The organism is Candidatus Limimorpha avicola, from assembly GCF_056978975.1.
Map to the genome: position 1 here is coordinate 115,343 of NZ_DBMCYK010000003.1, position 57,671 is coordinate 173,013.

The following is a 57,671-nucleotide window of genomic DNA, read 5'->3' on the forward strand; positions in this document are numbered from 1 at the left end:
ATTCGAGATTGTAGAGCATCATGCCTGGATGACAGCCTCGGATTTCGCCGACATCGTTGCCATCTCACAAATGACCCCAGGTCCTGTATCAATAAACCTCGCCACATATACCGGTTATACCATCGGAGGTATTGCCGGCTCTTTATTATCGACATTCTCTTTAGTATTACCTTCTTTGCTATTGCTGTTCATAGTCTTGAAATTTTTATTGAAAAACAAGGAAAACTTTATAATAAAGACCACGTTGTCAACCATGAAGCCCATAATTGCGGGACTTATTTTGTCGGCCGCCATTTTGATGATGAACAAAGAGAATTTCGGAGATGTAGGTTTTGGAAAAAACAACATCAGTATCATAATATGTGCCATCACTTTCGCCGGTGTGTATTTTCTGAAAATCAATCCGATGTGGCTAATCTTAGCTTCAGGCGTTGCCGGTTGGCTGATATACTGAATCAACATACAAGCCATTATTCATTTACATGCAATGAAATGTTTTAAGAAAAAGAATATTTGGTCTGTATTATTTTTTGTGCTTATACCTATTCATAATTAACCATCCGTCATTTTTATGCAAAATTACCACTAAAACAGGTAGAGACTGTTTTCACTATTTATTTTAGTGTATTCAATAAAAATAATTTATAACCATACATGTTTTTATGATTAACGACTTTGTTCGATTATCTCATTTTAATGTTATAATTTATTATTTTTTTGAAACCATTCAATGGCATCAGTCAAAGCATATCGAACAGGACGGTAAGAGACATCCAATTCCCGAATCGATTTTTTATTGTCATAATAATTACCTACACATAACAAGCGCATATTTACCAAAGTCATATCATTATGTATGCCCAAACTGAAGAGGAAAGAGCCCAAAAAACCGACTGTCAAAAGCACACATCGAGGAAGGCGAATCAACAGGGGGTGCCTATCGGTCTGTTCAGCAAGCATTTCATAAAATTCCTTATAAGAAAGGTTCTCATTAGCCAACAAATAACATTCTCCATTACTTCCTTTTTGCAAAGCCTTAACAATTCCGTGTGCCACATCGCTAACATGAACAAAATTTTTACCTCCCGGCGGATAAAACAACATACGTTTACCATAACCAAACAATATGATTCTTCCGGAAGAAGGTCGGGAATCATAAGCACCCAACATAAATGTAGGACAGACAATTATTATTTCTATACTATCAATATATTTTGTCAGTCTTTTCACTGCTTCGACTTTACTAACGGCATAAGGAGATTTTGTAAATGGAAACCGTATCCGATGTTTCTCATCACCAGGAGTATTTTTGTCATTATATGCAAAAATATTGGCTGTTGCAACATATATTATTTTCTTGATTTTCTGCTCTATTGCAACACAAACCAACTGTTCCGAGGCAATAACATTTATTTTTTCATAACTTTCATAAGAAGATTTCTGATCAGTTTTAGCTGCACAATGTATCACATAATCACAATCCTGCATTGCGGCACGTAATACCGATGCATCGGTAAAATCGCCTTCTACAAGTTCCAATTCCGGATGCAACTTACCAATAAATGACATTCTATTGCGCAACAATCCTCGAACCTTATATCCTGCATCAAGAAATTCTGCAACTACATTAACCCCAAGAAACCCATTTGCACCGGTAATCAACACACGTTCCATCACTATTCAAGTATAATTTTAATGGCATCAACACATAAATAACAGTAAATATATAGATTTATGATGAATAAAATGGCATTTACAATAAAAAACAGGAATACCATAAGGCACTCCCGTTTTTTCAGATTATCATATTACGAAACAAATTCAACAGACAAGATTCGTCATAGTACACTAAATGCTACGGTAAGACCGGCCATTACGATGGAAACCATACTCATAAGTTTGATAAGAATATTCAAAGAAGGACCGGATGTATCCTTAAACGGGTCGCCAACCGTATCGCCAACAACAGTAGCCTTATGGTTAGATGAGCCCTTTCCTCCAAAGTTACCCTCTTCTATATATTTCTTGGCATTATCCCAAGCGCCACCGGCGTTAGCCATAAAGACAGCGAGAACAAAACCACAAGAAAGACCACCAATAAGAAGACCCAATACAGCAGCCACACCAAATAAAACACCAACCACAACAGGTGTTATAATAGCAAGTATTGAAGGGAACAACATCTCATGTTGTGCTCCCTTTGTTGATATCTCAACACAACGGGCATAATCAGGTTCTGCCTTACCTTCGAAAATGCCTTTAATCTCACGGAACTGTCTTCTCACCTCTTCCACCATTTTCTGAGCAGCACGCCCAACAGCATTCATGGTAAGACCACAGAATAAGAATGCCATCATGGCACCAATAAATACACCTATCAAAACTTTAGGATTCATCAAGTTGACTTGATAATATTCCATAAAGTCTATTAAAGAAGCATTGACAGTCTCAACAGTTCGAGTCCCCAAATCCAATGTCACAGTGCCGATACGTTCAAGAGCTATTTTTATCTCTTCCACATAGGAGGCAAGAAGAGCGAGAGCAGTAAGAGCTGCAGAACCAATAGCGAAGCCTTTACCTGTAGCAGCCGTTGTATTTCCAAGAGCATCAAGAGCATCGGTACGTTTACGCACTTCAGGACCAAGTCCGCTCATCTCGGCATTACCGCCCGCATTGTCTGCAATGGGACCGTATGCATCAGTGGCAAGTGTGATGCCAAGAGTAGAAAGCATACCGACAGCGGCAATACCTATACCATAAAGACCTAAAGAAAGGTTAGCAGCCGTAAAGAAATTCTTTACGTCGAAGCCTATGGCACAAAGATAAGAAAGAATTATTGCTGCACTTATGGTAATCACCGGCACTGCCGTGGACACCATACCAAGACCAAGACCCGAGATGATAACCGTAGCAGAACCTGTCTGAGAACTTTCAGCCACTTTCTGAGTCGGTCTATATGACTGTGAAGTATAGTATTCAGTAAACTTACCTATTATCACACCGGCGAGAAGACCTACTATGACCGAGAAAGAAAGGCCCAACCAGTTATTTATACCAAGTCCCCACAAAATAGCAAATGTAGCGATAGCTATAAGCACAGAGCTGAAATTAGTACCCTTGCTCAATGCTCCTAAAAGTTGTTTCATGCCGGCATCTTCATTGGTTCTCACGAGAAAGATACCTATTAATGATAACACTACACCAACAGCAGCAATCAACATAGGTGCAAAAACAGCTTTAAGTTGCATACCTTCTATTGCCGAAGTAGCGAAAGCGGCAGCACCGAGAGCCATGGTAGCAAGGATAGATCCGGCGTATGATTCATAAAGGTCGGCACCCATACCGGCTACATCACCCACATTATCCCCCACATTATCGGCTATAGTAGCAGGATTACGAGGGTCATCTTCAGGGATACCGGCTTCCACCTTACCAACAAGATCGGCACCGACATCAGCAGCTTTGGTATAAATACCGCCACCTACACGGGCAAACAATGCCTGTGTGGATGCTCCCATACCGAAAGTCAACATTGTTGTAGTAATGATGACAAGATTGTAATCGGTAAGATTTCTCAAAACAATAAACCATATACTGATATCTAGCAATGCCAATCCAACCACTATAAGTCCCATGACAGCACCTGAGCGGAAAGCCACCTTAAGACCGCTGTTCAATGATTTTCTTGCTGCATTAGCAGTACGAGCTGAGGCATACGTAGCAGTTTTCATACCAAAGAAGCCGGCGAGACCTGAAAAGAAACCACCGGTAATAAATGCAAACCACACCCATTCGTTCTGCAACCCGAATATAGCCATCACACCAAACAAGACGGCAAGAACAACAAAAACAATAATAACAACTTTATACTGTTGCTTTAAATAAGCCATTGCTCCCTTTCTTACGTGAAGAGCAATTTTTTTCATCAAATCGGTACCTTCATCTTCCTTCATCATTTCCTTATAAAACAACCAGGCAAAGAGTAAAGCCAACACCGAAGCCCCAAGTACGAGATAAATAATCCAATCCATACAGTAAAATTTAGTTAATAATACAATGTTTTTTAATATCTTACAATTTATTTCGACTGCAAAGTTGCATAAAAAAATATATTGACAAAGAAAAAACAAATAAAGTTTGCACATTTTAATATTTATTCTTGTTTATTTCGTTGTTTCTATATAATTTTGTAACATGATAAAGAAGTTGCTCGAAATAATAGGCATTACATACAGTCATTCTCAAAGCGGAGCTTACGCCTTGATATTGGGAGAAAAAGGCAGCAAAACAAGACTTCCGATAATTATTGGCAGTGCTGAGGCTCAGTCTATTGCTATTGCTATGGACCACATAGAAAACAGAAGGCCTCTGACACATGACCTTTTCAAGACTTTTGCTGACAATTATGGTATTTCACTTACTGAAGTGATAATAAATCATTTTAAAGAAGGCATTTTTTATTCCACCTTGGTGACCAAAAGCAACGACAAGGAATGTCTTTTAGATGCAAGAACGTCGGATGCCATAGCGTTGGCGATACGTTTCAAATGCCCGATATACACTGTACCACAAGTGTTAGAAGATGCAGGCATAGACATTGATGACCTTGATTTAGAAGAAGACAATGAAGATGAAATAGCATCAACGGATAATGAATACTATGCTTTTAGCACCGAAGAACTGCGCAAATTATTGGATGAAGCCATCGAGAATGAAGACTATGAATCAGCATCTTTGATTAGAGACGAGATAAAACACAGAGAATAATTTTTTTAGAGAACAATTTAACTGATATGAAAGGTATTAGGGTACGACTTACTGTCATGAATTTCCTGCAGTTCGCCATTTGGGGTGCATACCTCACATGTATGGGTTCTTATCTTGCAGAACACGGTTTAGGAACTAAAATAGGTTTGTTTTATTCGATACAGGGTATTGTGTCAATTTTCATGCCTGCTCTATTAGGCATCATTGCAGACCGATGGATTCAAGCTCAAAAGAGTTTGGGATTTTGTCATCTCATTTCCGGATTTGCCATGATAGCCGCCGGATATTACGGACTTAATGCCGGTAGCGATGTAGAGTTCTCGACTTTATTCCCTTTATATACTATAGGTGTAGCTTTTTACATGCCTACTCTTGCCTTGTCAAACTCCGTTGCATACTACGCTTTGGACAAGGCCGGTTTCGACACTGTTAAGGTCTTTCCTCCTATCAGGACATTCGGAACTATAGGTTTTATTGTATCCATGTGGGTTGTTGACCTTGCCGGATACCAAACCACAGCAGCTCAGTTCATTGTGAGTGGCGCCATTGGTATAATACTCGGACTGTACGCATTCACAATGCCTCATTGCGAGATAAAACAAGACATAGAGAAAAAATCATTGACAGAATCTCTTGGACTGAGAGCTTTTTCTTTATTCAAAGACCGTAAAATGGCGATATTTTTCATCTTCTCCATTTTATTGGGAGTGTCATTACAGATAACAAACGGATTCGCCAATCCTTTCATTACAAGTTTCGGGGCCATAGAAAAATATGCCGATACCTTTGGCGTACGTCATGCCAACATTTTAATATCGCTCTCTCAGATATCTGAAACGTTATGTATCTTGCTTATACCATTCTTCTTACGCAGGTTCGGCATCAAAAAGGTGATGTTGATAGCAATGGTAGCTTGGGCATTACGCTTCGGGTTCTTCGGACTCGGCAATCCGGGCAACGGAGTATGGCTGTTTATTTTGTCTTGTATAGTTTATGGTGTGGCATTCGATTTCTTCAACATCAGCGGTTCATTATTCGTTGACAAGGAAACAGATCCGTGCATAAGGTCTTCGGCGCAGGGACTGTTTATGTTGATGACAAACGGCATTGGAGCCACAATAGGGACATTGGCAGCACAAGTTGTTGTAAATAATTTTGTTGAATCACAGAGCGACGTTATGGCAAGAGCCGCCGGCTGGCAAACATCATGGTTTATCTTTTCTGCATACGCTTTGGTCGTAGCTATTGTATTTGCCATCGTCTTCAAATATAAACATGTAAAAGACTAACCATGAGACAATATCACGAATTATTGCGCACCATACTTGAACACGGCTGCCAAAAGGGAGACCGTACAGGAACCGGAACAATAAGCATCTTCGGCTATCAGATGCGCTTTAACCTGCAGGAAGGTTTCCCATTACTGACAACAAAAAAAGTGCATCTCAAATCCATTATTTATGAACTGTTATGGATGCTTAACGGTGATACCAATATAAAATATCTTCATGATCATAAAGTCAGCATCTGGGATGAATGGGCTAACGATGATGGTGAACTTGGTCCTATTTATGGCGCCCAATGGAGAAACTGGAATAATGAAGGTATAGACCAGATCAAAGGTGTGGTCGAAAGTATCAAGAATAACCCAAACAGCAGGAGACATATAGTAACAGCATGGAATCCCGGTGTCCTGCCTGATGAAAACTCCAAAGATTTTGCCGTCAATGTGGCACAAGGGAAAGCTTCATTACCTCCATGTCATGCGTTTTTCCAGTTCTATGTGGCAGATAACAAACTTTCATGCCAGTTATATCAACGAAGTGCGGACGTATTTTTAGGAGTGCCATTCAATATTGCTTCATACTCGCTGTTGACAATGATGATGGCACAAGTATGTGACTTGCAATTAGGAGAATTTATACACACTTTCGGTGATGTTCATATATACAACAACCATGTGGAGCAGGTAAGACTTCAACTTGGCAGAGTGCCTCGCCCATTACCTACAATGAGATTAAATCCGGAAGTAAAAGACATATTCAGCTTTGAATATGAAGACTTTACATTAGAAAATTATAATCCATACGAAGCTATAAAAGCTGATGTATCAAAATAAATTATCATGAAACCAAAAATTTCAGTAATAGCAGCAATAGCAGAAAACAGAGCCATTGGCAAAAATGGACAGCTTATTTGGCATATCTCAAAAGACTTGAAACATTTCAAGGAGCTGACAGAAGGCAAATGCGTGGTGATGGGACACAATACTTACGTGTCGTTACCAAAACAAAAGGCATTGCCAAACAGGCGCAACATCATTATATCAGACAGACTGGAAGAAGCTCCGGAAGGATTCGAATACGTAACATCTATCTCCAAAGCCCTCGAACTGTTGAAAAACGAAGACGAGATTTTCATCATGGGCGGCGGAATGATATATGAACAGTTTATTCCAAAAGCAGACAAACTGTATCTGACACGTATTAAAAAATCTTTTGAAGCGGACACATATTTCCCCATGGTTAACTTTGACGAATGGGAATTGACTGACATCCTTGTCATAGACGACGACCCTCAAGTGGATTTCTCATATCAATTTGAAACGTGGGAAAGAAAAAATTGATGAATTTCAATTTATTGAAGTGTCAAAACAGAAGATAAATAAGACCAATGTGGCGCGGATACTCGACAAGGCGAGCATCACATACGATTTAATACCTTATGAGGTTGACGAAAACGACCTAAGCGCCGTTCATGTCGCAACTCAACTTAATGAGAATATTGAATTGGTATTCAGACAATAGTACTTCATGGAGATAAGAATGGTTATCTTGTTTGCGTGATACCCGGAAATCTTGAGATAGATTTAAAGAAAGTTGCCCGTGTCAGCGGAAACAAAAAATGTGAGTTGATCCCTATGAAAGAGTTGTTACCTCTGACCGGGTACATACGCGGCGGATGTTCTCCGGTAGGAATGAAAAAGCAATTCCCCACTTTCATTCATGAGAGTGCCTTGTCGCATGATTTTATTTATGTCAGTGCCGGACAACGCGGACTACAATTGAAAGTGTCGCCAACCGACTTAGCTTCCATAGTAAGAAGTACATTTGCCGACTTGACATAGCAAATCAATATAATATTACCAACATATTGTAGAGGCGCCATGATATGACGTCTCTACTTCTTTGAAATCTGATGAATTATTATAAATTATTGATTATCAACACAAAATCACAACATAAACCATCTATATGATTTACTGACATATAAATTTGATTTTCAAGACATTATAAATGAAGTTAAAATTTTTGTCAGACAGTAATGACATTAATTAAACTTGAATTGTTGTCTTTTTGTAATTAGATTCTGCATCATCGCCTATTGCTATCGGACAAAACTGGCAGCATTACTTTCAAACATTAATACAACTTATTCTTTCGAGAAGAATTATATCAAAGAAGATCATGAGCGGATTTTTCTCTATGAGTAACATTCTCCAATAAAGTAAGACCATTTTTATCACCAATGACATAAACCACAGGAGGACTCCCGCAATGAACCAACTCATCCATAAAAAGAGGTTCACCAAACACAAACAGACTGCATTTAAAAATATCTCCGGCATTAAGATTACAGTTTAATGCTTTTTCAACTACAAAGCGCTGATTTCCCAAATATCGAAACAAGCAGTATCGATTAGGTCGCCAACCGACTTCTATAACATCTCCCTCATACAAAAGTTGACTCTGTATATAACGAGTGCATATATTTTCAGATTGTATTCCAATACAATTCAATTCATTTAAAAAATCATCCCAACCTCTGAAACCAATGAAACGTGAAAGCAAATCAAGTGTACTGTTACGTGTATTAAATGCTCCGTCAACATAAAACCAAAGCCTTTTCAATGTTGTTGAACTAATATTTTCATGCAGTCTTTCCCATATCATATCCACTAAAAAATCAAAATCTGCCGGTGTCTTCATTTTACGACCGACAAAAGATTCTATACGGCAACGTAATTCTGTTATTTCGGGACGATTCTTATTCATTATTTTAAAACATCACAATTTAAACCAATATTGATTTCAAAAAGCTTTTTTACATAACATTTTAATATTCAATAAAAATTAAACTCCAGAACAACAAGTAATTACTTAATTACCACATCATTATCAAGCCATACAATATCCTTTATTGAGAGTAATCTCAATATTATACTTCATCAAATAATGAACTAACCACACTATGGCTCAATCCATGAGGGCAGTCAAAGCATTGCCGAGATTTAATTCTAAACAACTCGCCATAACAGACGGTTATTTCTTCTCTCGTTTAAGCATTTCTTTAGCGTTTTCAATCTGTCTTTTTAAAGACTCTATTTTATTGTCATGATAGGCGGTCTTGTCCACCTTATTTTTGCGATATAAAGCTTTACTTGAAGGAGTGGAAGCCTTTTTTATCATATCTGAATAATGAGCATTATCTTTTTTCTTAGCTTCTTTCTCCTTGTCTAAAGCAGCGCGCAAATCAATGATTTTCTTTTTATAATATTCTTTACTCATACGTTAACTTGTATTAGCTGAATTCAATTATGAGTGCGACAGAATCCATACTGAATAATTAAATCTATCATTTACGATAAAACATATTTCCACAATCACATTATAGAATACATTCAAACACGTCATTTCAAGTATTCATCTTGTCCTTAATACCATTGACGACATCAGTCATCGAGCCGGCAGCATCCATTATTTCGCCGGTCACCAGAGATACAGTATCTTTCACGAACAACAATTTCTTTCCGATAACGGTAGTCTCAATACAGCCGAAAATACCGTACAGCATAAGAATTACGCCTGAGATAACAAAAATCACATTTGTTGATTTTGCCGGATAGAAGAACATTCCAACGCCAAGAAGGACCATTATTACCGGAAATATATACATGCTTTTGGACAATTCAATCTCTTTTCTTTTCTTAAATAAAGAAATTATGGAATACACTCCAAGAGCACAGATAACTGCTCCGAGAATAAACTGAATAAACCCGAAGAAAAACTTTGGAAAAATAATCATAAGTATTCCGAACAACAATAATGCACCACCAGAAATACTATATACCTTTTTCTTAACTGAAGTTGCATTTCCAAACAAAAACTTTATATAGAAAAAAATTCCAATAAGAATCAAAACAACAGCTAAGATCTTTATAATTATTTCTTTTACGATGCCAGGCCAGAATGTAATAAACACTCCAGCACCAAATAACAACACGCTTAACACATAGCCTAAAACTCGACTTGTTTTGGCAGAAGCATGTTTATTAGATTTCACTTTTTTCCTGGTATTTGATTTTTTCATATCATTACTCTTTAATTAATTTGTAGAAGGTTGAATTGTAAGATACACCTGACTGAATCCCAATGATAAAAAAAGGTTCTGCAACTTTGCGACACCTGTTGTTTCAGCTTTTTTCACCAAGTCGTAATCAAGAGCATTTTTCTCAAGGTTATGTTTTGCTTCCGTTTGCAATTCGGTGACCTGTTCATGTTTCCATGAGCCTTTCTCCACATAGACTTCATAACCGGAAGGATTTATAATTATATCAAATATTTCTGCCTGAGGTAATTCCATATTCAAAGTATCGCCATTAACATGGATTTTATTTACATCAATTTTGGATAAATCATAACCGGCACTAACCTTTCCGTAAGCAATAAGCACTATTTCGTCCATCACTTCTTCATTTGAGACTTTATTTGAAAGGCGACCAATACGCGAGTCATTAAAATCGCTTCTTTTACTTTTGGTAATTACCATTTTTTCATAGTAACATACGCATGTAAATTCACCTATCTTCTTTATCTCCTCAATCACATTGGCAGTTTTGTCTATTTTCACTTCCTTACGGAACAAAGAGAAATTAGGAAACAGACCAAAATGCCGAGCCAGATAGAAGCCGCCGGCCAATATTATCACCAAAATCACAGTTCTCAATATAGTTTTCATAATACTTCCTCCTTATCTTCAAATTTAACCGTTACTTTTTCAAACCCCAACTGATAAAGCATTGCTGAGAAAAAACCCGAAGCATTACTTTCTGCATCTGCCAATATTCCCATATTACCAACATCGGCTATAATATCTGCTTCACCCTGTTTCAACAATTCATTACGTTCTTCAGCAGAGAACGAACTGCGGAAAAATGATACTGAGGAATACTCCAACACCACTGCTTCAGCAGGCATATTGATAGACAGCAGTTTTGCATGTGGCAATGTAACCTCAACAGCCTTATCAGCCTTGTCGATAATCACATCCTCATCCGAAAGTTTTCCGAGGTCAATTCCAGCCTTGAGATAAGCAGTGCATGTAAAAAGAATTTTTCTATCCCCAACAGTGTACCATTGAACATCACTTGCTTTAATAACCTTTTTCACAGTGTATTCCACTGAACCAAAATCCGCCATTTCTGACATTTGCTGCATTCTCGTCTTCAAAGATTCCTCCAAAGGGTTGTTACACCCGGTAAGAAGCACTGACAGCAGCATAAACACAACAATTGTTTTTAATTTTGATGTCATAATTAGTTTTTTAAATTGATGAGTTCTATCAAATTCAGACTCAAAATCAAACAGTAGAACTCATTGCCTGTCTGAATTGAGTTTCAACAATTTTTACAATCACGAGACGGTTTCTATGTCATAATTAAATTTGCTTTTAACAACATCCAGAAGTTTGGCAAAGACAGCAGGTTTACCCTGTGATGTAGTAGGCCAATTTGAAGATATGAGAATCTTCGCATCTTTCAACTGAATAGCATCGCTTTCATCTTTCTTTCCATAAAATGGGACCTTTCCATCTCTATCCAACAGAGCCTTGTAATCATCATATTTCATAAAATGAGCATCCATATTTTTCATAGCGTTAAAATCGGATCTCAACTGTTCTACTGTCAAATCAGGATGTAATGAAAGATGATATAACACCAAGTCACGTACCAGTTGCACTTTCTTTGTATAGACCTTACCATTGAATCTGTAATCAGAGGTATCTCTGTTAAACTTCTTTTTGACAGGACCATCAAAAGCTTTAAGATTTGTAACAGCAGACAACTCTATGGTAGTTGAAATAACATTTCCAATTTCCTTGTCGTCACCTATCAATTCTGCAATCTTATTCAACAATGAAGATACGGAGAACACCCGGTTGCTTAAATACGTTTCTTTTTGACACATTCTGAAAGTGATTTTCTCCCACTCTTCATCAAATTCATCAATAGCATCCAATGACTCTTTTTCCTCTTCAGTAAGATTTCTCAATTTAAGTTTAGAAGCAATTTTCTCGTTCCATTTTTTAAAATCCGGTTCTTCTGACAATTGATTATAGATATACGGATAAGCAATCTGCATGCAGACCAAAGAGAAATTAAGCAATTTGGAATTAATTGAAGTAGAGGACGTATGTCCTTGTACATCATTTATTATCGATATCAACGACAAAGTATTCATAAGACGTTTAAGCGACCTTGGATTAGATCCCACAGAAAGTCTGGCTATCTCGGAAAGATTTTCGGCGAGTTCAATATCCTTAAGTTCCTCAGGAGTAAAAAACTCTATGGTATTCAAAGCATCTACGAGGAAGGTATCCACATTATACGAAGCTATTGGCATGGAGAATGGCAGTTGTATGATTTTATCGAAAAAAGATCTAAATTCACGTTCATTTCTATCGGTCAATTCTCCGAATTTAGGTTTAAGTCCTTTTATGATGACATCATAGTCAATAGCAAGAATAAACACACAATTTTCTATGTCGAAAATATTCTTAAGAAGTTCCAATATTTCAACAGCCACGGGAGGGTCGATACGGTCCAAGTCGTCAATATAGAAAGTAAATCCGACCTTTGAATTGTTTAAAGACAATGCTTCTTCTATCAATTTCTTAATTTCTTTTTTCAATGCCAAAATAGAAGATTCGCCTGAGGTATCAAAGCCAAACACTTCATCGACAACGCCGCCATCTATACCCACAGTACCAGCTGCAATTTTAGTCCCTACAGATGCCATTTTCTTAAACAGTCCACCTATTTTCTTTTTACTTTCCTCCCATTTATGTCCGGGATTAAGTTCTCCTATTTGACCTATAATACCTTCAAGAATAGCAATGATAGCCTGATTAGGAGTATTCATAAGAGAATACTGCCATGTGTTTATCCAAACAGGATAGAATAAAGCATCATCTTTATCGCACAAATTGTATCGAAGCATATTCATCAATGATGTCTTACCACTACCCCATTCTCCCTGAAGTGCTATTGTAATAGGTGTATCTGTCAATTTAATAAACTTTATCAATGCATCCTGATACACCTGAATACCGAAAAGGTCATTCTGTGAATATTGTCTTGGAACATCTATTACACTTGATTTCATAAAATTAGTATTTTTGTTTCATCTTCGGATTTTAGTCATACAATATCAAGGATAAATTTGATATTATATTTATTTCAGAATTAAAAACTTAAAAACTGATAATGACAGGATAGAATCATGTCATATCAGTTTCAGAGTCTCTATAATTTATTTACCGGCTGCAGAAATAGTAATATCATTGTCAGCCAAAGCCGAGTTATCTGCATTTGCCACCTGAACACCTATTCCATACAATTCTGCAATTTTATTCTCGAAATTACCAACTTTAATATTGCCTTTCACAACAAGTTCACCACCTTTTGTACCTTCAGCCCTTATAGAGGCGAGTGTTGCATTTTCATCAGCAAAAGCGCCTTTGCAAGTAATACTCTTATATACTCGCAAAGTGGCACCAAAAGAATTTTTGAAATTTTCTTTCAATGTTTTGACCTTCATACGGCCATCCAATTTAAACTCTGCCATAACTATTAAAATTTAATCTTGCCTACTCTAATCAGGATTTTCGGCATTCTCCTTGTTTATTTTTCACCGCGAGCAGCCTGCCCAATGGTAAGGTTATTGTCCACGCATACCTTTCCTGCAGGATCTTTAATCTGTACCGTCAAACCGAAAACAGTATCAAACAGTTTTTCAGCATCGCCGACTTTCATTGAAGCTTTAATATTCAATTCCGTCTTGGTAGAAGATTTTACTTCCTTAGACGTTAACTGACTCAACTGTTTTATTGTCATTTCCGGATCTGCCAATTTATTTCCTTTATAAACTGCCAGAGTACAACCAAAAGTTTTCTTGAAATCATCACAAATAGTCTTTAACTTTTTGTTTGGAGCCACAGTAAATTCTGCATTCTTAAAGTGGTCTTTCAAATTATTCAATATTCCCATAATAATTTAATTTAAATGATTATTAAATAGTTTTATATTTCTTCTATGTCATTTAAGTTCCAGTTGTTCTGTAGAAACTTATCTGTTCAATTTATGATTATACAAGAAAAGCCTGCTATCCAAAACAGGACAACAAGCTGAAACAATCAGGCATTTCAATCTTACGACAACGCTCTGAAACTTTATAAAATATTGATTATAAACCGAAAAATAATCTATAGAGGCAGAAGGTTATGGGGGAGGGTAATGGTTAAATAGGCAATAAACCTAATATTGCCTGATAATAATAACTTTCCCCATATTACTTTCATAATGACATATTTGAATTGCAAATATATAATAATTTTTAATAATCATCAATTTTTTAAGATTATTTTTTATAATTTTTCTTTTAATAAGACAATAAAAACTCCAAATTAAGATCTGTCAATATATTATACATTTAAATCGTATTAATAAATCCTATCAATATTTCAACCATATTTATTATGAACTGTTTCCATTTGACAACAATATAAAACTCATTTATAACAAACAAAAAATATAAACGCCGTTTTTTTAATTTATTGAACTAAAGTTTTTATTCTCCATATTCCAATAATCATCAAAAAGTGATACAATTATCATCTAAATTACAAATGAAGGATTAAATTCATGAACATTACAGAAACATCCTCTACACCATACATTGAAACATCTTGATCATCAAATAACAACCAACAATTGCAAAAACTCTTTTTCATTTAATTGACATTTCAATCTATCAATTGTATCGTACAGTAATATTCATATTATATTTCGTAGAATCTGACAAATATGTCAAACCATCATAAGTTTGACTTTTCATCGACTATAGACATTAATTTTTGAATTTGATACTGTATTATACTGAAATTAAGAACAACAAACTAAAACTGCGGTTTATTTCCATCTATCACAGAAACTCAAAAGACTTCACATATTAATAAAAAAAGTGTATGTCAAATGGAAGACACACACTTTTCAAAGACAAATAAATATAATCTATTAATAAATTAACGAATAACAGAGATTCTTCTTGAAATCTCACCATTTATCGTAGTAATACGAACGATATAAACACCAGATTCCAGGTCACTCATATTGATAACAGTTTCATCAGCAGCTACATTATTTTCATAAATCATCTGACCCACGACATTGAACAAAGAAACGCTTGTAATACCCTCTGCCTTAACTGTCAAGTTATCTTTCACCGGGTTTGGATAAATGCTTGCGTTTAAAGTTTCATTTTCGCTAACACCTGTCAGTGAATAGAATATTTTGACAAAATACTCATAATCGCTATACAATGAATTAGCAGGAGCTGAAGTACAATCTATATTTTGATAGTAGGCATAAACCATATAGCCATACCAATGACCATCTTCAAGATTTGATGTTTCATTATAAACAGTTTGATTAGCATTTACTAATTTAACACGACTCCATTCTCCGCCATCAATATTTCTATAAATCATATAACCGCTCAGACCTTCCATATTTTCAGGAGCCACCCATGTAAGTTTTGGTTTTCCGTTGGTATTTAATTCATACCATAAATCCGATGGAGCATCGCAACCTTCTCCTACATTGGCACAAGCTTCATTTGTAGGTGCCGATTCTCCTGAGGTAGTAAGGACTCTAACCTCATAGCAATGACCGCCAATAGTCTCCGGAGTATCGGCAAAAGTTGTTTCTTGAGTCAAAGCGATAAGCAAACCGTTACGATAGATATTATAACCATATCCAATATTACTTACTCCATCCCACGACAAGTCAACCTGTTCTCCATTATAATCTGCCAACAAGTTAGCAGGAGCTTCAGCAGGAGCTGTACCACCGCAAGTATTCTCCACAGTAACAAAGACTCCGGCTGACAATTCATCAGAACTGCCCGAGAAATTATATACTGTATTATTATCTGAGTCTTTAATTATTATTGACATATTGTTAATTGTTTGGGTTGGTTCTCTCCAAACAAATGATGAAGTTCCAAGAGGCATATCTATTGTAGCCTGTGTCGGTGAAGAGGATGTTGTGGTAGCAGTAGCAATAAGCTTATCCTGAGCGTTATAAACAGCAACCTTACCATCACTCCAACCTTGGAATGCAGATGACGTCATAGTAATAGTCCATTCACATGTAGGACCAAAAATTGCATTGGCCAATGCCACATTACCCGGAGCATCTTCAATAACAGCATATACTGAATATTTAAAGATACTATAACAAGGAACGTTTTCATCGACAAAAGACATCTGTTCCCCAGGTTGTACGTTATCCTGAGTATAAATAATGTCATTATCTCTCTTTACGACAATAGAATTTATAGTACTAATACTTTGATTGTTTATTTTCATTGTAGGATTAGTCCATGACACTGTTGCTGTGAGAGCCTCATCATCAGGGACGGATACACTGATATTAGTAGGAGCCTGAGCTGTATTGGCATACATTTCGGAAGGCATAAGGTTAAACAAAGCTCTTTGGCTACTACTATAATCCATAGCATCACACGCAAAGAAACCGTCATCAGCTCCACCCCAACCCCAGTTGAAGTGCATAAAATCGTTATCATCATAGCCGTCACAAACGAAAGCATGACCATAATTCCCATCAACGCCGGCATAATAAATAGGACGACCTGCATCGAAAGAAGCCTTCAACATCTCATTCCATGCATCAAGAGTATATGAATACCTTGATAAAAGAACAGACGGACCATAACCAAAATATGAACTCATAGCCTGTGATACATCTTCAGAATAAGCGCCACTACCATCCGGAGCGAATTGCATATCAACTGAGACTGCACAATGATACAAGAGAGTACCGACAGCCTCAATTTGTTCCTGTGTTGAATTATTACCGAGAGACACCGGCATATTATCCCAATCGTATGTCGTCTCACCGAAATTGGCAGATTGTTGACCATAACCTGCGCAGTTATACGAATGCGAACCTGTACCCTGTATTGGATGCTCCCAATATTTCATAACCTGTCCCATGGCTGTAGCGACACAACCTGCATAGCAACGACCGCCGGGACCGCCGGTTGCAGCCGGAGAATAATAATTATACGGACTGTCCTGATTCCATTTTGTCTGAACAAGAGGTCCTACGGTATATCCCTTATTTTCAGGAACAAGTTTACCTGTTTCTTTCAGATTGTCCCATTCTTTTGAAATCCAAGTTTCCGGAGTTTGAACATTTTCCAAAGCGTAGCTGATACTTTCCTGATATACGCCAAGGAAATAACCTAATCCGGGAGCCACATTGTCGATATCAAAAGCATTTTCTAGTGAATAACCAAGTATAGGACGTACAAGATCACTTGCCGACACTAAAACAAAGCCATTATCTGACACATTGAATACATACAATGCAGGTTCACCATTGTCAGCATTAACTGTATAAACCAGATTCATGTCCGAACTCTGTCTGTCTAAATCAAAATTAGCCTGAACAAATTTTTGTCCCAGCGATTTTGCCACCTCCACACTGATGGGCGCTGCGAACAGATTACTCATCATGAGGATCAAAACAACCATTGATAATAATTTTCTCATAAGTTTTAAATTTATTTAAGTTTCTAATCAAATCAATCAAGTTTGCAAATATACTACTTTTTCGTTAAAACTTTCAAACTAATATCTTTTTTTTAACAAGAAAATAATACTAATCTCGTCAAGAATATATTTTTAATTATAAATCAGTAATTTAAATACAAACGGTGTGCCAATCTTTTCAATTTGACACACCGTTATACAAAAAACATAATTATTTACTCACCAACTGCTACACGTTTCACTATTTCCTTACCATGAAGCATCACTTTCACAGTATAAAGTCCATTATTAAAACCTCTCATATCCAATAAATAATGTTCAGTGTCAACATCGGAGTCAAAAACCATCTGTCCGAGTACATTATAGACTGTTATACGACTCATACCTTCTGCAACGACATTAAGAAAACCTTTTGCCGGATTAGGATAAACAGCAACCATCACACCGTCAACCTCTTCAGCCGAAGTAACATCCACCATGACATAATCACTTGTCAAATCTGGATTCATAGCAAAATTAGATTCACAATAACTATTATAGGCAGTCACTTTATAATAATATGTACCTGCTTCTACTACATCGAAATACTCATGTTCTGTATTATCGACTGTAGCAACGACCTCATAATCTATACCATCATTACTTCTATAAACCTTGAATGATTGAGGTTCTCCTCCTTCTTCCCATGAAACGAGTGCTCCAAATACGCCGTCAACATAATGATACTCGGCTGTGATATTCTCCGGAGCCTTACAGCCTTCACAATCGTTTTCACCATTATAAATAACGTTATCAAGACTTGAAGATGATCCAGAGAAAGAATATTCTGTATTATTTGAAGAATTTTTTAAGACTATAGACATATTAGAGACTGTTGCAAGTGGGTCAATCCATTTAAGTGAGAAAGCACCTTCAGGCATAGAAAACGTAACACTGATAGGTGTTGAGCCGGTCATTGTCACCTCATTAAAAACAGTTCCATTGGCGTCGAGAATTTGAACAATACCACCATTCCAGCCTTGGAAATTATTTGTAGTTCCAATAATTTTCCAGGTACAAGTAGGACCATAAATGCAACTAGCATTAGAGAAACGACCTTTAATACCATCATTAACAGCATAAATTTGATAGTTATAACTACCATATTCGTCAACTTCATCAATAAAGTTCATTTCTGCACCGGGTGTCGGATTATCTTCTGTAAAAATAACTTCACCATTTCTCATTAGCACGATTTGAGATAAAGACTCAAGTTGGATACCGGTAGGATTAGTCGTAGGATTAATCCAACTGACAACAGCGTTTTTAACATAAGCATTTTCCGGTGTTACTGCAAAATCAGAAACAGCTGCCGGCATCATATCGAACACATAATCAGGAACCATATCAAAATAAGCAGCTTGATAATCATTAAATGTCTGACCATAAACATTCAATGCATCTATAGCAAAATAACCATTATTATATCCGCTCCACCCCCAGTTGAAATGGAAATAACGGTTCTCATTATAGCCATCGCAAATAAAGGCATGCCCTCCAGTATTCCCGCTTCCGGAATAATAAGCAGGCATCCCCTGGTCAAAATTATTTATCAGCATGTTTTCCCATTCATACTTGGTATAATCTTCTCTATCTTCATATCTACTGCTTTCTGAATAATTAAAATACGTTGTAATGGCATCATAAACATCATTGGAATAGGCTCCGCTGGCATCAGGACCATATATCATATCTACACTGACACCACAATGATACATAAGTGTAGCTATAGCATTTATCTGGGTTTGTGATGAACCGGCACTGATGCTGTTGGGCATATTATCCCAGTCATAAACCGTCTCGCCAAAATTTGCCGTTTGTTGGGGATAGCCTTCAGGTGTATATGAATACGAGCCTTCTCCTCTTTCAGGATAGTTCCAAAACTTCATCACCATACTCATTGCAGTGGCCACACAGCCGGCATACACATGACCTCCGGGACCCATATAATCTACAGGACATAAACTATTATATGGATAATCCTGATTCCACATAAGCGATACAAGAGGTTCCACAGTTCTTAATAACGGCATCTCAGTAATAACACCTTTACCCAAGACAAGATTCCATTCATCAATAATATCCTGTGTGGCTATTCTATCATTTTCAATAATATCAGTAATAGTCGAGGCATAATGTTTCATATAATATTCCAATCCGTCAGAAATATTATTCACATTAAAAACCCCTTCTTCAGAATAAGCAAGTACCGGTTTCACCCTATCGTCAGCAGAAATCATGACAAATCCATCATCATAATTAAACACATAAAAACATGTATTTCCATTATTGTCATAATAAGTATAAACCAAGTCGAGAGTTTTTAAAGACCTTGCCGACTCTATATTGGTTTTCAAATACCTAACACCAACCACCTCAGCCATTTTAACATCAACAGGATTGGCAGCAAGATTACACACTGTCATAAGCAGTACAACAAAACTAAATAAAAATTTCTTCATATTCACTATTTATTAAACTAATAATTTATTTATCGGTTCAAAACAACTCTTTTTGTAAAACAACTATTTCCATTCATAATACGAATAAAATAAACACCATTTTCAAAGGCACTCATATCAAGGATCACTTCATCGCTTTTACAAGCAATTCTCCCAACCATTTGACCTACAAGATTATAAACCTCAACTGATGTTATATTGTCATTTTTTATCATAAGCTCTCCATCAGTAGGATTAGGATACATTGAGATATTATCTAAAGGTTTTTCTACTGAAGAAGTCACTGTCACGACAACGAAGTTTTCGCCGTCAGGTGTCATTGCAGGCTCAGATTCACAATATTCATCCTCCATCTGATACGTGGCACATATTCTATAAAAATAGGTATCGGGATCTGTTTCGTCAAAATACTCATAATCAGATGTCGTTGTTGATGACACTGTAGCAAGAAGATAATAGCTTTCATTATCATTACTGCGATATATATTGAAACCCGTAAGATAGTCTGCGGACAACGACCATGACAAAAAGGCACCAAAACCATCATCATTCCATCGATATTCACCTTCAAAATCAATCGGTGACATACAATTCAGTGCATTATCACAAATATTGTCGAAAGAGAACAAGAATCCTTGAACCAAAGAGTCCGGAGAAGCGAACAACTCATTATTAACAGCATCATAAATTGTAAAAGATATTTCATTGTCGTCCATAGCCGAGAACCAGCCACTATTCCAATAAAATGACAACTCACCTTTAAGCAGAGGCACTACACGAGTCTCATCGCCACCGTTTTCCAACTCCACGACAGCTATTCTTCTGCCGGATTCCACCACAGAAACAGACGCACCTCTCCATCCATTGCCGCCGGCATCATTTAGTTGGAATATCACATCGCACTTCTCGCCTACCATGACAGATTTATATTCAGTATCAGAAAAACCAGCATCATTTTTCACCAAGACGGAATATTCATAAACACCCGGTTCAAGACCTTCATCAACAAAAGACATAATATCTCCGGGAGTCACATCAGCAAATGATGCAATTTGCTGAAAATCACGGCGCACGATAATGCTATCTATGGAATTAAGAGCATTACCGTCAAGAGTGAGGGTAGGATTAGTCCACTGTATGGTAACATTTCTATTGTCGGAAGATTCCTCCAAAATAACATTTTCTGCCTTTTCCGGACGATTAAAATATTCGTCATCACGAGGATAGCAATCAAAGATAGCGGAGTTCCATGTATTGAAAGCATAACGAGTAGTGTTAAGAGCACCTATGGCGAAATAGCCGTTATCACGTTTACCCCATCCCCAATTAAAATGGAAAAAGTCATTTTCGTCATAACCGTCACATACAAATGCGTGTCCACCCTGACCTGCATCATCAGAGCCGGAATAATAAAGAGGTCGCCCTTCATCGAGCTCGTCTTTCAACATATTTTTCCATGTATTATTATCATAAAAATCCCTATACTTCAATTGCACAGCATTTGAATAATTGAAATAATTTTCAAGAGCATAAGGGACATCTTCGGAATATGCGCCACTTGCAGTAGGTCCATACATCATTTCGACAGCCACGCCGCAATGATGCTGCAGTTGAGCTATATAAAATATCTCTTCATCAGTACTTGTAGAATCGAGGGCATTGGGCATCATTTCGAAATGATAATCAGTCTCGCCGAAGTTAGCATATTCTGTAGGATAATAAGGGCCCCAACCACCCGGAGTATAGCTATGCGAGCCATTTCCCGTCTCGGGGTAGTTCCAATATTTCATCACCTGCGACATTGCAGTAGCTACGCAACCGGCATATACATGACCATTAGGACCCTCAGGATCTTCAGGACATTGGTCATTATAATATTCATTTTGATTCCAGGTCACTTCAACCAATGGAGTCACACTTCTATTATTACGCTGTTTCATTATGCGACCTGTTGATTTCACCAAATCCCATTCCGCCTCAATATCAGATGAACGTTCAACATGATTATCTCTAATATATTGAATTTCATCTCTATAGCTACGCATTACAGACATAAAGCTTTCAGCTGCTGTTGTAGCATCAAAAACGCCTTCGGTAGAATAGCCGAGGACTGGTTTAACATTATCATCAGCAGATACAAGGACAAAACCGGAATCATTGACATTGAACACATAGACAGAAGGCATTCCATCAGCATCATTAAGAGTATAGACCAAACTTACATCAGCTACATTTCTCATCTTGGCGCTCTCCGTCATAAACAATCTAGCTACATTTTCAGCTGTGATAACATCGACATTTTCAGCCAAGATATTTGTCACACAAACATTCAATGCACAAAATAAAAATAAAACATTTTTTTTCATTTTAAATATACATTACGTTTTTTGTTTTTTCTTTTTAGCAGCAGGAAACAGAACATTGTTAAGTATCAAACGATAGCCTGGAGAGTTGGGATACATATCCAATTCTGTAGGAGGGTCTCCGACGAGATGGCGATAATCCTCAGGGTCATGTCCACCATAAAAAGTCCAAAAACCATTGCCGAAGTTCCCATGAATATACCTATCTTCACCTATTGCAGCATTATCACCTAGCACGATTACAGTAGGTTTAACGAATCTCTTGTCGAAAGCCGTTGTCTGTCCCATAAAACCTTTTATAAGCCGTTCATGACATTGTGTCAACATAGTAGGAACTGGGTCCCATTTTGCAGAAAAATCGAACAACAGGAAAAAATCATTATTTTCTTTTATTGACTTAGGACGTCGCTCCGTAACATCAATATCAGAAATCTCATATTCCTGAGGATTTTGAGAGACTGTAAAATCAGTAAAGGCAAAACAGTTGTCATAATTAAGGCGCGAAGGGTCGCCTGACTTTATCGGGTCACCATCGAACATCACGTCACAAATATCGAGGCCATCAGCTGCGAGAGCCACATCGTAACTATCCGGAGCAGAACACATGGCAAAAAGGTAACCTCCGCCTGCGACAAAGTCACGTATTTTTTTCGCCACCGCAAGTTTCAACTGAGACACTTTGTTAAAGCCATGACGTTCAGCTATTTTCTTCTGTTCTTCAACATCATTCCGGTACCAAGGATAATTTCGGTAGCGAGCCCAAAACTTGCCAAACTGACCTGTAAAATCCTCATGATGCATGTGAAGCCAGTCGTATGTAGGCAACACACCATCCAAGACCTCGTCATCATATATCAAGTCATAAGGTATCTCTGCATACGTCAGTACCAAAGTCACCGCATCATCCCACGGCAAAATGTTTTTAGGAGCATACACAGCAAGACGAGGCACCTTTTGCAGTTTCATCTCATCCATATTAGCCTGAGGATCGGCAATTTCTGCAAGAATAGCCTCTGCCTGAACGTCTGCAATAACCTGATATGACACATTGCGCAACTTACACTCACGTTCAAACATCTCATGATAAGGAATCAGATAGCTGCCGCCCTTATAATTCAACAACCAACTTATCTCAACTTCCCTTTCAAGAACCCAATATGCGACGCCGTATGCTTTAAGATGATTCGATTGCGTTTCATCCATTGGAATAAGAATGTGGGCAGCATAAAGATTTCCTACCAACATTACATTGATTATCAATAATATCAATAACTTTCTAATCATCTTTCTTTTATTTCGCAAATATAAGCTTTATTTTAGAAATATCACAACTTTTAATACATATTTTATAAAAATTCATGAAAACATCTTATTAAATCGCCCTATTGCCACATCTTGAATCACAATATAACATTCAATTTATTAATAAAAATATCATAATTATAACGTAGCTAAATCAACAAATAATTGAAATATATTTTATGTCACATTATCATTTTAAACAAATATTATTTATATTTGCAATTATTAATATTAAATTTATAAATATTAAAAACATCTATCGGTTAGTCCATATATAATAAAGAGAGAACAATACATTATATAAAGCATTTTTATATTTTCAAATTTAATATCAAAAAAGAAGATTTAGATAATCTAAAGAAAAAAAATATTCTTTCACCTTGATAAAAAAAACAATATTAGGTATGTCATGTAATTACATTTTATTATTTTTGCAGAAAATCTTTACACACAATTAGTAATTGTTATGGAAAATACTGAGAATTTAAAAAAGACTGCATTAAACAAGATGCATTACGAGATGGGTGCCAAGATGGTTCCTTTTGCCGGTTTCGACATGCCTGTACAATTTGAAGGTGTTAACATTGAACATGAGACAGTACGCAAAGGCGTGGGTGTTTTCGATGTATCGCACATGGGAGAGTTTCGTGCCAAAGGTCCGTTGGCAAAAGCTTTTGTACAACGTTGCACAAGCAATGATGTCGCAGCACTTAAAGATGGCAAGGTACAATACACATGTTTACCCAACGGGAGAGGCGGCATTGTGGATGACATGCTTGTCTATCGTATTGCTGAAGATGAATATTTCATGGTTCCCAACGCGGCAAACATTGAAAAAGACTGGAATTGGATGAGTAAAGTGGCTGAAGATATGGGGCTTAAAGTCGGTATTGACTTTGTCAACGAAAGCGATCAATGGTCACAATTAGCAGTACAAGGTCCATTAGCATTAAAAGCCATGCAAAAACTGACAAACACCCCTGTTGAAGATATGGAATATTACACTTTCAAAATCATAGAATTTGCCGGCGTAAAAAACATCATATTTTCCACTACAGGTTACACAGGTTCGGGCGGCTGCGAAATTTACATGCCGAACAATGAAGCTGTTTCTATTTACAAAGCCGTATTGGAAGCAGGCAAAGAATTTGGTATCAAACCGATAGGACTCGGAGCCCGTGACACTTTACGTCTTGAGATGGGATTCTGTCTTTATGGCAATGATATATGCGACACCACATCACCTATTGAAGCAGGTCTCGGTTGGATCACCAAATTTGTCGATGGCAACGATTTCATAGACCGTGAATATAACGAGAAACAAAAGGCAGAGGGCGTAAAACGCCAGCTCCGCGCCTTTGAAATCACCGGTAAAGGCATTGCACGTCATGGTTACGAGATTTGTGATGCTGATGGCAATCACATCGGAGAAGTAACTTCTGGCACAATGGGACCATCTGTCAAGAAAGCTATTGGCATGGGTTATGTAGATAAGGCTTTCTGCAAGATGGGTAACGAGATTTTTATCAAAGTAAGAGAAAAACTCATCCCTGCCGTTATAGTTAAACTCCCATTTTACAAAGGAGAATAACAAGACAATATAAATTGTCAAAATAAAAGCGGCTCTTTTATCAATTTGAATTTAAGAGCCGCATTATTTTATCTGTTATATAAAGTATCAATTTTGGCAAGAACCTATTGTCCAAACTATTCCGAATCTCAGGTTGTTGGCAGAATATGAAGTCATCAATTTGCCTACAGGTGCGCCTATTTGGGTCACAAGCAAGAAATTATCAGTAACTGCGTAGATATTAAACGGTCCCAAATGAACACCTGCACCTAAACCGACACAATTGCCGCAATATTTTGAATAAGTATAATTTGCAGTGATGCTTAATATATTTTTAAAGAACACACCGCTATAAGCTATAGTAAATGCCGGAGTCATCTCTCCGTTTACAAAACAAAACTGAGCAAGTGCCGTCAGGCGTGCCATAGGATTAAGTTCTCCGTATGCCTGTAACATAACCCGAGTCCTAAGAGAAGTATTATAACTGCCTCCATCAATCAAAGTATCATTACCAATAACATTATCCACAATTTCATTCACCACCTCCGTATAGTCGAACTCCATATCAAGAAGATCATCAATATCATCGACAATAGCATTATTAAGAATAAAATTATATTTCTGATGACGATGGACTTTGGAATCATTCCATTTTATAAAACCCAAATCATACACCGATGCTCCAAAGCCGAAATATTTATTAAGTTCATAAGTAGCGCCCAAATCAACACCAAAACCCCAATTGCCGATAAAACGCAGGTCTTCAAACATATTTCCCAAGTCATTTACAATATACACCTGAGGGTTAGTCATAGAAGACATTCTGATATCAAACACAGAAGAAGCTGTCATGACGTAAGTATCCGGGTCAGTATAAACAGTAAGATTCATATCTTTCATATCGACATTGACAATACCATTCAGGACTTTCAATCTGGCGCCTACTGTAAGATTATCTTTCACATCATACTGAGCACCCAACCCCAACTCTGTATATACGCCCATATCAACACCAAAATTAATATTAGCAGGATTATCAGCACCCATATAATTACCATTGCCAAGTATGAAAAATCCGAGAAAGTCTTTAGAATAGTCTATATCGCCATAATAGCGCAGTCTATAATCCAATGAGAAATAAAACTTCCCTTTTCTAAAACCTGCATTAGCCAAATCCATGGAAAAGCCTGTTTTTATAAAGTTGCCGTTTTCCTTAAGTGTACCTACGAAATCAGAAGCCGCAATAGCCACAGGTTTACCATTGTCAAAACGGTAAATATTTTTATACAACAAACTCGAATTGGTCACATTGAAATTAAGATTGGAAAATGCGACTCCCACAATGCCGAGATACGGCACTCTTGCTCCGGGATTGTAATAATTAATATAAGGTATATTGTTCAAAAAAGTAAACGTGACACCATCATATTGAGCTTTTGCAGAATAAGACGACAACATCAAAACAGCAAGCAATAATTTATATATCCTTTTCATTTTGTTCATAATTTAATTGATTAAAATATATCCGTTGATATGGTACTTGTTTTAAAACCAACACCTATTCTTAATCCGAATCCATCCAAAGTATTCATTATCACTTCATGACCTTCAGTAGAAAGAATGAATTTCAGTTTCAGTTTATCGGCATTTATCACCCTATCAAGACGGTCGTCTGAGACAGACACCAAGAACTCTGCATCTGAGACAGTGTCGTCATAACATCCTGGAATAATATTGTCTGACAATATCAAAGAATCAATGACAATACCATTTTGCATAAAATACGCCTGTGGAATTATCTGCATCGGCAACCTATTTTCAAAATTAAACTTAAACTTCATTTCATCGAACAAGAAATCGTCGTCATCCATATTTAAACCCAGATTAAAATCGACTGTATCCGTATAGATAAACTCCCTTACCTTATATTTTATAGGCATCTCCACTTCTGCAGCAAGACTTACAAAAGACTCATCAGTCATACGGGCAACATCATTATCAGAACCGTCGATAAGCACACTTCCTGTAAAACCCAGAAATGAATAGTCTCCAATAAGGTTAAGCATATCGACAATCTGTTCATCAAGGACGATGGAATCATAATCCGAATTATTTTCGGTTGTATTAAGTTCAAAATTCAGAGATTCCCAATCTCTAATAATAGTAGTTTTCCATCCATCATCATCGCCAAGATACAATGAATCCACATTACACCCTGTTGCAAGACCCAAAGTATTTATATAACGAAGTACAACTTCAGGAGTATATAATTCAAAATCACCGGAAACATTTTCCAATCCAAAATCTATACCGACAGTATCAGAAAACGGAGCAATCATTTCTGAAAACACACCTTCAACAAAAGCAAATTTGGCATTTTCGAAAATAATGCCAATATCAAAAGTCTGCATACCGGCAACCGGTGTTTCATCAGTAGTCGCTGCCAACGAAGCAGAGAAAATCACATTACCGTTTTCATCAGGATTCAAGATACAGTCCGAAATATCAACTGTTCCTGAAAATGAAGCATCATCACCAACAAAAACATGATTAAAAGCAGAACCATCTTCCATAATAATATTTGATGACGACAATATGACAGTATCAAGGATATTCAAACTCGATGAAAGTGTAAAATTCATAAATCCATCTCTCAAACCTGCTTCATTGATTTCAAATCCTTCAAAATGAAATGGTACTGATACAAAACCATGTTCATCATAATTAACATGTACTCCCGGAACAGTCGGCAATTCAGGCAGTTCAAATTCCACTGAAGCAGAAAATTCAGTATCCGGTATCTCCCATAAAATATCCTTGGCATCAAGCACTTTGTCAACAGTATCGGAATAACAGGCATACAAATCTCCATTAGGCTTTATTTTAAGCCAAGTATTCCACGTGCTGTCAATAAGATTTAAAGCATCATTTACAGTAATGTCATCATGAAACAATGCCAAACTCCATACACTATCAACTTCGATAACTTTGACTTCATCTCTCTTGCAAGAGAAAAAACTCAAGAACAACAACATCATTACCATTGTCCTTACAATAATGTACCTTTTTCTCATATTAACTTATAAATTTATGCAAAAGTAAAAAAAATCATATAAATTGATAAATATTATTTTCTTTTTTTTCAAAATTTGTAAAATTTAATGATTCTATATTTGATTATCATCAACAAACAAAATTTTACAACAAAAGAAAGTATTTGCAGAATCAAATTCAGTGTATAATATCAGCTATTTCGACATTAATTTGTCAAACGAAAGTTATTTCAATAATAAAATTCAGTATCTTTGCAGAAATAAAAAACACAGAGTATGAGTTTTACGGCAACAAATATCACTGATTCCATCGCATCAGGGTTGTCTATTGACACTGTCGTGCATGCAGCCGATTCCATCGCATCAGGGTTGTCTATTGACACTGTCGTGCATGCAGCCGATTCCATCACTGTTATTATTGACAGCACAGTTATTGAGACCGTTATCAACAACACACAAAATCATTCCAACGATTTTAACATAGGTATTGTAATAGCATTTATCGGTTTTTTAATTTTCGCAGCACATCTTTTCACAGAGATTTTCAGTCGCAAAAGAATTCCCGACGTACTTTTGTTAATGATTATCGGACTGTTTTTAGGACCAATATTTCACATCATCGATGCAGAAAAAATGGGGTCCATCGGCAGTATTTTCAGTCAGATAACACTTATAGTATTGTTATTTGAAAGTGGTACTAAGTTAAGTTTCAACACATTGATAAACTCATTAAAAGGCACTACCATGTTGACACTTATCAATTTCTTTGTAACATTTTTTGTAATAGGAATATCAGGTTGGTGTATTTTGAAACTCAATCCAGCCGTAAGTTTCATGTTGGGGGCCATTTTAGGAGGCACCTCATCGGCTGTCATAATACCTATAGTAGGAAAAATAAACATAAGTGAAAAAAGCAAGACAATATTGATATTGGAATCTGCTTTTTCCGACGTATTGTGTATAGTTTTCGCCCTTGCCATCCTGGAATCTTTAAATGTAGGAAAGTTACAAGTTGGAAGTATCTTCGGGCAGGTTTTTTCGTCTTTTGTACTTGCCACCCTCATAGGTCTTGCCGCTGCATTATTCTGGACAATGATACTTGACAAGATAAGACATATAGACAATTCCATTTTCACCACTCCGGCATTTGTATTTATCATATACGGAATCAACGAGATTTTAGGATACAGCGGTGCCATTGCAGCATTAGCATTTGGCATAGGAATAGCCAATGCGTATGACGTCTTCAATCTTTTCAATAAAAATGAAAACAGAAAGCCCAAATGGCTGAAAAAGATGCCTACCGTACTCAATGAAACAGAAAAAACCTTATTTTCGGAACTTGTGTTCCTCATGAAGACATTTTTCTTTATTTACATAGGTGTAAGCATTCAACTTAATAACATAGCTTCCATTCTCACCGGTCTTGCCATTGCAATACTGATTTTCATACTCAGAATACCTATAGTTAGAATATCAATACCATCAAAATCAACCGACATAAACGATACAGACCTGGTTTACATGTCGGTACTTGTCCCTAAGGGACTTGCCGCTGCAGTACTCGCCATAGTAGTAAGTCAAACCATGTTGCCGGGTACGGAAAACGTATCGAACATAGTATTTTCTGTAATATTATTCAGCATAACATTCTCATCCATACTTATCCCATTAGTAGAAAGGTCAGCTTTTGTAAAAGATACATATATCAAAATGTTAAATTGTCTTGATTTTGAAAAAATCAGAAAAAACAATAACACAAAGGACAACGAACAAAACGAATCGTCAAGAAAAAAACATACAAAGAAAAAAATGTTACAAATGACAAAGGACCCGGATGAAAATAAACAGATAACATCAGAAAACGACAATGATTTGAAAGATAAACGATAAAATATATTTTAATGTTTAAAGTGAACGGACAAACAGAAGTAAACTTTCAAAGTATATCGAAACAGCTTTGGTTTATATTTAACTAAATATCAACATTTTAGCAAAACATAAAATAATTTTACAAAATTTTTATCGAAATGTTCAAAAAATTATCACAGATTACAAAAAAAGTATTATTTTTGCAGACCGTAAGATAGAAGAAAAGATATAAGATATGTATTTAACTGCAGAAAAAAAATCAGAATTTTTCAGTGAGTTTGGAAAGAACGCACAGGATACAGGTTCAGCTGAAGGACAGATTGCATTGTTCACATTTAGGATCAAGCATTTAACAGAGCACATGAAACAAAACAATAAAGATTTGGCAACCATGCGTTCATTAGTTCGTCTTGTTGGTAAGAGAAGAAAACTCCTTGATTATCTAAAAAGAAAAGATATTGAAAGATATCGTACCATTATTAAGGAATTAGGAATTAGAAAATAAATGTTTCTTAAGAACACGTATAAAAAAAGGCAATTTCGTATTGCCTTTTTTTTGCATTTTCATTTCCTCATAAAATAATTAATTAAATTGAAACAGATGGGTCCTGAAGGAATAAAACAAATCATTCAAACCGGCAAAGATACAATAACAATAGAAACCGGTAGATTAGCAAAACAAGCAGACGGTTCTGTAGTATTGACATGTGGAAAGACGATGTTACTTGCTACAGTAGTAGCGGCAAAAGAAGTAAAAGATGACACAGATTTTTTGCCTCTTTCTGTTGATTATAAAGAAAAATATGCAGCCACCGGTAAATTCCCGGGTGGATTTTTCAAACGTGAAGGCAAGCCGTCAGATTATGAGATTTTAATTTCTCGTCTCGTTGACAGAGCATTGCGTCCTTTATTTCCCGATGATTTTCATGCGGAAGTACAAGTTCAAATAACTCTGATATCAGGAGAGAATGACATACTGCCCGACGCCTATGCAGCTCTTGCAGCGTCAGCAGCAATAACAGTATCTGACATACCGTTTCATGGTCCTATCTCAGAAGTGAGAGTTGCCCGCATAGATGGAGAATATGTCATCAATCCAAGCCAAAGCGAACTTGAGAAAGCCGATCTCGACCTCATGGTAGCAGCTTCCATGAAAGACATTGTAATGGTAGAAGGCGAATCAAAAGAGGTATCCGAAGAAGTGATGCTTAATGCACTTAAAGCAGCTCATGAAGCCATCAAAGGACAATGCCAAGCCCAATTGGAACTTGCCGCAAAAGTGGAGAAAGCCCAAGTAAAACGCGAATACTGCCATGAAAACAACGATGAAGAGTTGCGAGCCGATATGATGAACTGCTGTTATCAGCCATGCTACGACTTTGCTCTCACCGGCAATCCCAACAAACACGAACGTTCCGACAATTTCGATGCCATACTCGAAAACTATCTCTCAAAATATACAGAGGAAGAGCTGGAAACCATAACACCATTGGCAAAACGTTATTTCCACGACATTGAGCGTAAGGCAGTACGTGACGCCATCCTTATCGAACGTAAACGTCTTGATGGTCGTAAATTGAATGAAATACGTCCTATATGGACAGAAGTGGATGTGTTACCGTCAACACACGGCTCAGCCATTTTCACCCGTGGTGAGACACAAGCATTGGTAACAGTGACTTTGGGAACGAAATTGGATGAACAAACCATAGACGGCGCAGTTGTAGAAGGGACATCGAACTTTATGTTGCACTATAACTTCCCAAGTTTTGCCACAGGAGAGATAAAAGCCAACAGAGGAGTCAGCCGTCGTGAAATTGGACACGGCAATTTGGCTGAACGTGCATTGAAATCGATGATACCCAACGGAGATGATAATCCGTACACTATACGTGTAGTATCCGATATACTCGAATCTAACGGTTCATCTTCGATGGCATCAGTCTGTGGAGGTACACTTGCCTTGATGGATTCCGGTGTCAAGATGAAGAAACCTGTTGCCGGTATTGCAATGGGACTGATCACCGACAATGAGACAGGCAAATATGCCGTATTGTCAGACATTCTCGGCGATGAAGACCATCTTGGCGATATGGATTTCAAAGTCACCGGAACAAGAGACGGCATCACGGCATGTCAAATGGATATCAAAGTTGACGGTTTGTCATACGATGTTCTTACTGAAGCTCTTGAACAAGCAAGATTAGGACGCCTGCATATACTCGATGAAATGGCAAAGACAATAACAGAGCCACGCGCCGATTACAAGGACACAGTGCCTCGTATAGAGAAACTCGTGATACCCAAAGACTTCATCGGTGCTGTAATAGGTCCCGGAGGTAAAGTAGTACAGGAAATACAAAAGAGCACAGGCACAGTGATAGTCATAACCGAAGAAAAAGATTGCGGCATAGTGGAAATAGCTTCGACCGACAAAGAAGGATTGGAGAATGCGAAAAGCAAGATACGCGGCATAGTAGCAATACCGGAAGTCGGTGAAGTATATAAAGGCGTCGTTAAGTCTGTAATGGCATTCGGTGCATTTGTCGAGATTCTTCCAGGCAAAGACGGTCTTCTTCATATCTCTGAGATAGATTGGAAACATCTTGACAGCATGGATGGCGTTCTGAAAGAAGGTGACACCATTGACGTGAAACTCATAGATATAGATCCAAAGACCAACAAGCTGAGACTTTCACATAAAGTATTATTGCCAAAACCGGAGGGATATGTAGAGAAACCGGAACGTCCTGCAAGTCATGGCAATAACGGTGCCAAAAACACACGTAAACGCGATAACGGCAACCCTAAAAGAAAATAATATTTCCAACCTGTGACTGTAAATACAGTCACAGGTATATATACTAAAACACAAACTAAACATTATGAGGCAGTTGAAAATTACCAAACAGGTTACTAACAGAGAGACCGCTTCTCTTGACAAATATCTACAAGAGATTGGTAAAGTTGAATTGATAACAGCTGACGAAGAAGTTGAATTGGCACAGAGAATACGTCAAGGAGACAGAGTGGCATTGGAGAAGCTCACCAAAGCCAATCTTCGTTTTGTAGTATCAGTATCAAAACAATATCAAAATCAAGGGTTAAGCCTCCCCGACCTCATCAACGAAGGTAATCTCGGACTTATCAAAGCAGCACAACGTTTTGATGAGACAAGAGGTTTCAAGTTTATCTCTTATGCTGTATGGTGGATCAGACAGTCCATACTTCAAGCCTTGGCAGAACAGTCACGTATAGTGCGTCTTCCTTTAAACAAAATCGGCTCCATAAACAAAATAAACAAGACATTCGCCAAATTGGAACAAGAATTTGAGCGTGAACCTAATGCAGAAGAAATAGCTGAAGCACTTGACATTACCGAAGCTGAAGTAAAAGAGTCCATGAAAAACGCCGGACGTCATGTGTCAATGGATGCTCCTTTGACACAAGACGAAGACAACAACATGTACGATGTCTTGAAAAGCGATGAAGTGGTAACACCTGAGACTGAGCTTTTATATGAATCATTGAAGAAAGAAATCGACCGCGCCATCTCAACGTTAACGCCAAGAGAGGCTGATGTGGTACGCCTTTATTTCGGACTTAACGGCAGCCATCCCATGACTTTGGAAGAGATAGGCGAGAAATTCGATCTGACTCGTGAACGTGTTCGCCAAATCAAAGAAAAAGCAATACGACGTCTCAAAAATACCAGCAGAAGTAAAATCCTCAAGAGTTACCTCGGATAAGTATTATCTTTACTAATTACTTAAGGGACTTTCATATTACTGTGAGAGTCCCTTATTTATTATTGTCATTCCTTTATTAAAGAATCATTTTTTATATCTGCATAATACTTCATACAAATAATTAGTTATATTTGCATCATCAGTTACAAAAAAAAGACAACAAAAAAATTATCATCTAACATGAAGAAACTCATCGCACCTTCATTATTGTCAGCAGACTTTCTCCATCTTTCAAAAGATGTGGAAATGATCAACAAGAGCAACGCCGACTGGTTTCATCTCGACATCATGGACGGAGTATTCGTGCCCAATATATCATTTGGTATCCCAGTAGTCAAGGCTGTCAAGTCATTGGCAAAAAAGCCTTTGGATGTTCATCTTATGATAGTGGAACCGGACCGTTACTTCGAAGCGTTCCGTGATGCCGGAGCTGATATCATTACCTTTCATTATGAGGCAAGCACGCATATCCACCGTTCTCTTCAGAAAATAAAGTCATTGGGTATGAAAGCCGGAGTTGTCCTTAATCCACATTCCCCTGTTGCCTTGATAGAAGATATATTGTGTGAATCAGATTTAGTACTTCTAATGTCGGTAAATCCCGGCTTCGGAGGACAAAAATTCATAGAACGCACCTTTGACAAAATAGTGAAATTGCGCTCCATGATAGAAGTTCAAAAACTCGATACTCTCATAGAAGTTGACGGAGGCGTTTCTGTAAACAATGCCAAACAACTTTTTGATGCAGGCGCAGACGTCCTGGTTGCAGGTAATGCAGTATTTAAATCCGACGATCCTGTGAAAACTATTGACATATTAAAAGGGTTGCTTTAACAGTATTGATTAACAGATAAGTAAACTACATCTGTTTCACCAACACTTGTAGAAAATCATAACAAAAAAATGTCTTTCATTAGATTATCATAATTAAAACTATAACAATTTAAACATCACATAATATGAATGAAAATATCTTAACATTAAAACCTGTAGGAGTATGGAGACAGTTCCATGGAATCCTCGAAGTGCCGAGACCATCAAAAAAAGAAGACAAGATGGTTGCATATCTTGAGAAATTTGCTCAAGAGCACAATATTGAATATATCAAAGAAGAGTGTGGCAACATCATAATGAAAGCACCTGCCACTAAAGGATTCGAAGACCGACAAACCATCATATTGCAGGCTCATATCGATATGGTATGCGAGAAAAACAGCGATAAGACACATGATTTTGAAAATGATCCCATTGAAGCTGTAATAAAAGGCGAATGGTTACATGCCAATGGCACCACCTTAGGAGCCGACGACGGCATCGGTGTAGCTGCCGCCCTTGCAGTACTGACAGAACCTGATGTAAAACACGGTCCTGTTGAGTGTATTTTCACTGTTGATGAAGAGACCGGATTGACAGGAGCCGACAAATTAGACCCCAAAGACTTCAACGGGCGCATACTTCTAAACCTTGACTCGGAAGACGAAGGCGAGATATTCATAGGCTGTGCCGGCGGCATGGACACTGTAATAAAGGTATTTTACCGTATGAACGAAGCTCCTGAAGACAACACTTCATATAAAGTATCTGTCAGCGGTCTGAAAGGCGGTCATTCCGGAGACGATATCAATAAGAATCTTGCCAACGCAAACAAACTGCTCACAAGAGTCTTATGGTATTCTTTTAATAATTTCGAATTGAGTATCAATGATATAAATGGCGGAAACTTACGTAACGCCATTGCTCGCGAAGCATACGCCATTGTTCTTGTTCCCAATGATTTGACTAAAGATTTTGAACAATATGTCAAAGATATGGAAACTGCTTTCCGCAATGAATATCAGGTCACAGAACCCAACCTTTCACTTAAGTTGGAAAAATGCGAACAACCGGATGTTGTCATTGATGACATGACTGCTTTCAATCTTTTGAATGCACTGTATGCCTGTCCTCATGGTGTCATCGCAATGTCACAAACCATTCCCAATTTTGTAGAAACATCGACAAATCTCGCATCCATAAAGAAGAATGACGGTTATTTCTTCATTCAGACCTCACAACGCAGCTCCATAGAGTCATCGAAGGAAGACATTGCCAACATGGTGGAAGCCTGTTTCTCACTCGCCGATGCTGAAATAAAACATACTGACGGTTATCCCGGATGGACACCGAATCCAAATTCAGTTATATGTGCCATTGCAGAAGACTGCTACAAGAAACGTTTCTCGAAAGACCCCAAGGTAAAAGCCATACATGCCGGTTTGGAATGCGGTCTCATTGGAGACAAAATTCAAGGTATGGATATGATATCATTCGGTCCTACTCTTCGAGGAGTTCATTCACCTGATGAACGCATCGAAATTGCCACCGTGCAAAAATTCTGGGACTTATTGCTCGATATTCTTGAAAACGCACCGAAGAAATAACTTCAGCAATTATTAAAACAACAAGAGCGGCAGATGCCGCTCTTATTTCATATATCCATAAAGGCTTGCCATTTGTTTCTGCCAATAATATCAACGCACTCCAATTATCTATAAACTCGAGATTCAAAAAATCTATTTTTTATCTATATTAACTATTTGACAGAATCTATCTCTTTTTGCAGACGATGAGGCAAGTTCTCGACACAATAATGACATTTCATATCTTTACTGTACATTCTTCCAATACAATAGTTAGAATGACCGCAACCGCTCTTTTGCACCTCGCCCGACATCAACTTATTAACAAAATCGGTATCATTTATCAGAGCGCGTGCCATCTGGAATGCCACAAAGCCATTGTCGAGCACTTCATCCATTTTATCTTTGGAAATCATCCCGCCAACATAAATGAGAGGCAGAGAAAGATTCTTGCGAAATATCTTTGCTGTATCCAAGAAATAAGCCTCTTTATAAGGAACCGTAGGCATCATTAATCTGCCGAAGAGCAAAACACCTATCTTAAGCCACCAAAAACGTCGCATATCCATATAATAAGCGAGTGTTTTAAGTGGCATGGCACCGGCCATCACCGTCATCGGAGCTCTGCTTACAAAGCCGGCAGTAAGGACGAGAGCATGAACACCGAGACGTTCCAACTCTTTTGCCACAGTAATACAATCATCTACCTGCATGCCTCTTTTGAAGCCATCATACATATTAGTCTTCACAATAACAGCTATGTCATCACCAGCCTTATCCATCACTTCTTCTATGACCATACGCATCAGACGCATTCTATTGTCGAGAGAGCCACCCCATTTGTCATGTCTATGATTGGTATAAGGCGAAAGGAACTGACTTATGAGATAACCATGACCAGCATGAATCTCCACACAATCGAAACCTGCCTCTCGTGCAAGACAAACAGCTTTGCCAAAATCCTTGACAAGCTGCAATATTTCATCTTCACGCATCTTACGTACTATGGTTGGAGAATAGAGATTAAATCCCGAGGAAGCACCGACCGGAATAGAGCCACATGTTGACTTGTGAGTCATGTTGCCGCAGTGTCCAAGTTGAATAGAAGCCTTAGCTCCTTCTTTATGAATGGCGTCTGTAAGTTTACGCAACTCAGGGACTATCTCCTCTCGCATCCACAACTGACCATCAAAAGAGAGACCGCTCCTGTTTACGGCTGCATAAGCAACTGTTGTCATGCCTATACCGCCTCGAGCTACAGCAGTATGATAATCAAACAATGCCTGTGTTGGCCTATTGCCTTGGCACATGTTCTCAAAAGCAGCAGAACGTATTGTCCTGTTCCGTAATTCTACCGGACCTATCTTACAAGGTGTAAATATTTTCGACTCGACAACTTTCATAATCAATATATAAAAGGTATTATTCTTTTCACTTTTTTAGTATCGAGTTCATCTCCGAACTCAGATTTATAATGATTGTAAATACGAGCAGCACGAGGGGCAAGATTGGCAAAAGTCCACAATACAAATACAACACCAGACAAAGAGTATGTAAGAATAGCAAAGCCTATCCATTCCACCAATTCCCCGAAATAATTGGCAGATGTAACATATTTAAACATACCGCCCTTTGGAAGATAATGTTTCGTATCTCCATTTTTGCGAAGATTCCTGATGATATTGTCAGAATGAATATTAATAATCATGCCAACAAAAAAGATTATCGTTCCAATGATAAACTGTGGAGTTGTAAGCCAATCTATTGTATAATAGTCATCCGGAGACTTGTAAAACAGCCAACCACCCTGCATAAGAGCATTCACACAATTAAACAACATTCCTAACAACATAATAATCAGTGCCATATTACTTTTCCCTCGCATCAAGAAAGGGAACACCAAAGATCTATGAAGATAATGTATTTCAAAAATAACCAGAATCACAATACAAGTAATATTATCCACCCTTGAGGAACGCAGCCACAATACTAACATAGTAACAAAAACAGGCAGTTCCATCAACACCCAGCCTAATTTGTTATTTATAGGCACACCCCATTTTTTACTGTAAAACACACCATAACCTGCCTCAACGAAATATAATGCAATGAAAACGACTACGGCAAGTACCGACATTATCAGAAGCAATATATAATAACCATCCATAAACAAACACCCTTTAAATTCATATTAATTAAACGATTGTAAATCCGTAAGTTTTTTATAAACTCCTCCTTTAGTTATCAATTCTTCATGTTTGCCTCGTTCCACTATGATGCCTTTAGAAATAACTATTATCTCGTCAGCATTTTGAATTGTGGACAATCTGTGGGCTATTACAATAGAAGTTCTGCTATTCATCACTTTGGAAAGAGCCTCCTGTACAAGGCGTTCCGATTCAGTATCAAGAGACGAAGTCGCCTCATCGAGAATCATTATTGGAGGATTCTTCAAGACAGCTCTTGCAATGCTGAGCCTCTGCCGCTGACCTCCGGAAAGATTCATACCCCGGTCGCCTATATAAGTATCGTAGCCATTTTCCATCTCCATAATAAAATCGTGAGCATTAGCCACTTTAGCCGCCTCAATGACCGCTTCACGTGATGCATGTTCCATACCAAAAGCTATATTATTGAAAACTGTATCATTAAATAAAATACTCTCCTGAGAAACAACGCCAAACTGACCACGAAGATCCTCTATCCTATAATCTCTTATATCAACACCATCAAGTTTGATAACTCCACCGGAGACATCATAAAAACGTGGCAACAGATCCACCAAAGTAGATTTTCCCCCGCCACTCTCTCCCACCAAAGCTATCATTTTCCCCTTTTCCACAGTGATATTGATATTTTTCAAGACATCATCTTTGCCATAGCGGAAACTAACATTATCATACTGTATGGATTTTTCAAATGATTTCAATGGCAAAGCATTAGGTTTCTCAACAATAATCTCTTCAGCATCAAGTATCTCAAAGATACGATCTGCAGAAGCCATACCTTTCTGCAAACAATAAAAACTCTGTGAAAAAGACTTTGCCGGAGATATTATCTGCGAAAAAACAACAATATAAGCTATAAAATTAGCAGCTGTTATAGTGGAATTGCCATTTAAAATCAAAGTAGAGCCAAACCACAGCACCACTGCTATGATAACAGAAGAAAGGAACTCACTCATTGGAGAACTGAGATCCCTTTTCCTATAGACGAATTTCAATAAACGTGAATAATTGTTATTCTGTTCATCAAATTTCTCATCTGAATATTTGATGGCATTGAAAGCCTTGATGATACGCAATCCAGAAAGTGTTTCTTCTATGGTAGCGAGCATGCCGGCAAATAGAGTCATACCTTCTTTTGAATCTTTTTTCAATGACTTGCCTATCTTACCTATTATAATACCGCCTATCGGCAAAATCACTAAAACAAAAAGTGTAAGTTTCCAACTTACGCCAAGCATATACAGAAAATATGCTATTATTGTAAGTGGTGATTTGATAAATACATCGAGATAATTCATTATCGACACTTCTATCTCCTGCACATCCGTAGTTATCCTTGCAATTATATCGCCTTTTTTTCTCTTCCCATAAAATGAAAGAGGTAAAATAAGCAATTTGGCATAAATGTCGCGACGAATATCTTTTATTGACCCCACACGTACCGATGCCATATAAAACAATGCCATATATGTAGTAAGATTGCGCAGGAAAAATGCCAAAACGAGCAACACACAAATAAATATCAAAGCCACTGCCTGGCCATTTTCAATGATAATCAGACTGATATAATAATTCATCAAACCGAGCAAAGCATCGGAATTAATAGAAAACTCAGGTTTTACGAGTAATAGATTGGAAGGATTGAACAACAAGTTGAGAAATGGAACTATCATAGAGAACGAAAACAATGAAAACACTATTGCCAACAAGTTGAACAACAAATTCATTGTAACGCTAAACCAATATGGTTTAACATATTTGAGGATTCTTTTGAAATTGGTGTTGCGTTTCATCTAACAAACATTAGTAATTAAAACCGGTATAATTTTCAGGCGTAATACTATGCATTTCTGTCTTAACAGAGTCACTTACAGGAAGTTCGTCAATAAAATCATCAATAGATTCTTTTGTTACTTTCGTATTGGTACGAGTTAATTTCTTAAGTAATTCATACGCACCTTCCACCTGTTCTCGACGCAAGATTGTCTGTATGGCTTCTGCCACCACAGCATAATTATTATGCAAGTCTTCATTAAGTTTAGGTTCATTAAGTATCAGTTTATCAAGACCTTTCATCAAAGATGAAAATGCTATCAATGAATGTGCGACCGGCACTCCAATATTACGTGTCACTGTTGAGTCTGTCAAGTCTCGTTGCAGACGACTTACAGGCAATTTACGACTCAAATGTTCGAATATAGCATTTGCCATACCGAGATTACCTTCGGCGTTTTCAAAATCTATCGGGTTCACTTTATGAGGCATAGCCGACGACCCCACCTCTCCTGCTTTTATTTTTTGTTTAAAATAATCCATCGAGATATACAGCCAGATGTCGCGAGACAAATCTATGAGTATAGTATTGACACGTTTCATGGCATCGAAATAGGCAGCCATCATGTCATAGTGTTCGATTTGTGTAGTAGTATTTTGTCTTTTCAATCCCAAATGCGCCACGAAATCATTAGCAAAATCTTTCCATGATATTGAAGGATAAGCCACTTTATGAGCATTCATATTACCCGTTGCTCCGCCGAATTTTGCTGTAAAAGGAATATCATCAAGCATATCCAACTGAGCTGCAAGACGTTCTACAAATACGAAAATCTCTTTTCCAAGATGCGTTGGACTTGCAGGCTGACCATGAGTATGAGCCAACATCGGCACCTCACGCCATTCTTCAGCAAGAGCATTTAGTTTATTGACAAGCGACAACAAAGTTGGCCAAATGACTTCCTTTTGAGATTTCTTAATACAATAAGGTACTGCCACATTATTAATATCCTGTGAAGTGAGACCAAAATGAATAAACTCTTTATACGATGTCAGATTCAATTTGTCGAAACGTCGTTTTAAAAAATATTCTACCGCCTTAACATCATGATTGGTTTCCTTCTCAATATCTTTAATCTCTTGAGCATCATCAAGTTGAAATTCTTCATAAATCATACGTAGAGCAGAGAACTTATCATGTTCAAAATCTTTCAATTGTGGCAATGGCAATTCGCATAAAGCAATAAAATATTCAACTTCCACCATCACTCTACTTTTAATAAGAGCGAACTCTGAGAAATAGTTGTCAAGTTTCTCAACTTTTGAACGATATCTGCCGTCTATTGGAGAGATAGCAGTCAATTGGGATAAAGTCATTTTTGTCGATTTAATTTATCGCAAAAATACAAAATATAAATGAAAACAAAAGTAAAGACAAAAAAAATACAAATTTTCAACGAAACAACATTTCCCCCAAAAACAGTTAATATAATAATAAAATAATTATAAAAAATATTTCCAATATTAATTGCATAAATCAGAGAAAAAGAGTGTATTTAAAGATTTGTTTTCAGGAATAATATCATACACATAGCAATCAAACGGCAACGTATTAGTTACAATAAAAATAATATTATTTTCTTTTCCATATAACACAAATGTATTATATGCATAACACCATTGCAATGTATATGTTAATATTTTAACATTATGGTAATATACAGTCAATTGCAGCTCATCCAAGTGGGATAACATTTCACATTGCAGTATTTTTGATTTCTTTTTTCCATTATCATATACTGCAACAAAGAGAATATCAGCTTTAGACCCGTAACACATTGATATATAAAAGAATATATCAACAACACCACATTCATTCCAAGATAACGGGAATGCGGCGGCATACCATTTTCCCGAAAAGCCTGCACACAGCAATGGCTTCAACGGATTTTTTTCAAAATCTTTAATCATAATTCAAAAAATAAAGGGAACATGATGCCAATGGCATCACAAATTTGATTTATCACTGCAAAGGTATCTATAATATAAATGTGTCAAGTTTTTTTTTCAAAAAAACTACATTTTTGCATAATTTTTAACATATTAAATAAATCATACCTTTAAAAAGTAATGTTTCATTAACATTTTTAACAAAAAAAATCAAAATATATGGCATATAGATAAATTTCTTAAAAAAGATAGAGCGATAATTTGACATACCAATTTTATTTTGTAATTTCGCACTCTAAATACATAAAAAGAATAGCAAAAATTAAACAAGTGATTTTATGAAGTACGATGTTATTGTAATAGGCAGTGGACCGGGAGGATACGTTGCAGCCATCAGAGCTTCACAATTAGGGAAAAAAGTTGCCGTTGTCGAGAAGGCAGAAATTGGAGGAATATGTTTGAATTGGGGTTGTATCCCGACTAAAGCATTATTAAAAAGTGCACAGGTTTATACATATATACAACATGCCGAAAATTACGGAATCACTATTGAAGGCACAGTAAAAGCCGACATGGAAGCCGTAGTTAAAAGAAGTCGTAGTGTAGCAGAAGGGATGAGCAAAGGAATACAGTATCTTTTTAAAAAGAACAACGTTGAGATAATTAACGGATTCGGCTCGCTGACAGCAGAGAAAAAAGTCAAAGTCGTCGATTCCGACGGTAATATTTCAGAACACGAAGCAGACCACATCATTCTTGCCACCGGTGCAAGAGTGAAAGAACTTCCCAATTTGCCAATAGACGGAAAAAAGATAATAGGATATCGCCAGGCACTTGTACTCGACAAATTACCTGAGACCATGTTGGTAGTAGGCTCCGGTGCAATAGGTTCAGAACTCGCTTTCTTCTTTACCTCCATGGGTGTGAAAGTAACTTTGGTAGAATTCATGCCGAACATATTGCCAATAGAAGATGAGGAAGTCTCCAAACTGGTAGAACGTTGCTTCAAAAAACTAAAAATGACAGTAATGACAGACTCATCAGTCACTAACGTTGACACATCGGGAGAAAAATGCATTTGTACCGTTAGCACCAAGAAAGGCGATAAAATCGTTGAAGCCGATATCGTATTGTCAGCTGTCGGAGTACAAACCAACCTCGATGGTCTTGGTCTTGAAAATATCGGCATCAGCAATGAAAAAGGTAAAATCAATGTAGATGAATATTACAGGACCAATGTAGAAGGCATTTATGCTATTGGAGACATAGTGCACGGACCGGCATTAGCGCACAAAGCATCGCACGAAGCAATCATCTGTGTGGAAAAGATATGCGGATTAGAACCTAAACCTATGAATTATAACAACATACCCGGATGTACTTATATTACTCCCGAAGTAGCGTCGGTAGGACTTACAGAAGCAAAGGCTTTAGCTGCCGGATATCAAATCAAAGTAGGGAAATTCCCATTCACTGCTTCCGGAAAGGCGAGTGCCGCAGGTAACAAAGACGGATTCATAAAAGTTATTTTCAATGCTGAAAACGGACAATGGCTCGGTTGTCACATGGTTGGAGACAACGTTACCGAGATGGTGGCGACAGCAGTATTGGCACGCGAGTTGGGGGCTACCGGACGTGACATCATTGAAAACATTTTCCCTCATCCTACCATGTCCGAAGCTATCATGGAAGCTGCTGCCGCAGCATACGGAGAAGTAGTTCATCTATAATTATTTTGTGAAATACATATAAGTGTCGTCACGAAAAACGTGACGACCTTTTTAGTCAAATAAACATAATATGAAAATAGACAAAACAGCTATTGAAGGTTTATTAATAATCACTCCTAAAATCTTTAAAGACGATAGAGGTTATTTTTTTGAATCTTATAACAAAAAGACATTCAATGAGATGGGACTGAACTTTAATTTTGTTCAAGACAACGAGTCATTTTCGTCAAAAGGGGTATTGAGAGGCTTGCATTTTCAAAAGCCCCCATATTCACAAGGAAAACTGATAAGAGTTGTAAAAGGCCGTGTTTTAGACGTAGCAGTTGACTTGCGCAAAAGTTCCAACACATTCGGGAAATGGCATTCTATCATCCTTGACGGAGAAACCAAACAAATGTTTTATATCCCGGTAGGTTTTGCTCATGGCTTTTTAACATTGGAAGACAATACCATATTCACATATAAATGCACCAATCTCTACTGTAAAGAGTCAGAGGGCAGCATAAGATGGAACGACCCCGACATCAATATCGATTGGGAATGTGTTAAACCTATTCTCTCTGATAAAGACAATACAGCTCCATTTTTAAAAGATATTGTAATTCCTTTTGAATGACATGGACACGAAAAACAAACTTCTTTTAATCTCAAAAATATCATTATGGGTCATTGCCATAACAGCAATAGTGATAAGTATCAGAGCAATACATATTGCAAAACAACGTCCCGTAACGTATGACCAAATAATGATACAAAGTCATGACATAGATTTTGCACCAGATATAACATTTGCCGGAGAGATTGTACCTATGGAAATGTTCAATATCAGAGAACGTTACGAACGTGAACTGCTGTCGAACTGTTATTTTCACAGCAACACCATGCTTCTTCTGAAACGTTCCACACGTTGGTTTCCTGTCATAGAACCCATCTTAAAACAATACAACATACCTGATGATTTCAAATACATCTGTCTTGTGGAGAGCGGACTTACCAACGCCATATCGCCAGCCGGAGCTGTAGGGTTCTGGCAGTTTATGCCTGCCACAGCAAAAGAAATGGGATTAACCATCAACAAAGAAGTCGATATGCGTTATAATGTTGAAGCTGAAACAATTGCTGCATGCAAATATTTTCTGAAGGCATACAAGAGATTCCGAAATTGGACTTTGGCAGCTGCATCTTTCAATATTGGTTCAACCAGACTCTCGAATCATATAAAAGAGCAGAAAACCAACTCATATTACGACTTGTTAATGGCAGAAGAAACGGAACGTTACATATTCAGAATACTCGCTTTAAAGACAATTTTTGAAAACCCAGAAAAATACGGTATTTTCGTAAGTGAGGAACTCTGCTACAAACCTTTTAAATACAAGACTGTAACAGTGACAAAAGATGTTGACAGCTGGGCTGACTTTGCCAAAGAACATGGAATAACATATAAATTGTTAAAAGTATTCAATCCTTGGCTCCGCTCAAAATCATTAAAAGTCCATAAAGGCGAAGTTTATGAAATAAAAATACCTACACCGCCTTTCAATCTTACTTACGATGATTATGAAGACATGTTAGGCAAACATAATATTGAAAAATACCGAGACAGCATCAACGACACAATCATTTAGTTATCGAAATGGATAAAAAGGATATTGCAGAGAATGAATTTTTAGAAGTTTTCGGGGCAAGAGAAAACAACCTTAAAAACATCGATTTACGTATTCCGCGTGATAAACTTGTAGTCATAACCGGATTGAGTGGCAGCGGTAAATCATCATTGACCTTTGAAACCATTTATGCGGAAGGACAAAGACGTTACATGGAGTCATTCTCCACATACGCAAGACAATTCGTTGGCAATATGAAACGTCCTGACGTTGATGACATTAAAGGTCTGAGTCCTGTCATTTCCATAGAACAAAAAACCATCAACAAAAATCCGAGATCAACGGTTGGAACTGTAACTGAGATATATGATTTTCTTCGTCTTCTTTATGCCAGAATAGCAGAACCTTATTCATACGTCACCGGAGAGAAAATGGTACGTTATTCTGAAGAACAAATTACCAAAATGATTTTAGATAGCTATAAAAGCAGAAAGATCAACATTCTGGCACCAGTAGTAAGAGGCAGGAAAGGGCATTACCGCGATTTGTTCGAACAGATAAGAAATCAAGGATTTCTCAAAGTGCGTATAGATGGTGAAGTTCGGGAACTCAGTATGGTAACACAAGTAAACAGATATCAAACCCATGATATAGAGATTGTTATCGATAGACTATTAGTTGACAACAATAAGGACAGACTTGGCAAATCCATAGAATTGGCATTCAAAAAAGGGAAAAACATGCTGATGGTATTAGATGAAGAGAAGAATGAGTTACGTTATTTCAGCAGGTTGCTGATGTGTCCAACATCCGGCATAGCCTATCAAGACCCGGAGCCTAACACCTTCTCTTTCAACTCACCGTATGGAGCTTGTCCCAAATGTAACGGACTCGGCAAGATAACTGCCATCGACATTAATAAAATAATTCCGGACCCGAACCTGTCAATAAAAAATGGTGGTATAGCTCCCATTGGCAGCTATAAAAACAATATGATATTCAAACAGATAGTTTCAATCTGTTCAAAATACGATTTCGATATCAATACTCCGTTAAAGGACATTCCCGAGAAGGCTTTAGATACCATTTTATATGGCAGTAACGATTATATCTCATTGGCAAATGATGATGTCGATACTCCATTTTCATATTTTACTACATTCGAAGGTATAATTAACGTTATTGAAAAACAAAACACTGATAATGCTCCTGCTGATATTGTACGATGGGCAACAAGTTTCATGAACGAAGAGACATGTCCCGAGTGCAGCGGACAACGTCTGAAGAAAGAATCGCTGTATTTCAGAATAAACGGCAAAAACATTGCCGAAGTGGCATCATTAGACGTATTAGAATTGTCGGAATGGATAGACGACCTTCCAAATCATTTGAATGATAAACAAAATGAGATTGCAAAAAGCATACTTTCTGAAATAAGTAAAAGATTACATTTTCTCCTTAATGTAGGTATAGACTATCTCAACATGAATTGTCCGTCAAAGACATTATCTGGAGGAGAAGCTCAACGTATAAGACTTGCCACGCAAATAGGCTCACAACTGACAGGCATATTGTACATTCTTGACGAACCGAGCATAGGACTGCACCAACGCGACAATCACAAGTTGATAGAATCATTGAAAGACTTACGTGACATAGGCAATTCCATTATTGTTGTAGAACATGACAAAGACACCATGATGGAATCGGATTATATAGTTGACATAGGACCGGGAGCGGGCTGTCACGGCGGAGAAGTCATCTTTCAAGGAACTCCTAAAGAAGCCATGAAAGGAAAGGGATTGACGTGTGATTATCTTAAAGGAAAGAGAAAAATAGAAATTCCGGAAAAGAGACGACAACCGCTTGATGGACAGCATATCACACTATACGGTGCAAGAGGCAACAATCTGAAGAATGTAAATCTGACAATACCGCTCGGCATCATGATATGTGTCACCGGGGTGTCAGGTTCTGGAAAATCATCTCTTATCAACGAGACTTTATATCCCATCCTCAGCAAGCACTTTTACAACTCGGTAAAAGAACCTCTACCTTACGACAGCATCACCGGACTGGAAAATATCAACAAAGTCATCGAGATTAATCAAGCTCCCATAGGACGAACTCCAAGGTCAAACCCTGCGACATATACCAAAGTTTTCGATGAGATACGCAAGTTATACAGCGAGTTACCGGAATCAAAGATACGCGGTTACAAGTCGGGAAGATTCTCTTTTAATGTTAAAGGAGGACGATGCGAGACATGCGGTGGTGCCGGATTGCGTGTAATAGAAATGAATTTCTTACCTGATGTGCATGTCTTATGCGAGACATGCCAAGGCAAACGATATAACAGAGAGACTTTGGAGGTTCGTTTCAAAGGAAAGTCAATCAACGACATATTAAATCTTACCATTGACGATGCTTTGGTTTTCTTTGAGAACTTCCCTTTGATAACTCAAAAGATAAAGACGTTGCAAGATGTCGGACTTGGATATCTGAAACTCGGACAGCCTTCAACGACATTGTCGGGAGGAGAAGCACAAAGAGTAAAACTTGCAGCCGAATTATCGAAACGCGATACAGGTAAAACACTGTATATTCTGGATGAACCTACAACAGGTCTCCATTTCGAAGATATCAAGGTTTTGATGAACGTTCTCGACAAACTTGTAGATAAAGGGAATACAGTATTAATCATAGAACACAACCTCGATGTCATAAAAATGGCTGATCATATAATAGACATGGGACCGGACAGCGGCATACGAGGTGGAGAAATAATATGCGAAGGCACCCCTGAAGAAATCGTCGCAAAAGGCATTGGATATACAGGGTATTATCTCAAAAATGCTTTGGAATAAGGTAATTATTATACTTGAAAATAATTTGCAGCAGAGATGATGCGAAAATTAATATCGCATCATCCAAATGCTTGCAATAATATCAATCTTCAAGAAAGTATGTCACATTTGTAACCACCCTGACGGTCTTTATATAAGGTGTATTATCATCTCGGTCAGAGATGGAGAATTGTCCTTGTGTAGCAGTTTTTATTTTACCGAGCTTGCTATTGGAGTCAAAGGCAAACTTCTCAGCAGCAGCACGAGCATTTTTTGTAGCTTCCTCTATCATCTGAGGTTTTATACTATTCAAATCAGAATATATAAAACTGACTTGGTCGGTATAAAAATCTCCGTTGGCTATGGCTACACCTTGTTTTATCAATTCGCCTTGACGGCTCATCAAATTTCTCACAAGATCGATATTGCTTGAAGATACCGTTATTGTTGACGTTACATTATACCTCATATTATAATCATTGTTTGAATAATAATCAGCTTCCCTATCTTGTACTCGCGGTGCATTTATGCTGATTTCAGACTCAGAAATACCATTGTCTTTCAGAAATCTCTCAACAATAATATTCTTGGCATTCACCTCATTATAGACAGCAATCAAATCATTGCCAACAACCTTGATGTTTATTGGCCAATACACACGGTCTGCTTTCACTTCCATCTCTGCCAATCCTTTGACATTGACTGTACGGACATCTTTGGAAACATGAGAAAGCCCCAACCAAATAAAAAATCCCATAATAGCCATTCCTAACATAAGGAACAATGCTTCACTTTTTAAATTTTTCATTTTCAATTATTTTAAGTTTGTTTTTATTATTACTTTTTTTCAACAAAAATAATTATTTCACCAATGTCATGACTATAAACCAACAAAAAACATATTGCATCCAGATAAAACTATTATCTCATAAACAAGTTTTCCAAACTGATTTATATACAATTCAAAAATATAACAAAAAATCAAGAATAATATTATAAGGAAAGATAAAAATAAGGAAATATACCTACTGAATATAAACTGACAACAAACAACATCAAAACCGACTTATTTCATAATCAAGACATTGTGCTATGACATTTACAAAAAACGATTCAAGACAAACATTGTAAAACAACACAGTGAAAACAATTTTACGAAAAAACATAAAAAAACGACCGCTAAAATTCAGCAGTCGTTTTAATTGTGGAGCTGGAGGGAGTCGAACCCTCGTCCAAACAAGGAACAACCATGCTTTCTACATGCTTATTCTGCCATTGGTTTTCGTGAAGAGCAAGGGGACAGACGCCCTAAGCCCGACCTTATCTTCTAATTTTTCGCGACATGAGCGAAGAAATCATGTTGCTATCCCAAAATTGCTGAGCACCTCGTTACCGGACCGGAATCGGGAACATCCATCCGCGAGATGTCTCGTTCCCCCACCTTGTGAGAGAATTAAGCTACATCTACTGTACTTCGATTAAGCAGCGAGAGCGTAATTGTATTCGCCAATTAATTTTTTGCAGTCAAGATTTGCGAGCGTCACTGCGAGGCTCGACATGCTTACATGACCATTCTACAAGCTGTCAAAACCAGTCAACCCCTTCAAAGAACTTTTGTTCTGCAAAATTACTACATCATAGTGTTTTTGTCAAGTGTTATTTTTATAGTTTTTCTGTAAATTATAAAAACAGAAATCATCAAATAAACTTTAATTATGCCAAATAATCAAAATACATATTTATTTTCAACAAATAAACTACGTCTAAAACAACCATCACCAATAATACATTATTATACAGTAACAGGACCTTACATATTAATAAAACTGTTGAAATATTTCATTTTAAGAAAAGAGAGCGGATAACGGGGCTCGAACCCGCGACCTAAAGCTTGGGAAGCTTTCGCTCTGCCAACTGAGCTACATCCGCTTTTCGATGCAAAATTACATAAAATTTCATTACATCATAACATAAAAGCAAATTTTTCTATCTTAAAATTGTAATCAAAACCATCATATGTCATTTTTTATACTGACAATTTATTAAAAATAATTATTTTTGTAACCAAAATAAAACACATGGAAAATACTGAAGAACAAATAAGAGAAGCCTTTCAGGAAAAAAACTGGAATGAAATAAAAACACACGATTCCTGGTCTGTATTTAAGACAATGGCTGAATTTGTCAATGGATATGAGACATTGGCTAAAATAGGACCTTGCGTTGCCATATTCGGGTCAGCACGATTATCACCAGAGAACAAATATTACAAGATGGCGGAGGAGACTGCATATCTACTTGTAAAAAAAGGCTTCGGTATCATCACCGGAGGAGGTCCCGGCATTATGGAAGCCGGAAACAAAGGAGCTCATTTCGGAGGTGGGAAAAGCGTAGGTCTGAATATCATCTTGCCTAACGAGCAAAAGGCAAACCAATTCATTGACCAGGACAAATCATTGGACTTCAACTATTTCTTTGTAAGAAAAACCATGTTCATGCGTTATTCGCAAGGTTACATAGCATTTCCCGGGGGATTCGGAACCCTCGATGAAGTATCGGAAGCCATAACGCTAATTCAGACCAACAAACTCATCTCCTTCCCTATCGTATTAGTAGGCAAAGACTTTTGGGATGGTCTCGTAAATTGGTTTAAAAAAGAACTCCTCTCAAACCAACTTATTTCGGAAAATGACTTGAATATCTTTCATGTAGTTGATACTGTTGAAGATGCAGTAAAAATAATAGAAAACTTCTATAACAAATATGCTTTAAAACCGAATTTTTAATGCGTAGATACACCGAGATACCTTTTGACGTCTTACCTATTGATAACGATGGTTATCATATAATGATAAAAGGTAAGATCAATGATAAAGATGCAAACTTTATCATTGATACCGGGGCTTCACAGACTGTTTTCGATAAGACAACCATCAACGATTTTGCCGAACCTACACCGGTAAAGCATAAAAAAGGTGTTTCTGCAAGTGTAGGAGCGTCCGACATAAACATAACATTGTCGGTAATAGGGAAAATTTCGTTTAATAATTTTAATTTATTTGATTATCAAGGCATTATCATTGACCTGTCACACATCAACGACTCATATCGAAAGTTCAATCTGCCGGTGATACATGCAATAATAGGCGGTGATATTTTAAAATGTTATGATGCCGTAATAAATTACAGATTAAAAAAGTTAAGATTAACACCAAAGAAGAAACCAGATGCCTCGCATTCTAATAATAGATGATGAGCCTGCCATAAGACGGGTTCTGCGCGATATTCTTGAAAATGAAGGATACATTGTTGAAGATGCCGCATCAGGCATAGAAGCATTGCCCATCATCAAAGAACAGGAATTCGATGCTATTTTTTGTGACATCAAAATGCCACAGATGGACGGCATTGAAGTTCTTGAAAACATTAAACAAAATTCCGACACTCCGGTCATCATGATTTCCGGACACGGCACCATAGAGACAGCAGTGGAAGCCATAAAAAAAGGTGCTTTCGACTATATCTCCAAGCCGCCGGATCTCAACAGGCTACTTATCACATTACGTAACGCACTTGACAAATCCAAACTCATGACAGAGACCAAGGCTCTTAAAAAGGTTGTCAGGAAACAATATGAAATGATAGGTGAATCGGCTCCTATGATTGAAGTTCGCGAAATGATTGAAAAGGTCGCTCCCACCTCAGCTCGAGTTCTCATCGAAGGTGAAAACGGCACCGGCAAAGAACTCGTAGCCAGACAGTTGCATGAGTTAAGCAACAGATCATACAATCCTTTCATTGAAGTCAATTGTGCAGCCATCCCTTCAGAACTTATTGAAAGTCAATTATTCGGACATGAAAAAGGGTCTTTCACTTCTGCAGTGAAGATGAGAAAGGGAGATTTTGAACTTGCCAATGGAGGTACTTTGTTCCTCGATGAAATTGGTGACATGAGTCTGTCGGCACAGGCAAAAGTGTTACGTGCTTTGCAGGAAAACAAAATAACACGCGTCGGCAGTGAAAAAGACATACCCGTTGATGTGAGAGTCATTGCTGCAACCAACAAAAATCTTAAAGAAGAAATAGAGAAAGGCAACTTCAGAGAAGATTTATACCACAGACTCAGCGTCATTATCATCATGGTGCCTCCATTAAGAGACAGAAAAGACGACATACCCTTGCTTGTTGACGCCTTTGTCAAACGTATATCCGAAGACATGGGAAAACCTGCCCCTGTTTTTAAGGAAGAAGCTGTTGCAGAACTGCAGAATTACAGATGGACAGGAAACATAAGAGAGTTGCAGAATGTGGTGGAAAGACTCGTGATATTATGCGGAAACACTATCACGGAAGATGACGTAAAGAAATACGCACAACCACTTGTAAAATAAAACATCTCTATACATTTGAACACTCCATTGTAACAATAAAATCCCGATGACAACAACATACATCATCGGAGTTTTATTATTGTATGTCATTTAAAACCATGATTGTCAAGCCACACCATTTTTTCTTTAAAAAAATGTCTTTTTTATTTGTTCATATCAAAATAACATGTATCTTTGCAAACGCAAAAACGGAACAAGTTCTTTGCCTATCGGAAGCTTAGCTCAGTTGGTTCAGAGCGCCTGCCTTACAAGCAGGAGGTCACTGGTTCGACCCCAGTAGTTTCCACAATATTTTTTTAATAACATCATTTTAAAGATTTCTATAATAGAAATCTTTTTTTATGTCATTAAATGAGATTTCTGTAAAATACAGCATATAACAAAACAGCTCCGAAGAGCAAAAAACTTTCCGGAGCTGTTTCGTTTAAATAACTTTCGACTCAAAAAACATCATTCTCCCAAGAGATGCTCGAACAGGAAGTTATTGATTTTAGTATATAAATGTATCCTGCATTCTCCACCCTTGCCATAATTGCCATAAATACCGTGGTTCTTGTTAGGATAAATCATCAAATCGAATTGTTTGTTTGCAGAAACGAGAGCTTTGATAAGTTCCATAGCATTCTGATAATGCACGTTATCATCGCCGCTGCCATGGCACAACAAATAATTACCTTTTATTCTATCGACAAAATTAATCGGAGAATTATCATCATAACCTGAAGGATTCTCTTCCGGAGTACGCATAAAACGTTCCGTATAGATATTATCATAATAGCGCCAGTTTGTCACGGGAGCCACTGCCACAGCAGTACTTATGACATCAGCACCTTTGGTAATTCCCGAAGTAGCCATATAACCGCCATAACTCCAGCCATAAATACCTATCTTATCTGCATTGACGTACGGTTGCTTCGCCATATATTTTGCCAAAGTAATCATATCTTCCGTTTCATATTTTCCCAACTGTTGGTATGTCATCTTTTTGAATTCTTGTCCCTGAGCTCCGCTACCTCTATTATTAATAGATACAGAGATGATACCATGCTGAGCAAGAAGTTGCAGCCAATCATAATCGCTGTTGCCCCATGAGTTCAACACGGTCTGATAACCCGGACCTCCATAAACATAAATAAGGACAGGATATTTCTTCTGAGGGTCGAAATCCGGAGGTAAAATCTGCCATGCATCTATTTCGACAGGAGTACCGTCCGGCATGACAAATGCCGAATCGCTGATTTTGAAAAATGTCTTTTCCGACAAATTATATTCTTTCATTCTTTCTGCAAATTCAGCATTGTCCTCCAACATCTTCAACATCTTGCCCTTGCTGTCATACAAAGCATATTGCGGCGGTTGTGAAGCCGATGAATTGACATTGATAAAATATTTGAAATTATTGCTGAATCTGGCATCATTGGTTCCCACTTTATCAACTACAGTTCTCATTTTACCTTTTAGATTGACAGCATAAATCTGACGGTCAACAGGAGAATTTTTGGCAGCCTGGAAATAAACCTCGTTGTTTTTCTTATCATAACCATACACCTCGGTAACATCCCAATTGCCGGATGTAAGTTGTTTTATCATATTTCCTTTTAAATCATAAAGATAAATATGATTATACCCGTCGGCTTCACTTGTCATCAAGAAGGATTTCCCGTCTTCAAGGAAAGTCCAGTTGTCGGTAACATCAATATAATAAGGATTCGTTTCGTCATAGAACACTGTAGTCTGACCTGTAGAAGCGTTGGCAGCAAGAATCTCGAGATGATTCTGATGACGATTAAGACGTTGAATGGCAAGGATATCAGGATCTTTGGTCCATTTCATGCGCGGGATATATATATCCGTCTCTTCGCCAGTATCCATCTTTATGGTCTTTTTGCTTGACAAATCATAGACATAAACTTCCACTATGGAGTTGTCTTCACCAGCCTTGGGATATTTGAAAGAATACCAGTCAGGATAAAGATTGTCGAATATCTCCATCTGAAACTCTTTGACATTGGACTCATCGAAACGATAGAATGCTATTTTCATGTTGTCGGGAGACCAGAAGAAGCCCTGGGCAAAGCCGAACTCCTCCTCATAGACCCAGTCCGGAGCACCATTAATAATATGGTTATATAGCCCATCGAACGTAAACTGAGTCTCTTCTTTTGTAACCAAATCCTTAATAAACAAATTATTATCCCTCATAAAAGCTACTTTTGAAGCATCGGGAGAGAAAGTGGCAAGACGTTGACTGCCTCCATCTGAAAGAGGGAACAACTCCTTTGTTGTCAAATCATAAACATAATAATCGGCGGTAAAGGAATGACGATATATAGGATTATAATCAGTCATAAGAAGCACCTTAGACTCGTCATCACTAAGAGTATAATTCATAACCGGGAGAGGGTCAGTCTCACCGGGAAGCACGAGGTCGCCAAAATTGAACAATGTCTTGACTTTTTTACCGGTTTTGTAACTGTAAACATTAAATTCACCTTTTTCTATTGCGGCGTATGTATCGCCGTCTTTCATAGATTCCATACCTCTAACTCTCTTGTAAACGAAAGTAGGACGTTCATAAATATCGGACAAAGTAAGGTTTTTCTTTTCCTGAGCTTTGACATTTAACATTCCCGGAATCAGGAACATTATGAATAATAAACACTTGAGTCTTTTCATAACATTTATTTTTATAAAGTCCAAAAATAATAAAAAAAATAACAAAAAGGCTTGTATCAATAAAAAAAGTTTGTATCTTTGCACCGCAAAATGGGACGGTAGCTCAGTTGGTTTAGAGCGCATGCTTGACAGGCATGAGGTCACAAGTTCGATCCTTGTTCGCCCCACGCGACGCCAGAAGGCGTTTTTTTATTGAAATCGGGACGTTAGCCCAGTTGGTTTAGAGCGCTGCCTTCACACGGCAGAGGTCACTGGTTCGAGTCCAGTACGTCCCACTTCCCTTAAAACAATCATTTACAATAATCTTCAATTTATTAAACCTGGTTTTTCGTCATTCATGTTTTATTTCCAAATTTATATCAAAAACATAAGATAACAATCCAAGAACTCACATATCATTTGGTAATTACCAAATAAAACAGCACAATTGTCCGCACTGTCAAAATTACTATCAGGATGTTTGAAAACCATTTCAACATCAACTCGTTTCGCATATCGTTTATTTGAAAACACTTTATAACATTACGACAATAATTTTATTTACATATATTTTTTATCATAATTCAATATTAAATAAAATAATAATTCAATATAACAATTCGCCTCAACATTAAGAACATATAAACATACATAAAAAACAAAGCATAGTTTAATACCACATCAAAAATATCTATGAAGCTTGCAAAAATCAAAAACATCTTAACAATCTTAATTTAAACAAAAAAACTTGTTCAAACATGTCATTTATAAAGATTAAATGACTCATATACAAAACAGATAGTTTAACATTATTCAATTTTCATTGAAAAGTTTAAGAAAGATTTTGCAGATTAACAAAATTTGTCTAACTTTGAAGCGAATTTAGAAATAGCATAAGTCATTAATTAATAAACAAATATTTATATGGAATATAACATTGTAGCAAAAGAAATCGCACAGAAAGTGTTTAAGGACAGTGGATTACCCAATATTGGGAAAGCTTCTATCAGAGAAATCAAGAAGCTTGTAGATAATCTGGAAAACGCAAGTAAAGTCAAGTTCGTGCGCATGGAGATGGGTATTCCGGGGCTCCCGCCTGCACAAAAAGGTGTTGAAGCACAGATCGAGTCGTTGCAAAAAGGTATCGCCTCACTATATCCCGACATTGAAGGCATGCCAAAATTGAAACAGGAGATATCAAGATTCGTAAAAAATTTCATTGATATAGATGTAAACCCCAAAAACTGTATTCCCACAGTAGGTTCCATGCAAGGTGCTTTTGCAAGTTTCCTGACATGCAGCAGAGTCAACAAAGAAAAAACCACTACATTGTTCATCGACCCTGGCTTCAACGTTCACAAGTTGCAAAACAAGGTATTGGGCATTCCGATGGAGACATTCGACGTTTACGAATACCGCGGAGAGAAGTTGCGCGACAAATTGGAAAGTATATTCAAGACAGGAAAAATACATTCAGTATTGTATTCCAACCCCAACAATCCATCATGGGTATGTTTTACCGATGAAGAATTGAAAATAATAGGTGAACTTGCGACCAAATACGATGTCATCATCATGGAAGACCTCGCCTATTTCGGCATGGATTTCCGCAAAGACTACAGTCATCCGGGCGTCGCACCATTCCAACCCTCTGTTGCCAAATATACCGACAATTACATATTATTGATATCCAGTTCAAAAGCTTTCAGTTATGCCGGTGAGCGTATTGCCATGATGGTGATAGGCGACAAACTCGCAGAGCGTGAATATCCTGACTTAAAACGATATTACAGTTCGACAAAATTCGGATATACCATGATTTATGGTACCATATATCCGTTAAGTTCGGGAACATCTCATTCGGCGCAATATGCATTGTGGGGTATTCTGAAATCTGTCAATGACGGAGAATACAATTTCCGCGACGATGTGATAGAATACGGTAAAAAAGCCAAGTTAATGAAAGAAGCCTTCATAGCAAACGGGTTCGAGATTGT

Annotated in this window: 43 protein-coding genes, 4 tRNA genes, 1 other RNA gene and 1 pseudogene (2 of these 49 running past the window's edge); 24 read left to right on the top strand and 25 right to left on the bottom strand. The window is 37.4% G+C overall.

Annotated elements, in window-relative coordinates; all coding sequences use genetic code 11:
* Positions 1–454, top strand: partial view of a chromate transporter gene (locus ACZOVS_RS02555; RefSeq protein ID WP_483995671.1) — the 3' portion only. The gene continues 86 nt to the left of window position 1, outside the view; only the last 454 of its 540 coding nucleotides appear in the window; its start codon lies beyond the left edge, outside the window; it ends in the stop codon at positions 452–454.
* Positions 455–699: 245 nt separating this feature from the next.
* On the opposite strand, the gene ACZOVS_RS02560 is transcribed toward ACZOVS_RS02555, so the two are convergent.
* Complete coding sequence (locus ACZOVS_RS02560; RefSeq protein ID WP_483995672.1) at positions 700–1,674, bottom strand: NAD-dependent epimerase/dehydratase family protein; 975 nt, start codon at positions 1,672–1,674, stop codon at positions 700–702.
* 164 nt (positions 1,675–1,838) lie between these two features.
* Positions 1,839–4,031 (bottom strand): sodium-translocating pyrophosphatase, encoded by a 2,193-nt coding sequence (locus ACZOVS_RS02565; RefSeq protein ID WP_483995673.1) that lies wholly within the window; start codon positions 4,029–4,031, stop codon positions 1,839–1,841.
* A 163-nt stretch (positions 4,032–4,194) separates the two neighbouring features.
* Between ACZOVS_RS02565 and ACZOVS_RS02570 the strand changes: the two genes are divergently transcribed.
* The 5 genes and pseudogenes from ACZOVS_RS02570 (at position 4,195) to ybaK (ending at position 7,894) form a co-directional block, all read left to right on the top strand.
* A complete protein-coding gene (locus ACZOVS_RS02570) occupies positions 4,195–4,767 on the top strand; it encodes a bifunctional nuclease family protein (RefSeq protein ID WP_483995674.1) in 573 nt (190 codons plus the stop codon).
* A 26-nt stretch (positions 4,768–4,793) separates the two neighbouring features.
* Entirely contained in the window at positions 4,794–6,056 is a 1,263-nt protein-coding gene (locus ACZOVS_RS02575; RefSeq protein ID WP_483995675.1) for a nucleoside permease, read from the top strand.
* Between the two features lie 2 nt (positions 6,057–6,058).
* Positions 6,059–6,886: a thymidylate synthase gene (locus tag ACZOVS_RS02580; RefSeq protein ID WP_483995676.1), complete on the top strand. Its 828-nt coding sequence runs from the start codon at positions 6,059–6,061 to the stop codon at positions 6,884–6,886.
* A 6-nt stretch (positions 6,887–6,892) separates the two neighbouring features.
* Positions 6,893–7,393, top strand: coding sequence for a dihydrofolate reductase (locus ACZOVS_RS02585; RefSeq protein WP_483995677.1), 501 nt, complete (start codon positions 6,893–6,895; stop codon positions 7,391–7,393).
* A 19-nt stretch (positions 7,394–7,412) separates the two neighbouring features.
* Positions 7,413–7,894, top strand: a pseudogene (gene ybaK, locus ACZOVS_RS02590) (Cys-tRNA(Pro) deacylase).
* Positions 7,895–8,222: 328 nt separating this feature from the next.
* Here ybaK and ACZOVS_RS02595 read toward each other — a convergent pair.
* From ACZOVS_RS02595 to ACZOVS_RS02650, 12 genes are all read right to left on the bottom strand, one after another.
* Positions 8,223–8,822 (bottom strand): hypothetical protein, encoded by a 600-nt coding sequence (locus ACZOVS_RS02595; RefSeq protein ID WP_483995678.1) that lies wholly within the window; start codon positions 8,820–8,822, stop codon positions 8,223–8,225.
* Between the two features lie 267 nt (positions 8,823–9,089).
* On the bottom strand, positions 9,090–9,335 hold the full coding sequence (locus ACZOVS_RS02600; RefSeq protein ID WP_483995679.1) for a hypothetical protein: 246 nt from the start codon (positions 9,333–9,335) through the stop codon (positions 9,090–9,092).
* A 127-nt stretch (positions 9,336–9,462) separates the two neighbouring features.
* On the bottom strand, positions 9,463–10,137 hold the full coding sequence (locus ACZOVS_RS02605; protein WP_483995680.1) for an HdeD family acid-resistance protein: 675 nt from the start codon (positions 10,135–10,137) through the stop codon (positions 9,463–9,465).
* Positions 10,138–10,152: 15 nt separating this feature from the next.
* Positions 10,153–10,785 carry a DUF4230 domain-containing protein gene (locus tag ACZOVS_RS02610; RefSeq protein WP_483995681.1) on the bottom strand — a complete coding sequence of 211 codons (633 nt, stop codon included), beginning with the start codon at positions 10,783–10,785 and terminating at the stop codon, positions 10,153–10,155.
* Entirely contained in the window at positions 10,782–11,360 is a 579-nt protein-coding gene (locus ACZOVS_RS02615; protein WP_483995682.1) for a DUF4230 domain-containing protein, read from the bottom strand. The genes ACZOVS_RS02610 and ACZOVS_RS02615 overlap by 4 nt, the downstream gene beginning before the upstream one ends.
* Before the next feature lie 99 nt (positions 11,361–11,459).
* Positions 11,460–13,211 (bottom strand): KAP family P-loop NTPase fold protein, encoded by a 1,752-nt coding sequence (locus ACZOVS_RS02620; protein ID WP_483995683.1) that lies wholly within the window; start codon positions 13,209–13,211, stop codon positions 11,460–11,462.
* 147 nt (positions 13,212–13,358) lie between these two features.
* Positions 13,359–13,673, bottom strand: a complete 315-nt coding sequence (locus tag ACZOVS_RS02625) for a hypothetical protein (protein ID WP_483995684.1) — start codon at positions 13,671–13,673, stop codon at positions 13,359–13,361.
* A 56-nt stretch (positions 13,674–13,729) separates the two neighbouring features.
* Positions 13,730–14,095 (bottom strand): hypothetical protein, encoded by a 366-nt coding sequence (locus ACZOVS_RS02630; RefSeq protein ID WP_483995685.1) that lies wholly within the window; start codon positions 14,093–14,095, stop codon positions 13,730–13,732.
* 1,034 nt (positions 14,096–15,129) lie between these two features.
* Complete coding sequence (locus ACZOVS_RS02635) at positions 15,130–17,685, bottom strand: C10 family peptidase (protein WP_483995686.1); 2,556 nt, start codon at positions 17,683–17,685, stop codon at positions 15,130–15,132.
* A 215-nt stretch (positions 17,686–17,900) separates the two neighbouring features.
* Positions 17,901–20,186, bottom strand: a complete 2,286-nt coding sequence (locus tag ACZOVS_RS02640; protein WP_483995687.1) for a C10 family peptidase — start codon at positions 20,184–20,186, stop codon at positions 17,901–17,903.
* A 29-nt stretch (positions 20,187–20,215) separates the two neighbouring features.
* The gene (locus ACZOVS_RS02645) at positions 20,216–22,507 is read right to left on the bottom strand and encodes a C10 family peptidase (RefSeq protein WP_483995688.1); all 2,292 of its coding nucleotides are present in this window, start codon (positions 22,505–22,507) and stop codon (positions 20,216–20,218) included.
* A gap of 57 nt (positions 22,508–22,564) precedes the next feature.
* Positions 22,565–23,833, bottom strand: coding sequence for an asparagine synthetase B (locus ACZOVS_RS02650; protein WP_483995689.1), 1,269 nt, complete (start codon positions 23,831–23,833; stop codon positions 22,565–22,567).
* A gap of 484 nt (positions 23,834–24,317) precedes the next feature.
* Here ACZOVS_RS02650 and gcvT point away from each other — a divergent pair, with 484 nt between their 5' ends.
* Positions 24,318–25,442 carry a glycine cleavage system aminomethyltransferase GcvT gene (gene gcvT / locus ACZOVS_RS02655; protein WP_483995690.1) on the top strand — a complete coding sequence of 375 codons (1,125 nt, stop codon included), beginning with the start codon at positions 24,318–24,320 and terminating at the stop codon, positions 25,440–25,442.
* 87 nt (positions 25,443–25,529) lie between these two features.
* On the opposite strand, the gene ACZOVS_RS02660 is transcribed toward gcvT, so the two are convergent.
* The gene (locus tag ACZOVS_RS02660; protein ID WP_483995691.1) at positions 25,530–26,915 is read right to left on the bottom strand and encodes a DUF5723 family protein; all 1,386 of its coding nucleotides are present in this window, start codon (positions 26,913–26,915) and stop codon (positions 25,530–25,532) included.
* 20 nt (positions 26,916–26,935) lie between these two features.
* Positions 26,936–28,495, bottom strand: a complete 1,560-nt coding sequence (locus ACZOVS_RS02665; protein ID WP_483995692.1) for a hypothetical protein — start codon at positions 28,493–28,495, stop codon at positions 26,936–26,938.
* Between the two features lie 255 nt (positions 28,496–28,750).
* On the opposite strand from ACZOVS_RS02665, the gene ACZOVS_RS02670 reads away from it, so the two are divergent.
* The 6 genes from ACZOVS_RS02670 (at position 28,751) to ACZOVS_RS02695 (ending at position 36,515) form a co-directional block, all read left to right on the top strand.
* Positions 28,751–30,367, top strand: a complete 1,617-nt coding sequence (locus ACZOVS_RS02670; RefSeq protein WP_483995693.1) for a cation:proton antiporter — start codon at positions 28,751–28,753, stop codon at positions 30,365–30,367.
* Between the two features lie 214 nt (positions 30,368–30,581).
* On the top strand, positions 30,582–30,851 hold the full coding sequence (gene rpsO / locus ACZOVS_RS02675) for a 30S ribosomal protein S15 (protein ID WP_483995694.1): 270 nt from the start codon (positions 30,582–30,584) through the stop codon (positions 30,849–30,851).
* A gap of 96 nt (positions 30,852–30,947) precedes the next feature.
* Complete coding sequence (gene pnp / locus ACZOVS_RS02680; RefSeq protein ID WP_483995695.1) at positions 30,948–33,167, top strand: polyribonucleotide nucleotidyltransferase; 2,220 nt, start codon at positions 30,948–30,950, stop codon at positions 33,165–33,167.
* 64 nt (positions 33,168–33,231) lie between these two features.
* A complete protein-coding gene (locus ACZOVS_RS02685) occupies positions 33,232–34,095 on the top strand; it encodes a sigma-70 family RNA polymerase sigma factor (RefSeq protein WP_483995696.1) in 864 nt (287 codons plus the stop codon).
* 180 nt (positions 34,096–34,275) lie between these two features.
* On the top strand, positions 34,276–34,929 hold the full coding sequence (rpe, locus tag ACZOVS_RS02690; protein ID WP_483995697.1) for a ribulose-phosphate 3-epimerase: 654 nt from the start codon (positions 34,276–34,278) through the stop codon (positions 34,927–34,929).
* Between the two features lie 125 nt (positions 34,930–35,054).
* Positions 35,055–36,515, top strand: a complete 1,461-nt coding sequence (locus ACZOVS_RS02695; RefSeq protein ID WP_483995698.1) for an aminoacyl-histidine dipeptidase — start codon at positions 35,055–35,057, stop codon at positions 36,513–36,515.
* Between the two features lie 152 nt (positions 36,516–36,667).
* Here ACZOVS_RS02695 and ACZOVS_RS02700 read toward each other — a convergent pair whose 3' ends face one another.
* The 5 genes from ACZOVS_RS02700 to ACZOVS_RS02720 all read right to left on the bottom strand — a co-directional run bounded on the left by ACZOVS_RS02700 (position 36,668) and on the right by ACZOVS_RS02720 (position 42,466).
* Positions 36,668–37,897, bottom strand: coding sequence for an NADH:flavin oxidoreductase (locus ACZOVS_RS02700; RefSeq protein WP_483995699.1), 1,230 nt, complete (start codon positions 37,895–37,897; stop codon positions 36,668–36,670).
* 2 nt (positions 37,898–37,899) lie between these two features.
* Positions 37,900–38,661 carry a DUF1295 domain-containing protein gene (locus ACZOVS_RS02705; protein WP_483995700.1) on the bottom strand — a complete coding sequence of 254 codons (762 nt, stop codon included), beginning with the start codon at positions 38,659–38,661 and terminating at the stop codon, positions 37,900–37,902.
* Positions 38,662–38,685: 24 nt separating this feature from the next.
* On the bottom strand, positions 38,686–40,515 hold the full coding sequence (locus ACZOVS_RS02710) for an ABC transporter ATP-binding protein (RefSeq protein WP_483995701.1): 1,830 nt from the start codon (positions 40,513–40,515) through the stop codon (positions 38,686–38,688).
* Positions 40,516–40,525: 10 nt separating this feature from the next.
* Positions 40,526–41,872 carry an adenylosuccinate lyase gene (gene purB / locus ACZOVS_RS02715; RefSeq protein WP_483995702.1) on the bottom strand — a complete coding sequence of 449 codons (1,347 nt, stop codon included), beginning with the start codon at positions 41,870–41,872 and terminating at the stop codon, positions 40,526–40,528.
* 147 nt (positions 41,873–42,019) lie between these two features.
* The gene (locus ACZOVS_RS02720; protein WP_483995703.1) at positions 42,020–42,466 is read right to left on the bottom strand and encodes a hypothetical protein; all 447 of its coding nucleotides are present in this window, start codon (positions 42,464–42,466) and stop codon (positions 42,020–42,022) included.
* A 317-nt stretch (positions 42,467–42,783) separates the two neighbouring features.
* Here ACZOVS_RS02720 and lpdA point away from each other — a divergent pair, with 317 nt between their 5' ends.
* From lpdA to uvrA, 4 genes are all read left to right on the top strand, one after another.
* The gene (gene lpdA / locus ACZOVS_RS02725) at positions 42,784–44,175 is read left to right on the top strand and encodes a dihydrolipoyl dehydrogenase (RefSeq protein WP_483995704.1); all 1,392 of its coding nucleotides are present in this window, start codon (positions 42,784–42,786) and stop codon (positions 44,173–44,175) included.
* A gap of 70 nt (positions 44,176–44,245) precedes the next feature.
* On the top strand, positions 44,246–44,791 hold the full coding sequence (gene rfbC / locus ACZOVS_RS02730) for a dTDP-4-dehydrorhamnose 3,5-epimerase (RefSeq protein WP_483995705.1): 546 nt from the start codon (positions 44,246–44,248) through the stop codon (positions 44,789–44,791).
* A gap of 1 nt (position 44,792) precedes the next feature.
* Complete coding sequence (locus tag ACZOVS_RS02735; protein ID WP_483995706.1) at positions 44,793–45,803, top strand: lytic transglycosylase domain-containing protein; 1,011 nt, start codon at positions 44,793–44,795, stop codon at positions 45,801–45,803.
* A gap of 8 nt (positions 45,804–45,811) precedes the next feature.
* Positions 45,812–48,649 carry an excinuclease ABC subunit UvrA gene (gene uvrA / locus ACZOVS_RS02740; RefSeq protein ID WP_483995707.1) on the top strand — a complete coding sequence of 946 codons (2,838 nt, stop codon included), beginning with the start codon at positions 45,812–45,814 and terminating at the stop codon, positions 48,647–48,649.
* Positions 48,650–48,731: 82 nt separating this feature from the next.
* On the opposite strand, the gene ACZOVS_RS02745 is transcribed toward uvrA, so the two are convergent.
* The 3 genes from ACZOVS_RS02745 to ACZOVS_RS02755 form a co-directional block, all read right to left on the bottom strand.
* Positions 48,732–49,436 carry an SIMPL domain-containing protein gene (locus tag ACZOVS_RS02745; protein WP_483995708.1) on the bottom strand — a complete coding sequence of 235 codons (705 nt, stop codon included), beginning with the start codon at positions 49,434–49,436 and terminating at the stop codon, positions 48,732–48,734.
* A gap of 394 nt (positions 49,437–49,830) precedes the next feature.
* Positions 49,831–50,230, bottom strand: a transfer-messenger RNA (tmRNA) gene (gene ssrA, locus ACZOVS_RS02750).
* Between the two features lie 254 nt (positions 50,231–50,484).
* Positions 50,485–50,557: transfer RNA gene (locus ACZOVS_RS02755), tRNA-Gly, on the bottom strand.
* Positions 50,558–50,706: 149 nt separating this feature from the next.
* Here ACZOVS_RS02755 and ACZOVS_RS02760 point away from each other — a divergent pair.
* The 4 genes from ACZOVS_RS02760 (at position 50,707) to ACZOVS_RS02775 (ending at position 53,305) form a co-directional block, all read left to right on the top strand.
* A complete protein-coding gene (locus ACZOVS_RS02760) occupies positions 50,707–51,414 on the top strand; it encodes an LOG family protein (protein WP_483995709.1) in 708 nt (235 codons plus the stop codon).
* Positions 51,414–51,881 (top strand): aspartyl protease family protein, encoded by a 468-nt coding sequence (locus ACZOVS_RS02765; RefSeq protein WP_483995710.1) that lies wholly within the window; start codon positions 51,414–51,416, stop codon positions 51,879–51,881. The genes ACZOVS_RS02760 and ACZOVS_RS02765 overlap by 1 nt, the downstream gene beginning before the upstream one ends.
* Entirely contained in the window at positions 51,856–53,019 is a 1,164-nt protein-coding gene (locus tag ACZOVS_RS02770) for a sigma-54-dependent transcriptional regulator (RefSeq protein ID WP_483995711.1), read from the top strand. The genes ACZOVS_RS02765 and ACZOVS_RS02770 overlap by 26 nt, the downstream gene beginning before the upstream one ends.
* A 211-nt stretch (positions 53,020–53,230) precedes the next feature.
* Positions 53,231–53,305: transfer RNA gene (locus ACZOVS_RS02775), tRNA-Val, on the top strand.
* A 164-nt stretch (positions 53,306–53,469) separates the two neighbouring features.
* Here the strand turns inward: ACZOVS_RS02775 and ACZOVS_RS02780 are convergent.
* Entirely contained in the window at positions 53,470–55,695 is a 2,226-nt protein-coding gene (locus tag ACZOVS_RS02780; RefSeq protein ID WP_483995712.1) for a S9 family peptidase, read from the bottom strand.
* Positions 55,696–55,787: 92 nt separating this feature from the next.
* Between ACZOVS_RS02780 and ACZOVS_RS02785 the strand changes: the two genes are divergently transcribed.
* The 3 genes from ACZOVS_RS02785 to ACZOVS_RS02795 form a co-directional block, all read left to right on the top strand.
* A tRNA-Val gene (locus tag ACZOVS_RS02785) sits at positions 55,788–55,862 on the top strand.
* 33 nt (positions 55,863–55,895) lie between these two features.
* A tRNA-Val gene (locus tag ACZOVS_RS02790) sits at positions 55,896–55,970 on the top strand.
* A 628-nt stretch (positions 55,971–56,598) separates the two neighbouring features.
* On the top strand, positions 56,599–57,671 hold the 5' portion of the coding sequence (locus ACZOVS_RS02795; RefSeq protein WP_483995713.1) for an aminotransferase class I/II-fold pyridoxal phosphate-dependent enzyme. 247 nt of this gene lie beyond the right edge of the window; the window shows 1,073 of its 1,320 coding nt (coding positions 1–1,073); the start codon lies at positions 56,599–56,601; its stop codon lies off the right edge, out of view.

What these genes read in the sequence shown, in the direction of transcription:
- ACZOVS_RS02560 (WP_483995672.1), bottom strand. Translation starts at nt 1,674, where the DNA reads ATGGAACGTGTGTTGATTACCGGTGCAAATGGGTTTCTTGGGGTTAAT.
- ACZOVS_RS02565 (WP_483995673.1), bottom strand. Translation starts at nt 4,031, where the DNA reads ATGGATTGGATTATTTATCTCGTACTTGGGGCTTCGGTGTTGGCTTTA.
- ACZOVS_RS02570 (WP_483995674.1), top strand. Translation starts at nt 4,195, where the DNA reads ATGATAAAGAAGTTGCTCGAAATAATAGGCATTACATACAGTCATTCT.
- ACZOVS_RS02575 (WP_483995675.1), top strand. Translation starts at nt 4,794, where the DNA reads ATGAAAGGTATTAGGGTACGACTTACTGTCATGAATTTCCTGCAGTTC.
- ACZOVS_RS02580 (WP_483995676.1), top strand. Translation starts at nt 6,059, where the DNA reads ATGAGACAATATCACGAATTATTGCGCACCATACTTGAACACGGCTGC.
- ACZOVS_RS02585 (WP_483995677.1), top strand. Translation starts at nt 6,893, where the DNA reads ATGAAACCAAAAATTTCAGTAATAGCAGCAATAGCAGAAAACAGAGCC.
- ACZOVS_RS02595 (WP_483995678.1), bottom strand. Translation starts at nt 8,822, where the DNA reads ATGAATAAGAATCGTCCCGAAATAACAGAATTACGTTGCCGTATAGAA.
- ACZOVS_RS02600 (WP_483995679.1), bottom strand. Translation starts at nt 9,335, where the DNA reads ATGAGTAAAGAATATTATAAAAAGAAAATCATTGATTTGCGCGCTGCT.
- ACZOVS_RS02605 (WP_483995680.1), bottom strand. Translation starts at nt 10,137, where the DNA reads ATGAAAAAATCAAATACCAGGAAAAAAGTGAAATCTAATAAACATGCT.
- ACZOVS_RS02610 (WP_483995681.1), bottom strand. Translation starts at nt 10,785, where the DNA reads ATGAAAACTATATTGAGAACTGTGATTTTGGTGATAATATTGGCCGGC.
- ACZOVS_RS02615 (WP_483995682.1), bottom strand. Translation starts at nt 11,360, where the DNA reads ATGACATCAAAATTAAAAACAATTGTTGTGTTTATGCTGCTGTCAGTG.
- ACZOVS_RS02620 (WP_483995683.1), bottom strand. Translation starts at nt 13,211, where the DNA reads ATGAAATCAAGTGTAATAGATGTTCCAAGACAATATTCACAGAATGAC.
- ACZOVS_RS02625 (WP_483995684.1), bottom strand. Translation starts at nt 13,673, where the DNA reads ATGGCAGAGTTTAAATTGGATGGCCGTATGAAGGTCAAAACATTGAAA.
- ACZOVS_RS02630 (WP_483995685.1), bottom strand. Translation starts at nt 14,095, where the DNA reads ATGGGAATATTGAATAATTTGAAAGACCACTTTAAGAATGCAGAATTT.
- ACZOVS_RS02635 (WP_483995686.1), bottom strand. Translation starts at nt 17,685, where the DNA reads ATGAGAAAATTATTATCAATGGTTGTTTTGATCCTCATGATGAGTAAT.
- ACZOVS_RS02640 (WP_483995687.1), bottom strand. Translation starts at nt 20,186, where the DNA reads ATGAAGAAATTTTTATTTAGTTTTGTTGTACTGCTTATGACAGTGTGT.
- ACZOVS_RS02650 (WP_483995689.1), bottom strand. Translation starts at nt 23,833, where the DNA reads ATGATTAGAAAGTTATTGATATTATTGATAATCAATGTAATGTTGGTA.
- gcvT (WP_483995690.1), top strand. Translation starts at nt 24,318, where the DNA reads ATGGAAAATACTGAGAATTTAAAAAAGACTGCATTAAACAAGATGCAT.
- ACZOVS_RS02660 (WP_483995691.1), bottom strand. Translation starts at nt 26,915, where the DNA reads ATGAAAAGGATATATAAATTATTGCTTGCTGTTTTGATGTTGTCGTCT.
- ACZOVS_RS02665 (WP_483995692.1), bottom strand. Translation starts at nt 28,495, where the DNA reads ATGAGAAAAAGGTACATTATTGTAAGGACAATGGTAATGATGTTGTTG.
- ACZOVS_RS02670 (WP_483995693.1), top strand. Translation starts at nt 28,751, where the DNA reads ATGAGTTTTACGGCAACAAATATCACTGATTCCATCGCATCAGGGTTG.
- rpsO (WP_483995694.1), top strand. Translation starts at nt 30,582, where the DNA reads ATGTATTTAACTGCAGAAAAAAAATCAGAATTTTTCAGTGAGTTTGGA.
- pnp (WP_483995695.1), top strand. Translation starts at nt 30,948, where the DNA reads ATGGGTCCTGAAGGAATAAAACAAATCATTCAAACCGGCAAAGATACA.
- ACZOVS_RS02685 (WP_483995696.1), top strand. Translation starts at nt 33,232, where the DNA reads ATGAGGCAGTTGAAAATTACCAAACAGGTTACTAACAGAGAGACCGCT.
- rpe (WP_483995697.1), top strand. Translation starts at nt 34,276, where the DNA reads ATGAAGAAACTCATCGCACCTTCATTATTGTCAGCAGACTTTCTCCAT.
- ACZOVS_RS02695 (WP_483995698.1), top strand. Translation starts at nt 35,055, where the DNA reads ATGAATGAAAATATCTTAACATTAAAACCTGTAGGAGTATGGAGACAG.
- ACZOVS_RS02700 (WP_483995699.1), bottom strand. Translation starts at nt 37,897, where the DNA reads ATGAAAGTTGTCGAGTCGAAAATATTTACACCTTGTAAGATAGGTCCG.
- ACZOVS_RS02705 (WP_483995700.1), bottom strand. Translation starts at nt 38,661, where the DNA reads ATGGATGGTTATTATATATTGCTTCTGATAATGTCGGTACTTGCCGTA.
- ACZOVS_RS02710 (WP_483995701.1), bottom strand. Translation starts at nt 40,515, where the DNA reads ATGAAACGCAACACCAATTTCAAAAGAATCCTCAAATATGTTAAACCA.
- purB (WP_483995702.1), bottom strand. Translation starts at nt 41,872, where the DNA reads ATGACTTTATCCCAATTGACTGCTATCTCTCCAATAGACGGCAGATAT.
- ACZOVS_RS02720 (WP_483995703.1), bottom strand. Translation starts at nt 42,466, where the DNA reads ATGATTAAAGATTTTGAAAAAAATCCGTTGAAGCCATTGCTGTGTGCA.
- lpdA (WP_483995704.1), top strand. Translation starts at nt 42,784, where the DNA reads ATGAAGTACGATGTTATTGTAATAGGCAGTGGACCGGGAGGATACGTT.
- rfbC (WP_483995705.1), top strand. Translation starts at nt 44,246, where the DNA reads ATGAAAATAGACAAAACAGCTATTGAAGGTTTATTAATAATCACTCCT.
- ACZOVS_RS02735 (WP_483995706.1), top strand. Translation starts at nt 44,793, where the DNA reads ATGGACACGAAAAACAAACTTCTTTTAATCTCAAAAATATCATTATGG.
- uvrA (WP_483995707.1), top strand. Translation starts at nt 45,812, where the DNA reads ATGGATAAAAAGGATATTGCAGAGAATGAATTTTTAGAAGTTTTCGGG.
- ACZOVS_RS02745 (WP_483995708.1), bottom strand. Translation starts at nt 49,436, where the DNA reads ATGAAAAATTTAAAAAGTGAAGCATTGTTCCTTATGTTAGGAATGGCT.
- ACZOVS_RS02760 (WP_483995709.1), top strand. Translation starts at nt 50,707, where the DNA reads ATGGAAAATACTGAAGAACAAATAAGAGAAGCCTTTCAGGAAAAAAAC.
- ACZOVS_RS02765 (WP_483995710.1), top strand. Translation starts at nt 51,414, where the DNA reads ATGCGTAGATACACCGAGATACCTTTTGACGTCTTACCTATTGATAAC.
- ACZOVS_RS02770 (WP_483995711.1), top strand. Translation starts at nt 51,856, where the DNA reads ATGCCTCGCATTCTAATAATAGATGATGAGCCTGCCATAAGACGGGTT.
- ACZOVS_RS02780 (WP_483995712.1), bottom strand. Translation starts at nt 55,695, where the DNA reads ATGAAAAGACTCAAGTGTTTATTATTCATAATGTTCCTGATTCCGGGA.